The organism is Streptomyces sp. NPDC059398 (genome assembly GCF_042751845.1).
GTDB lineage: Bacteria > Actinomycetota > Actinomycetes > Streptomycetales > Streptomycetaceae > Streptomyces.
Map to the genome: position 1 here is coordinate 1 of NZ_JBHYWP010000070.1, position 40,608 is coordinate 40,608.

General features: G+C 70.5%; 23 protein-coding genes and 3 pseudogenes. 14 read left to right on the forward strand and 12 right to left on the reverse strand.

Annotated features, from left to right (window positions below):
- Nucleotides 1-362: 362 nt before the first annotated feature.
- The 3 genes and pseudogenes from ACFXBC_RS23190 to ACFXBC_RS23200 all read left to right on the forward strand — a co-directional run.
- Nucleotides 363-1,112 (forward strand): annotated as a pseudogene (locus ACFXBC_RS23190) (helix-turn-helix domain-containing protein); the annotation flags it as partial.
- Nucleotides 1,113-1,512: 400 nt separating this feature from the next.
- Complete coding sequence (locus tag ACFXBC_RS23195) at nt 1,513-2,421, forward strand: zinc-binding dehydrogenase (protein ID WP_385027548.1); 909 nt, start codon at nt 1,513-1,515, stop codon at nt 2,419-2,421.
- A 64-nt stretch (nt 2,422-2,485) separates the two neighbouring features.
- Complete coding sequence (locus ACFXBC_RS23200) at nt 2,486-3,403, forward strand: cupin domain-containing protein (protein WP_385027551.1); 918 nt, start codon at nt 2,486-2,488, stop codon at nt 3,401-3,403.
- 252 nt (nt 3,404-3,655) lie between these two features.
- Here ACFXBC_RS23200 and ACFXBC_RS23205 read toward each other — a convergent pair whose 3' ends face one another.
- Together ACFXBC_RS23205 and ACFXBC_RS23210 are read right to left on the reverse strand one after the other, a co-directional pair.
- Nucleotides 3,656-4,021, reverse strand: coding sequence for a hypothetical protein (locus ACFXBC_RS23205; protein WP_385027554.1), 366 nt, complete (start codon nt 4,019-4,021; stop codon nt 3,656-3,658).
- Nucleotides 4,022-4,774: 753 nt separating this feature from the next.
- Nucleotides 4,775-5,870 (reverse strand): annotated as a pseudogene (locus ACFXBC_RS23210) (DUF4158 domain-containing protein); the annotation flags it as partial.
- A 1,101-nt stretch (nt 5,871-6,971) separates the two neighbouring features.
- Between ACFXBC_RS23210 and ACFXBC_RS23215 the strand changes: the two are divergent.
- On the forward strand, nt 6,972-7,130 hold the full coding sequence (locus ACFXBC_RS23215) for an SH3 domain-containing protein (protein ID WP_385027557.1): 159 nt from the start codon (nt 6,972-6,974) through the stop codon (nt 7,128-7,130).
- A gap of 67 nt (nt 7,131-7,197) precedes the next feature.
- Here ACFXBC_RS23215 and ACFXBC_RS23220 read toward each other — a convergent pair whose 3' ends face one another.
- The 4 genes and pseudogenes from ACFXBC_RS23220 to ACFXBC_RS23235 all read right to left on the reverse strand — a co-directional run bounded on the left by ACFXBC_RS23220 (nt 7,198) and on the right by ACFXBC_RS23235 (nt 10,996).
- The gene (locus ACFXBC_RS23220) at nt 7,198-7,569 is read right to left on the reverse strand and encodes a hypothetical protein (protein ID WP_385027560.1); all 372 of its coding nucleotides are present in this window, start codon (nt 7,567-7,569) and stop codon (nt 7,198-7,200) included.
- Between the two features lie 284 nt (nt 7,570-7,853).
- On the reverse strand, nt 7,854-8,132 hold the full coding sequence (locus ACFXBC_RS23225) for a hypothetical protein (RefSeq protein ID WP_385027563.1): 279 nt from the start codon (nt 8,130-8,132) through the stop codon (nt 7,854-7,856).
- Between the two features lie 1,335 nt (nt 8,133-9,467).
- Nucleotides 9,468-10,225, reverse strand: a pseudogene (locus ACFXBC_RS23230) (transposase).
- 375 nt (nt 10,226-10,600) lie between these two features.
- Entirely contained in the window at nt 10,601-10,996 is a 396-nt protein-coding gene (locus ACFXBC_RS23235; RefSeq protein WP_385027566.1) for a hypothetical protein, read from the reverse strand.
- Nucleotides 10,997-11,414: 418 nt separating this feature from the next.
- On the opposite strand from ACFXBC_RS23235, the gene ACFXBC_RS23240 reads away from it, so the two are divergent.
- The 5 genes from ACFXBC_RS23240 (at nt 11,415) to ACFXBC_RS23260 (ending at nt 17,210) form a co-directional block, all read left to right on the forward strand.
- Nucleotides 11,415-14,111: a DNRLRE domain-containing protein gene (locus tag ACFXBC_RS23240; protein WP_385027569.1), complete on the forward strand. Its 2,697-nt coding sequence runs from the start codon at nt 11,415-11,417 to the stop codon at nt 14,109-14,111.
- 14 nt (nt 14,112-14,125) lie between these two features.
- Nucleotides 14,126-14,458, forward strand: coding sequence for a hypothetical protein (locus ACFXBC_RS23245; RefSeq protein ID WP_385027572.1), 333 nt, complete (start codon nt 14,126-14,128; stop codon nt 14,456-14,458).
- A 421-nt stretch (nt 14,459-14,879) separates the two neighbouring features.
- Nucleotides 14,880-15,080, forward strand: coding sequence for an SH3 domain-containing protein (locus tag ACFXBC_RS23250; protein ID WP_385027575.1), 201 nt, complete (start codon nt 14,880-14,882; stop codon nt 15,078-15,080).
- Between the two features lie 136 nt (nt 15,081-15,216).
- Entirely contained in the window at nt 15,217-16,113 is an 897-nt protein-coding gene (locus tag ACFXBC_RS23255; RefSeq protein WP_385027578.1) for an aminoglycoside phosphotransferase family protein, read from the forward strand.
- Between the two features lie 716 nt (nt 16,114-16,829).
- The gene (locus ACFXBC_RS23260; RefSeq protein WP_385027581.1) at nt 16,830-17,210 is read left to right on the forward strand and encodes a VOC family protein; all 381 of its coding nucleotides are present in this window, start codon (nt 16,830-16,832) and stop codon (nt 17,208-17,210) included.
- 311 nt (nt 17,211-17,521) lie between these two features.
- On the opposite strand, the gene ACFXBC_RS23265 is transcribed toward ACFXBC_RS23260, so the two are convergent.
- Nucleotides 17,522-18,718 carry an FAD-dependent oxidoreductase gene (locus tag ACFXBC_RS23265; RefSeq protein ID WP_385027584.1) on the reverse strand — a complete coding sequence of 399 codons (1,197 nt, stop codon included), beginning with the start codon at nt 18,716-18,718 and terminating at the stop codon, nt 17,522-17,524.
- A gap of 457 nt (nt 18,719-19,175) precedes the next feature.
- On the opposite strand from ACFXBC_RS23265, the gene ACFXBC_RS23270 reads away from it, so the two are divergent.
- Complete coding sequence (locus tag ACFXBC_RS23270; protein WP_385027587.1) at nt 19,176-19,685, forward strand: helix-turn-helix domain-containing protein; 510 nt, start codon at nt 19,176-19,178, stop codon at nt 19,683-19,685.
- Nucleotides 19,686-19,814: 129 nt separating this feature from the next.
- Here the strand turns inward: ACFXBC_RS23270 and ACFXBC_RS23275 are convergent, their stop codons facing one another.
- From ACFXBC_RS23275 to ACFXBC_RS23290, 4 genes are all read right to left on the reverse strand, one after another.
- Entirely contained in the window at nt 19,815-20,531 is a 717-nt protein-coding gene (locus tag ACFXBC_RS23275; protein ID WP_385027590.1) for a tryptophan 2,3-dioxygenase family protein, read from the reverse strand.
- Entirely contained in the window at nt 20,531-21,772 is a 1,242-nt protein-coding gene (locus ACFXBC_RS23280) for a pyridoxal phosphate-dependent aminotransferase (RefSeq protein WP_385027593.1), read from the reverse strand. Before ACFXBC_RS23280 ends, ACFXBC_RS23275 begins: the two co-directional genes overlap by 1 nt.
- A gap of 70 nt (nt 21,773-21,842) precedes the next feature.
- Complete coding sequence (locus tag ACFXBC_RS23285) at nt 21,843-22,601, reverse strand: SDR family NAD(P)-dependent oxidoreductase (RefSeq protein ID WP_385027596.1); 759 nt, start codon at nt 22,599-22,601, stop codon at nt 21,843-21,845.
- Nucleotides 22,594-23,355 carry a thioesterase II family protein gene (locus tag ACFXBC_RS23290; protein ID WP_385027599.1) on the reverse strand — a complete coding sequence of 254 codons (762 nt, stop codon included), beginning with the start codon at nt 23,353-23,355 and terminating at the stop codon, nt 22,594-22,596. The genes ACFXBC_RS23285 and ACFXBC_RS23290 overlap by 8 nt, the downstream gene beginning before the upstream one ends.
- A 204-nt stretch (nt 23,356-23,559) precedes the next feature.
- On the opposite strand from ACFXBC_RS23290, the gene ACFXBC_RS23295 reads away from it, so the two are divergent.
- Nucleotides 23,560-24,801, forward strand: a complete 1,242-nt coding sequence (locus ACFXBC_RS23295; RefSeq protein ID WP_385027602.1) for a cytochrome P450 — start codon at nt 23,560-23,562, stop codon at nt 24,799-24,801.
- 90 nt (nt 24,802-24,891) lie between these two features.
- Here ACFXBC_RS23295 and ACFXBC_RS23300 read toward each other — a convergent pair whose 3' ends face one another.
- Complete coding sequence (locus ACFXBC_RS23300) at nt 24,892-26,895, reverse strand: amino acid adenylation domain-containing protein (protein ID WP_385027605.1); 2,004 nt, start codon at nt 26,893-26,895, stop codon at nt 24,892-24,894.
- Between the two features lie 193 nt (nt 26,896-27,088).
- Here ACFXBC_RS23300 and ACFXBC_RS23305 point away from each other — a divergent pair, with 193 nt between their 5' ends.
- Genes ACFXBC_RS23305 through ACFXBC_RS23315 form a run of 3 tightly spaced genes read left to right on the forward strand, consistent with a single transcriptional unit; the run spans nt 27,089 to nt 40,498 of the window.
- On the forward strand, nt 27,089-28,393 hold the full coding sequence (locus ACFXBC_RS23305) for a condensation domain-containing protein (RefSeq protein ID WP_385027608.1): 1,305 nt from the start codon (nt 27,089-27,091) through the stop codon (nt 28,391-28,393).
- Nucleotides 28,383-35,069 carry an amino acid adenylation domain-containing protein gene (locus tag ACFXBC_RS23310; protein WP_385027611.1) on the forward strand — a complete coding sequence of 2,229 codons (6,687 nt, stop codon included), beginning with the start codon at nt 28,383-28,385 and terminating at the stop codon, nt 35,067-35,069. The genes ACFXBC_RS23305 and ACFXBC_RS23310 overlap by 11 nt, the downstream gene beginning before the upstream one ends.
- Complete coding sequence (locus ACFXBC_RS23315) at nt 35,066-40,498, forward strand: amino acid adenylation domain-containing protein (protein ID WP_385027614.1); 5,433 nt, start codon at nt 35,066-35,068, stop codon at nt 40,496-40,498. The genes ACFXBC_RS23310 and ACFXBC_RS23315 overlap by 4 nt, the downstream gene beginning before the upstream one ends.
- Nucleotides 40,499-40,608: the final 110 nt, after the last annotated feature.

A 40,608-nucleotide genomic window follows, 5' to 3' on the forward strand; every position in this document is an offset into this window, starting at 1 on the left:
AAGCGCTACCTAAAGTCCATCCCAGCATCTCTCAGTCATCTGCATCCACACAGGTCAGGCCGATGACGCAGCTTCACCATGAATGAGAACGCACAACAGCATGGCCTCACTCTATCGAAAATGGCTCTTTCGCATAGTGAATGCGATAGGACCATGTTTTCGATGTCGTCGGAGCGCGATGGGGATGACCCGCGAGTCACGAACGCCCGCCGATCCGGGAGCTGGTTGCACAGCGTCCGGCACTCTGCATCGGTCTCACTATGAGCCCGGCCGTCTGGTTGTTCTGACCGGGAAGGTTCGCCGGGGCGGTCGTCTGGGCGGTTGGATGCACGGTGACGTTCGCTTGGGCTGCTGGGGGTGTGGTGGCTGAGCTTGTCCGTGTGTGCAGGTTGACCGGCCAGGGGCGGAAGTTGCAGCAGATCGTGTGCCGGGGCAGCACCAGTTCGGTGCGCTGCTGGCGGCGATGATGCTGTTGGCCTGGGCCGGCGGGAACCGGGTGCCGGTGATCGCGAAGTTGGTGCAGGCCGGCGAGGACACCGTGTGGGGTGTGATCCACCGGTTCAATGAGATGGGCCTGGTCTGTCTGGCCCCTCGGTGGGCGGGAGGCCGTCCCCGCTTGCTCAGCCCTGATGACGAGGAATTCGTCGTGCAGACGGCTACCGCCCGCCCGGTCAAGCTCGGCCGGCCCTTCACCCGCTGGTCCGTCCTTGAACTCGCCGCTTACCTGAGGGAAGTGCACGGATGCGTCATTCGGATCGGCCGCGAGGCGTTACGGTGCCTGCTCGCCCGCCGCGGCGTCACCTTCCAGAGGACCAAGACGTGGAAGGAGTCGTCCGGCCCCGAGCGCGGCGTCGAGCTGGACCGCGTCGAGGAGATTCTGGAGCTTTTCCCGGACCGTGTATGTGCGTTGGACGAGTTCGGGCCGCTCGGCATCCGGCCCCCGCCGGGTCGTGCTGGGCCGAGCAAGCCCGGCCCGAGCGGCATCTGGCGACCTATCACCGCGCTGGCAGCGCTGAAGTCGATCCGCGCCGCCCGCTCAGAGGGTGCCCCGATCTACCATCCTGGACAGCCTGTCCGCCCACGAAGGCGCCTTCGTCCGCCGCTGGGCGAAGAACGGCCTCGGGACTGGTGGGCTCGCATCGGCTCCAGGTTCCTCCGGCTTCAGTGACCAGGCGGGTGGCTGTCTTGTCGTGGTAACCGAGTGCCTTCGCGATGACGGGGCCAGGGCCTGGAAGGACGAGTTGGCGGATCGCGCGGCTCCGCCGCCCGACGGGAGCGCTGAAGCCGGGCGTGTCTGTGCCCGTCACAGTGTCGTCCACCGGACGAGTGCAGGGCTTGACGCGCTGCGAGCCGCACTGACACAGATCGTCAACTGATTGATTCTCACGGATCTGGTCGCTGTCCTGGTCCTGCGTAGGGTTCCAAGGAGGCGGCAGTGCGGCATTTGCGCACTCGATCTGCTGCCGCGCCGAGTGTTCAGGTGCCCCCGCGAGAGAAGGAAACACACCCCTTATGCGCGCCCTTGTGGTCGATCACAGTGAGGCCGGACCCGTCCGGTTCGCCGATGTCGATGAGCCCGTACCGTCCATCGGCGAGGCGTTGGTGGAGATACGGCATATCGGTCTCAACTTCGGAGAGCTGAATTACGTGCACCAGTGGCCGGCCGGCGCTGTGCACGGTCACGACGCGGCCGGCATCGTGGTGCGCGCCGCATCCGACGGCTCGGGGCCGCCCGCAGGTACGCGCGTCGCGGTGGGAATGGCTCCCCACGCGTGGGCGGAGCGGGTGGCAGTCAGCCCCGCCTCGCTCGGCACCGTCCCCGAGGGCGTGGATCTGGCCGATGCCGCCGCGCTGGGGATCGCCGGCGTCACCCCGTTGCGGGTGCTGCGCAAGCGTTCCCTGCTGGCGCGCAACGTTCTGATCACCGGCGCCAGCGGGGGCGTGGGGCACTTCGCCGTCCAACTGGCGGCGCTTGCGGGCGCCCGGGTGACGGCACTCGTCGGTTCACCGGAGCGAGCCGCCGGACTCCGTGAACTCGGCGCCGACAAGGTCCTGACCGACCTGGCCGAGACCGGGGACCGGTTCGACTTCGTCCTGGACACGGTCGGCGGGCCGCTGGTGGCCCAGGCGTGGAGTGCCCTCGCCGAGGGCGGCACCATCCACCTGGTCGGTTACTCCTCGGGGCAGGAAACCACGTTCCCGCCAGGGGCTTTGTTCGGCTTTGGTGAGCCCCGCAGCATCGCCACCTACGGCGACATGACGCCGACCGGCGGGGAGTTGACGGACATGCTGGGCCTCATGGCCGCCGGGAAGCTCTCGGCGCCGGTCGGACTGCGGGGCGACTGGCAAGGCGTGGACGACGCCGTCCAAGCGCTGTTCGCGCGGAAGGTGCACGGAAAGGTCGTTCTTGACGTGACGTGAAGCTGTGGACCAGGACACACGCGCCGTCGGTGGGCGGTGCGCGGCGGTGGACGAGGATGGACTCATGGATGTGCTGGCGGAGGTCTTGCGTGTTTCGGGTGCGCGTAGGGCGCTCGGGGTCGTGCTGAAGGCCGGCGGAACCTGGGGCCTGTATCTGGATACCTCTCCGGGAGCGGCACTGCATGTGGTGTCCCGCGGCACCATGTGGCTCCACGTCACGGGCGAGAAACCTCTTCAGGTGCAGGCCGGAGACGCCGTCCTGGTGCCGCCGGGCACCGTACACGGGATAGCCGGCGGCGCCGGTGCGACGATGGGTCCCTGCGACCGGGAGGCGGCGGCCCGGTCTTTCGCCGATGGCCGAGCCCTGCGGCTGGGCTCGGCGCCGGTGCAGACGGAGGTGATCGTCCTGCGCTACGAGCAGGACCCGGAGGTGCGCACACCGGTGCTTACCTCCCTCGCCCGGCCGATGCACGTCACAGCCCTGGAGAACGCGCAGCTCAGAAAGGCCGTTGAACTTCTCGCTGCCGAGCTCGCACAGCCGCAGATCGGCACCACCGCCGCCGTCAACAGCATCGTCGACCTTCTGCTCGTCCAGTTCGTACGTGCCTGGCTGGCCCGCCATCCGCAGGAGCAGTCCGGCTCATGGCTGGGAGCGATGCGTGATCCGGTCGTGCGCGACGCCCTGGCGTGTGTCCACGCCCGACCGGGACACCCCTGGACCACGGAGACCCTGGCCGCCGCGACGAGCGTCTCCCGGGCGACGCTCTCCCGGCGTTTCCGGTCCGCCCTCGGACAGACGCCGGGCGCGTACCTGGCACAGTGGCGCATCGATCTGGCGTCCGTCCGGCTCCGTGATACCGATGAGCCCGTCGAATCGATCTCCGGCGCGGTCGGATACGGTTCTGCGCACGCTTTCAGCCGTGCCTTCAGACGTGCCAGAGGCACGGCCCCGGGCGAGTACCGCTCTCGACTTCGCAAGTGATCCGGCCTACTGGTGGGCTCTCGTATTCAACTGTTTCAACTGTCGCTGGTTCCCGGAGGAGCCCAGCCCGCTGGTGACCTTGTGTGATCCCCCGGGGCGTATCGGCTCCAGGTTCCGCCGGTCTTGTTGCGGAGTCGGCTGGTGGTTTTGTCGTGGTAGCCGAGAGCGTCTGCGACGGCGGGTGCGGGGGGTCGAGGAATTGCTGCCGGACAGCGGCGCCGCGTACGGGCGTGGTCGGGACTCCGGCTTTCCTCAAGAGCGCGGACAGGTGGTCGGGGCGGGCGGGCTGTCCCGACCGGCGGCCAGGGAAGAGCCGGCGGGGCGCGGGGTTGGTGGCGGTGTCATGGTGTCGCGGTTCGCGGTGTGCTCCAGCAGCAGGGCAGCGACCGGATCAGGGACGGGTGAGGCCGGTTCCCCGAGCCGTAGCAGCACGGTGTCGCCGTCCCGGATGACGTCGTCGACGCTGAGCCGGACGACGCGGCTCACGGGCTGGGCGTAGAGGAGCACGATGACTCCGGCGACGCGGAGAGGTATCGGTATCGCCGGATCGGTCAGCAGCCGGCCAAGGGCATCGAAGCGCTCGTCTTCGCTCAGTGCGGCCCGGCGGGAGATCTTCATCGTGGGGATGGAGAGAGAGCCTCGGCAGCGGCGGCTCTGCATGGCCCAGTTGAGGAAGGCTCTCCAGCAGGTGCGGGCATGTTCGGTGTTCTCGGCGAACCAGGCGTCGACGTCGGTCTGGGCGCATGACGCGAGGGTGCTGTTCCGCTCGCCGAGCCGTTGCAGGAACGCGGTCGCGTACTTGACCTGTTCGGCAGCGAACCGGCGGATGCTGGGCGTGGTGTGGCTCCTCTCGGCGCGGGTCCGCAGCCGGGGGGGCGTGCCGGGTCGCGAGGAGTCGGATCGTCTTGGCGTGCTCGGGCAGCCGTTGGTGCGGGGCGATGGTCATGATCAGCCTCCAAGTGCGGAATGCCTGACTGTGCGTCGGCGATGCCGGTCAGGTGGCCGGGAAGCCAGCGCTGGAAGGAGCAGAGGTACTTGTCGACCGCGGGCAGGGCTCCGCATGTCATCAGGAGTTCTTCCAGGTGAGCGGCGGCCCGCCAGGGCTGGAGCCCGTGGAAGGCGCCGTGGGTCAGCGGGATCTCGCCGAGGCCGGGCCGCCGCAGTAGCCGCGATGCGCTGCCCGGCTGGTCGCGGCGCATCTCCAGCCAGGCCAGGCCGCTTCTGGGCTTGTCCATCGCCACCAGTAGGTCGAACAGCGGAACTAGCGTGGGTCTGATGCGGCTGTCTCCGTCGTTCAGGAGCGCGGTGAGGCGGTCGGTGAGGGTGCAGCGTTCGCAGAGCCGTCCGCCCAGGAGCTTGCCCTCGAAGCCGCAGCGCCGCCACGTCCAGGTCCGTCTCCTGCTCCTCGACCAGCTCCAGCTCCTCGAACAGCACCTTCGCCGCCCGCGCGAGCACGCGTGACGCCTTCTCCAGCTGCGGCAGCGTCGACAGCCGCTCCTTCTCCGTCTTCCGCTGCGCGGTATTCAGCAGCCTCGTTGCCATCAGGACCTGGAACAGGTCCAGGGCTTCATCGATCGCCTTCGCCTCCAGGTGCCGTATCACCGCGGTGAGCATCGCCGTGCGCTGCGGCTCCTGAGCCCGTTCCAGCAGTGGCGCCTTCGACCCCAGCGCGTACCGGGCCAGCACCGCCATCCGGTTCGGCGGGATCTGCGACAGCCTCAACCTGCCGAGCCGGTACGCGCCGATCTCGTCCGCCCGCTCCAGCACGCGGGCGAACGCCGTCCCCCTCGTCCGCGTCGGCGGCCGGCGCAACCGCTCCAGCTCCGAGAGCCGGGAACCCTCCGGCGTCTTCAGCGTCGCCACCAGATCCCCCGGGCAGCGCCGGGTCCGCGCGGCGGGCGGCGCCCGCGACCGTGTCGTGCAGCCGCCTGTCCGCGACCTTCCGCACCTCCGACACCTGCCGGGCCAGCACGCTCACCCCGGGCAGCAGGACCCGGTTGCGGCGCAGCCAGCCCACCACGTGATCGAACAACGCCTTCGGACCCTCGGCGTGCGTCCACGCCCGCCCCTGCAGGAAGGTACGGAACCGCCTCGACCACTCCGCATCGTCGTACTCGTGGTACGCGTAGGCGTCCCTGATCTCCCACGCGTGCTCGTACGCCGTCTTCGGCCGCTCGGTGTACCGCTTCACCACCGACGGGTCCTCGACACCGAGCTGCGCGGCCAGGTACTCGACCACCGGCCACGGCGCATCCAACGGGTCGTCCGGGAGGAGGCGGCCGATGTAACGCACCGTGCACATCTGGAGTGCGAAGCCGAGCTGGTGGTGCGCGGAGCGCCGCCGGGCGATCAGATCGCGGTCGACGTCGTCCAGGAAGAAGAACCGCTCCAGCTCGGGGCGGGTCGGCTCCTCGGTAAACTTCCCGTACGCCTCGGCCTGCTCATCAGTCAGAAACCCCACCGGCACGGACGGACCGTAGCCAGCCCCGGCACCCGCCCGGCGCTCTTTCCACGAACCCCAACAGAGCCCCAGCCAGTGTGCTAACTGACCATGATCGTTCTCAGCGCCAACCGCTGTACCGATGTTCCCCGAGGCCAGCTACCAGGCCCTGCCCCGCTGGAGGGGCGAACACGAGATCACCTGCCTGGTACGCCGTCCCGTACGGCACCGAGACCGAGGTCGGCGTCGTGAAGGACTTCTCTGTGGGTGATGAGTGCACCAGCAGCGCAAGGCCCTACGAGCCGGTGAGCTGGAAGAGCGATACAAGGCGTGCTGGACGTGCCTGAGGCCGGGACTGATCTGGGAGCCGGGCGAGGAGGCATGGGAGAACAAGTCCTGCCGTCTTTCGGGTCTACCGGCAGGCCACCGGCAGGTCACCGGGCACCTCGCGCCACGGCGGGGCGCCAGGCGGGGTGAGGACGACGTGATGGTCCCGGACTGGAACTGTCCGTGGCTGCTCGACTGGCAGCGCCCCTACCGGTGCTCGCCGATCTGGTCGACGCTGACGGCGTCCTGCCATGCACCGTGCCGGGCGTGTCGTCTTCGAGGGTGACGAACCGGCACGTGGCAGTGGCGGCAGGAACCGGGCGCCTGGCGCAGCTGCTGCCCGAGCAGCGGAAGCAGCTGACCGGGCTGGGTGTGCGGGTGCCCTTCTCCTTGGCTGCCACTGGCCCCGGCGGGGCTCGCTTGCGGCGTTGACCGACGTAGTCGAGGGTCCGGGAAAGGCCGGAAGCAGGAGGACTGGCTCGGGCGGCGTTCCAGCGGGGTCTGGCCGCCCTGGCCCAGCAGGCGGAGAGGGAAGAGTGGCCTGTTCCGCGCAGCACGGTCGTGGAGATCGCGGTCGGCGGCGAGGCGGGGCGTGTGGCGGTGAAGCTGGGCGGGTGACGGTCGAACGCCAAGTTGAGGCGGGTCAAGCTCCTACGGAACAGGCCGCCCCCCACGCAGTGCTGGACATGGACGAAGCGGGCCAGGCACCGGCCGTTACGGCCATACCGGAGCCGCCGGCCGTGACCCGCACCGCCGGCGGCCGGCTCCGAAACCGTGAGCAGTGCAAGAGTGCCACGAGGAGTGTGCACGGGGCCCTCGACCGGGTGCACAGCCCTGGGGCAGATCCCCAAGGGCAAGAAGGTCTACCTCTGGGACACCCACGGCCACCACTGGCAGTACGTACGGATCGCCGACACGAACAAGCGCGGGTGGGTGGCCACGAAGTACATCGGAGCGTGACGGACACCGACCGCCGAGCGCGGTCGGTGAGTCCTGTCGCGCCCAGGATGAGCGAGCATGACCGGTATTACAGCAAGCCGTCCGCCGCCGCGGCCGCCGTGCACAACGCAGCCCACGCTCCGGCGGCCGCAGCGGCCTTGCGGCGGGCAGCGGGATCGGGAAGCTGAGTGCCGAAGAGCACCGCGTCGGAGAGGTCCGCCACCACCCGGCACACGGTCGCCGTGCGCCTCGCGGAAGTGTTCTTGGCGACCATCATGGCGGTGCCGATCGCGGCGTCCCGCGCCCCCATGGCTCGGACCAGCAACGCCGTCGGCGCCGGCACGGATCCGCCCCGCCCGGTCAGCTGACACGGCCGTGCGAGCCAGACCGGTCGCACCATGGTGCCCACACCGTAGGCGACGGTGGCCGCACCCGCCCATCGTGTCCAGCTTGCCCCCATGACCTTCCTCCTCATATCCGGGACGATGCCTTACCGGCTTCCCACCCTCCCCCGGACCACACCGCCTCGCACTTCGCCCCCGACGCACACCTGCCGGTCTCAGCCGCTCGCCTCCCGTGCCAGGTGCGGGAGAGCGGCGTGCCGAATTCCAGGGGGTGCGTGGGCGGATCCCCTGGGTGAGGATGAAGCTACGGACGGCCTGCCCGCCGGTCCCCTGCTGCGGGTGCAGGATCTCGCCGCCCATGCCATATAGAGCCTCGCTGACCATCGGGTTCATGGCTGTCTCAGGCCATGTCCACGCGCTTGTGTCTCAAATCGCGTGGCCTTTCCTCGCGAACGGCTTTGCCGGTCAGAGGGAACAGGTTGCGGGGTGCCCGTCGTCCGCTCTTCGCGTGGGCCCATTCGAGACGGGCCCCGATGGCGCCGAGGAGTTGGTCCGGGGTGCGGAGATCGCGATGTTCTTGCCGGATCTGGCTACTGGCCCAGTCACCGCACTCCAACTGAGCTTCGCCCCTGTCCCAGACGATGAGCATGGCGACATCGCCGTCGGTCTCCACCGTCATCCATGCGCTGGTCTTGGGCCGACCGTCATCAGGTGATCGTTGGATGTCACCCGTGACTCCGCGTGATCGCAGTTGCTCCTCGTTCTCAGCGAACGAGGTATGGAGCATCTTCGGCGACCTGGCCCTGGAGACATGAACTCACGGCCCCATTCCACCGACTGGCCGCACTACCCCGCCCCGCCAGCTGACCCGCCGCCGCCCACCTCGCCCCAAGGATCTCGGAGAAACCGACCCCGCGTCGGGCCCTGACCATGCTCACCACCCGACCCAGCCTCAAACAACCTCGCTCAGCCGCCCAGCAATCCAACTGAAACGGCGAGACTAGCCCGTCCCACGATCGACGTACCGGTGTAAAGCGGTGGTGAATCGCTGCATCCGTACAGCGCGCCGTTGCCGCCCTTATTTGCAGCACCATCGCGTGCCTGTGGAAGCGGTTCACCCTGACCGAGGACACGAAATCTGGCCTCAGCTGACGTAGGGCGATGGCGATTCCCAGACAATTCCTTATGCGGGGAGAACCGATGGGACGCCGCACAGCCGGGGTGCAGGGGGCGGAAGTTGCCAGGACCAGGCCCGTCTGACGCGTATCTGGGGCGTCCGAGCGGCCATAGGAATCGGTCAAAGGACAAGGCTGCGCCTTCGATACCTGCAACTTCCGGCCAGGCCGCGTAGCCCACTGGCGGTTCTCGATTGCCTCAGGACTGCCGCCGGGAGGGGATGCACTTGAATCGGGACTGGACCCGTGGTGCCCCAAATGTCCGTCGCTCTCGTGCACGGACAAATTTCACGCCACCCCAAAATCAAGGGCGCAGAACGCCGTTAGGCTGGTCTCAACGCAAAGGGAGCTCTGTCTCAACTCTGGTTCCTAGGCCAGACGAGTCGAGACGAGCCCCCTGCACGGTGCGAGTCCAAGCGAGCAGCCAGAAAGGGCACCGAATGAAGAGTAACGCGGAGGGCCGGGGCCGGCGCACCCCTGGCCGGAATCGTGGACCAGGCGCACCCGTCGTCATCTGCGCCGTTCTCTGAGTGCTAATCGGGGCCGGCCTCTCTACCTCGGATTCGAGGCCTTGCACGGCGCGGCCTACCAGGCAGGAAGCGGGCTGGTGACCGTGCTCATCCTCTGGGTCAGTGCCCGGCGCTGACCCCATCGCACTCCCGAACCAGCGGGCCCGTCACTCTCGGGGTGACGGGCCCATACCGTGCCGCAACGGGTCCGAGAGTTGACCGAAAGCAAGCCATCACCCGGCTCCAACAGACCGGCCCGGGCTAAGCGTTGTCCCGTAAGTGCTCTCTGAGCAGATTCCGGCATGGTGGGCTGCTGTGCAGCCGGGTGGTCTATCCGGCAAAGGCCAGATTGTGCAGGCGGGCGATGCCGAGCACGGCGTGGTGGACGCCGTCGCCTTTGAGGCGGCAGTCGCGGAGGACCTTCCAGGTCTTCATTCGATCGAATGCGTGTTCAACACGAGCGTGGACCTGCTTGTGGGGCTTGTTGTGGACCTGCTTCCAGTCAGGTGACTCCTCGCCCGTGCGGCGCCTATGGGATATGACGAGTCCGGTGCCCGGATATCCACCGTCGGCAATCGTCATCGTCGTGCCGACGGCAGTCTTTGCACCGGACTCCTCCCACGCCTTGCAGTCGTTTCGGTTGCCGGGCAGGGGCCGGCCAACCACCACGACAAGGCAGGTGCCGGCGTCGATGACGACCTGGTGATTGGTGGAGTACCGGTAGTTTTTCGACTGCTCGGCGACAGCGTGGTCGCGGGTGGGCACCAAGGTGCCGTCCACGACCAGGACGGTGCCCCTCGCGAACCGCTTGCGAGGCTGGAGGGCGAGCAAGAGACCGAGGTGCTCGATGATCCGGCCCGCTGCCGACTTGGACACCCAAACAGCAGGGCCAGTTGCCGCATGGTCAGGTTCGTGCGCCAGTAGACCGCGACCAGCAGAGCCCGGTCTTCCAGCGACAGACCCCGCGGCCGGCCCCGGAGGGCCGCATCCGCGCCCTCACGCCGCAAGACCGTCACCGGCTTCCCGAACTGACGCGGGCTCAGCCCGGTGAACGGGCCTATCCCAGACGACTCGACCGCCGTGATCACACCAGGTGCTGGACATCGACGAGTTGGACAATCCGGCCCGGATCCAAAGGCGGGACTGGCAGATGGCGACGGCCTGCGACGTTCCCCACCACCGTCGTCCGATCCATCTCGAATCCGGAGGTGCGGTTTGACCGGGTCCGATGCCGGGACTTTCCAACCCTCACGACATCGGTCCTGTCGGACAGTTCATTGCGCTGGCGATAGCGCTGTGATCGATCCGACCATCAGGCACCTGATCGGCGTCTGACGGAGGCTGGCCCTGCCTGGCGCAACGGCGTCGGCAGGGCCGCTCCTGTTCGTGAACTCGGCCGCCAGCACATCTCGCCGCTGGCCACAGTCGAAGGATCCGGCCAACAGAACCGTGCCTAACGTCCCTCACACAGCTACGTTGACCTGTAGCAACACCCGCGAACCCCGGATAACGATGCGGGCGGCCACGGGGCCGGTGGGCATCAGGCGACGGCCGGGCGCGGGGCGGCCCGGGGCGGTGTGCTCCTGGTCGTCGACGGGGCGGTGGCGGGCGGTCAGCGTGAGGATGTACGCGTTGCCGGTGCGGGTGAGCGCGGTGCTGGTGTCGATGTTGAGCGGCCCGAAGGAGGGCTGTTCGAGGGCGGCGCGGATGAAGTGCGGATGGTTCCCGAGTGCGGCTGTGACGGCGTCCCAGGCGTAGCCGCCCGCTCGACGTCGGGGTCCGGCGTCGCGGAACCAGACCGTCTCGTCGCCGGGCGCGGCTTCGCAGGGCGGTAAGCCGGCGTGCGATTGACCGGTCATATCTCCCCATCGACAGCTCGCCTCAAAGGGCCCCGTACGGACCGGTACCGCGCCGGAAGCCAAGCCGAGGCCCGTCCGGGTGTGATGCATAGGGCATGAAGGTCATCGAGCCACTGCGTCGGCGGGGGCGGGCGTGGCGCGGTCCGCAGGTTGCGTACCCCTCACCCATGTCGGGCAGAGACCGTGCCCGGGGCTGGGATCTAGTGGCGGAACACTGGGCCGAGATTGAACCAGCTTTCCAGAACGCGTAGTTGCAGACGTTGGGCCTCTATTAATCAATAGTCCAGAAGTGATTTTTGGGTGAAGGATTCGCCAAGATTATGTCAAGCGTGGTTATATTTCGCCGCTAACGATCAAGCGCGCTGTCGCCGGGGGGCACGTCCGAAGGCGACGTGGCGCGCTCTTGGGGAGAACCACGATGAAGAACACATTGCGTGCCAGCGGCATCGCGATGCTGACCGCCGGAGCAGTCTTGCTGGCCACGCCGAACGTCGCCGTGGCGGCGGGGCAGCCTGCGGCGGACGAGTCGGCCAGCGCGAGAGCCGAGGAAGCTCTCTCCGCTCTCGCGGAGTCAATGGAGGCACTGCAGGCCCATCCGATTTCGGAGGCGGAGAGCGTCGAAGCGGCGATGACGTCCGCGAAGGTGCAGGACCGGCAAGTAGAGGTCCTGCAGATGCGGACGGAGACCGACACCGTCTACGCCAATCCGGATGGGACCCTGACGCGTCAGACCGCTGCGGGGCCCATCCGGATGATCCGGGACGGTCGCTGGGTGGACGTGGATGTCGACCTGCGGCGGGAGTCCGATGGCGATGTGGTCGCCAAGGCACACCCGGAAGGTCTCAGGCTCGCGGGCAAGGGGGGTTCCCTGTCGCGCTCGCTGAAGGCCGCGGCGGCGACCCCGCAGGATTCGGCACGGGATTTGGTCTCGTTGGGCAGTGGCGCATCGCGTATCGCGGTGCAGTGGAAGGGCGGGCTGCCCGCTCCCGAGCTGTCGGGAAACACCGCGACCTATGCGAACGTCATTCCCGGCGGTGACCTGATCGTCGAAGCGACCCGCACCGGCTTCGAGCAGTACCTGAAACTGCGCCAGGCGCCGCGGGACGGCGCCCCCCTCTCGCTTCCGATCGTTCTGCCCGACGGCATGAATGCGATAGCCAACGCCGGCGGCGGCATCGACTTCGTGGGCGATTCAGGGCAGACCATTGCCGTCATGCCTGCCCCGACCATGTGGGACGCGCAGGTCGATCACCGCTCCGGTGAACACACCAACCGGCGCAAGGTAGCCATGGAGGTCACCCAGTCCGGGAACGTCGCACAGCTCACGCTGCGACCCGACACGCAGTGGCTGACCGACACGGCAACCCAGTACCCCGTCACCATCGATCCCGCGACGGACGCACTCGATGTCCTCTTCGACACGTTCGTGCAGGGTGGTGACACAACGGACCAGTCCGCGAACACCGATCTGAAGGTCGGCTGGCCAGGTGACTACGACGGCAGCACGAAGCGCGTCGCCCGGTCGTTCCTCACCTTCCGCACGGAAAACTTCTCCGATGCCCTGGTCTCCAAGGCGTCCCTGAAGCTGTGGAACTACCACTCCTGGTCGTGCGAGAAGCGCGGCTGGGAAGTGTGGGCCTCCGGAGCAGCGGACAAGAACACTCGCTGGACCAAGCAGCCGCAGCTCCTGGAAAGGATCGCCACCTCCACGGACACCAAGTCAGCAACCTGCAACAACGCCGGATGGGCCACCGCCGACATCACCAGGCTGGCTCAGACGTGGGCCTCGGCCAAAGCCGAGACCGGTTCCGTCGCGCTCAAGGCCGCTGATGAGTCCGACACGTACGCCTGGAAGCGGTTCTACTCGGCCAACGCCACCAACCAGGACCAGATCCCGACGCTGGAGGTGACATACAACTACCGTCCCCTCAACGGCGCCAACCTGCAGGCGGGTGCCCCGTTCATCTCCAGCGGCGGCATCTTCAAGGTGAACACCACCACGCCGGTCCTTCGATACTCGACCGTCGACCCCAACGGCGAGGACGAGGTCACCGGCACCTACGAGATCACGGACACGGCCACGGGCAAGGTCGTGGTGATGTTCAACGCCGCTCCTGCTCCCGCCAACAGCACCTCGCAGGTGACAGTCCCCGCCGGCAAGCTGACCACGGGCAAGACCTACAGCTTCCGCACCACCAGCTACGACGGCACCCACTACGCCAACGGATGGTCGGACCCGGTGCGCTTCACCGTGGACACTTCGTGGAAGCCGACGGCCGCCGAGAACACGCTGGGGCTTGCGAACACCTATTCCGACGCCGCCGACATCACCGCGGCAACGTCCTCGGACTCCACCTACGCCTCCATCGCGGTGACCGAGGAGAACGTGGTCTCCGTTCCCTGGGACGGCCAGAACAACGCCATCAACGTCCAGAACGAACTGATGCCCAACAAGCTGACCATCCCCGCGGCCAGCACCAAGGGCACCCAGGTCGGCGGAAACGTCGTCTACACCTCTTCCGGCCCCGTGGACACCGTGGTCCAGCCCACCGCCGACGGCGCCTCCCGCACCCTGAACATCCTCAAGAACAGCAGCGCCCCACACGACTACGAAACCGGCTTCACCATCCCCTCCGGGATGTCCGCCGTCACCCACGACGACGGATCCGTCTCGCTCTACGCCCCGGGCGACCAGGACGCCGAGAAGGCTCCCACCACGGACGCCGCCGGGTTCTTCGACGCCCCCTGGGCCAAGGACGCCAAGGGCAACGACATCCCCACCAGCTACAAGGTTGTCGGCAACAAGCTGGTGCAGCACGTCGAGTTCGACGCCAAGAGCGCCTTCCCCCTCGTGATCGACCCCTCGTGGTGGTCGACAACCAAGAAGATCATCAAGTGCTCCGCGGCTGTTGCCGGGTTCATCTTCACCTTCACGCCGGCCGGAAGCTCCAAGCGCGTCATCACAGCCGTCAAGCTGATCAAGAAGATCGGTGTCAAGAAGGCCGCAAAGCTCATCCAGACCTACGCCAAGCGACGCAAGCTGACCTCCGCCCACCGCAAGGCAGTGGCCGCCCTGCTCGGAATCCCCGCCGTCAAAAAGGCCTGCAAGTTCTGATTGGTAGAACACCAGTGATCGCCATAGCAACCGCCGTCGCGCAGATCATCGTGATCCTGCTGCACCGCAAGCGGACCTACGCAACAGCCAGAACCACCACGACACCCTGGGCCTACATGGCCGCATGCATGATCGCCTGCGCGGCAGGATGGCTCATCATCGGGCGACCCGCCATCGGGTGGGGAGACCTCTTCCTCACCCTCATGTTCGGGGTACTGCTCGGCTCGGAGACCGCAAAGGCGCTCGAGGAACTCTCCACCCGCCGCTGGGCAGCCTGGACAGCGGCTTGCATCTCCGGCATCGGCTCGGCCACCTGGCTCTCCCAAAGCCCCTGGCCCTTCACCTGACCCAGAGAACAACTTCCGCTACCACTTCCGCTCATCTCACCCCCAGGTGAAATGAGCATGTGTCACGCACGACGGCCACCGACGACGGCCTCGTGAACGAGGGCCCCGGACCATCAAGGCCCCGGGCCCTCACGCACGACCAGCCTGCGCACGGCTGTGCGCCTGTGGCTGCGCCACTTCTACCCCTGTACGGGGCAGGGTTTCTCTGTGCTTGGAGGCCTACAAACCCGTGGGAGAGGGTCCTGTGGCCAGGTGTGGAGCGGGGCCACCCGTACCGGACGAGGTCAGGTATCGACGACACTACGAGTTACCTGGTGAGGAGGGGCTGCTGGTCATGTGGTGCCGTCAACACGACACGACGGCTCCGCCTGGCGGCCGACCCTCTCGGCACGGGCCCGGCGCAGCTAGGAAGATGCATGCCATGGACATCGTGGGAGCGACGATCCACAGCGGTCCGGGGGCCGGTTACTCGGCGAAGGGCACTCTCCAGCGCAGCCAGACCTTCGACATGACCTGCAGCACCAAGAACTCCGCCGGCCACCGCTGGTACTACGGCCAGGTCGACGATGTGGTGAACGGCAAGGGCATGACCGGATGGATCTATTCCGCGGGCCTCTCCTAGAAGCTGCCTCACCGAGCGGTCCGGCCTGTCAGCTCACCGATCTCCGGAACCGAATCAGTGACGCCAGAGGAATCACAGCGAGATGTTCCGGAGAGCCAGAGCCCGCTCGCCTGCCGCCTCAGTACTGTGGCTTCGTATGACCGACACCGAGATCGAGATCACCGCAGACCTGGTCCGCGACCTGCTGCAGGAGCAGCATCCAGATCTTGCAGGGCTGGCCATCCGTGAGGTAGCGGGCGGCTGGGGCAACCAGATGTGGCGCCTCGGGGACGAGTTGGCTGTGCGCATGCAGCGCATGGACCCCACCCCGCAGCTCCAGTTCAAGGAACGGCGGTGGCTACCGGTACTGGCCCCGCGTCTGCCGCTCCCGGTACCGACCCCGGTGCGGTCCGGCGAACCGTCCAAGCGCTTTCCCAAGCACTGGACCGTGATGACATGGGTTCCCGGCGAGCCGCTGGACCACAGCTCCATCAGCCGCGGCACCCACGCGGCCGACACGCTGGCGGGCTTCCTGCGGGCACTCCATGTTCAGGCGCCCGCCGAGGCGCCGGCCGCTACGGACCGCGGTACCCATCCCAGGAACTGCACGGACGGCTTCGAAAGCTTCTTCCAGGCCGCTGTCCCCGGCGACATCGCTGCCGATGTCCGCGCCGTCTGGGACGACGCCGTTACGGCCGATGCGTGGGAGGGCCCGCCCGTGTGGGTGCACGGCGATCTCCATCCCGCGAACGTCGTCGTCTCGCACGGAACGCTCTCGGGCATCGTCGACTTCGGTGACCTGTCCGCCGGCGATCCGGCGTGGGACCTCGCCGCCGCGTGGGTACTGCTGCCCGCAGGCACCGCCTCACGGTTCTTCGACACGTACGCGCACGCGGACCAGGCAGCGATCCGGCGTGCACGCGGACTGGCCGCTATGAAAAGCCTCTTCCTGATACTCATGGGCCACAACGGAGACCGGGGCCTTCCCGGCGGCAAACCCCACTGGGGCCCCGCGGGCCGGGCAGCACTTGACCGTGTTCTGGAAGGCATTTGACACACACCTCTGAAAACCGGTTCTCGCTCTTGACTGAAGCCCGTGCGACAGCCCGCCCTCGTGGGTTCATCGATCACCGACGTGTGGTGGGGATGCCACGGCCGTAGGGTGCCTGTGGCCCCGGCCGGGCCACCACCCCGACATCTGCCGCACGTACGACACCCTCAAGCCCAAGGAACCCGCTTCAACCGCCCTGCTGCTCCGCTGCGCCCAGCAGCCCGCTACGCTCTCCCCGCTCACCGCCAGCCACACATCACCCACTCGACCTCGGCATCCTCCTCCAGACACCACAGGTCCGCGGCGGCAGAGCACAGGGGGGCGAGGGCCGAGCACAAGGCCACCACACACAGAGGGGCCAAACGCGACACACCCGGCCTCGCAAACCCCACCCCGGCCGAGACCCGCCGCCTGCCGGCAACTACCCACCGGCGGGGCGGGCCAAGCCGAACGGACACCACAGCAGGGCGGGCCGGCAACAGCGCCCGGCGACAGCCGACCCGAAGGCCGGCATATCGAGCAGCGGGCGCAGCCGCAGCGTCGTGGTGGAGCAACCGCAGCGTCGCGACGTCGTGGTGGAGCAGCCATTCACCGCCTTCGAAAGGAGTGTGCAAGACCATGCCCCGCCTGAAGACTCGGCAGAGAGGGCGCCGCGGCACATGGCTCGAACTGGTCGAATCACCCCTGCGGGCCGCCGCGAGAAGGAATAGAGTCAACTCATGAGTCTGACGCCACGATTGATCGTCCCGGACCCCGACACCGCCGCGACCTACTACCAGAAGGCCATGGGTGCGGAGGAGGTCTTCCGCGCCCAGGACGACGGGGGCCGCGTTATGGTCGTCGTCCTGCAGGTCGGCGGTTCCCCGCTCTCCCTGTCCCCGGCGGTGCCTGAGTGGGGCTGGCTCTCGCCCGACGACGTCGGCGGCTCCCCGGTCCTGCTGGAGGCGGAGTTCACCGACCAGGACGCCGTCGCCGAGCGGATGGCCGCCGGAGGCGGCACCGTGGTCGTACCGGTGGAGAACCGCCCGTACGGCAAACGGGAGGGACGCATCCGCGACCCGTTCGGTCACCTGTGGATCGTCACCGGCGAGTTGCGCTGATACACCGGTCGGGTGGGCGGCGACCGCCGGCGGCTCCTCGGGGCCTCCCGCACCGTCCGTCGAGGTCGCCCATCACCTTCCGAGCGGAGCCCGAAGTCGGCTCGTGGCCTCCGGGGCCGGTATGACTCCTTGCCCCGTCGTTGATGATCCGGGGGTGCTGTCATCGGTCCGGGCGGCACCGGATGGTCGCTGATCGACGTGTTCTGCGCCATGGAAGCGTGTCCGCCGACTGGCAGGGCTGCGTGATGTGGCTGCCGATCCCCGAGGCGGTAGCAGGAGGGCCCTGAGGTCTTGTTGTGCCCGCGTGCGTCTCAGTCGGCCCGCACGGGCCACGGCGAAGGCCGGTAGGAATAAGCCTCGGTGCCCTTGCGCACCCCCTGCTTGATGGCCATCGGCAGCATCAGGTCACGTATCACCCGGGTGATCCACCGGTCGGGGGTCATCACCGCACCCGTCTGCCGGGCCTGCTTCGCCAGCGCGGCGACCCGGTCCCGCCGGGACTGCTCAAACGCGGTGAACGCCTGGGGCGCGGTGGGGTGTTCGTGCAGTGCCAGGGCGAGTTCGTAGGCGTCCTCCATACCGAGCGCAGCGCCCGCCCCCAGGTGCGGGGCCACCGCGTGCGCGGCGTCCCCCAGCACCGCGGCGCTCCCCCGGTGCCAGGTCTCCAGGGGCGGCACCTCGTAGACCGGCCACCGGCCGACCGGTCCGGCGGAGGCGGTCAGGATGCGTCGGATCACCGCAGGGTCGGGGCGGTGCCGTTCGGCCAGCAGAGCCACCCACTGCGCATTGTCGACCTCGGCCAGCTCGGCGAAGCTGCGTTCGCGGGTCTCCTGGTGGTTCTCGAACCACCACACGACACCGGGCGACATCACCTGGTAGCCGAAAAAGCCACGCAGGCCGAAGACCATGTGGAAGCGCCCGTCCACGGGGAGCTCCTCGGCGCCGATCTCCGATCTGCCCCCGGAGCCGACCACCTCGGTGTAGGCGGGCCCCGGCGCATCGGGGAGCAGCAGCCGGCGCGTGGCGGAGTGCACGCCGTCGCAGCCGAGCACGATGTCGGCATCGGTCTGCGTGCCGTCCTCGAATCCGATCCGCCAGCGGCCGTCGTCGGTCGCGTCCAGTGCGACGAGGCGCTTGGCGGTGTGCAGTTTCACCCCGGCGTCGCTCGCCGCCTCGCGCACGGCGCCGCTGAGCTCGCCGCGCATGATGTTGGTGGTGCGCTCCGGGTTCTGCACGAGTTCCCGGCCCTTGTGATTGGCGAAGCTGATGGAGCCCGCAACAGTGCCCTGTCCGAGGATCCGGTCGGCCAGGCCCAGGCGCTCCAGCACCGCGCGCCCGTTCGGGGCGAGGTTGAGGAACGAGCCGATGTCCTGAGTACGGCGCACATAGGCCTCGTACAGGTCCACCTCGAATCCCAGCCTCGCCAGGCACAGGGACAGCAGAGGTCCGGTGATGCCGGCGCCGACGACGGCGGCCCGTCGGCGTGGTGTGCTGTTCTCGTTCTTCATCGCGTGCTCCTGATCATGACCTTGGTCAGAGATTCCGGATGGCCGACCCCGTATGCCGACCCCCGTATGAGGTCTCTTGCCGATCACCGGGCGGTCGCACGCGACCATGTCGTGCTTCTTTCGGCGCCCTCGCGGACCGGCGCCCTGCCGCGGACCGACGCGCGGCACAGGCCGGAGCTGTCGGCACAAGCCGGAATCGAGCCCCCGTCGTAGCGGAACCCACCCGGAACCGACCTGGAATCGGGACCCGGCAGGATCGGAATCACGGGGGCGGTGACACGTGGGAACTGTCATCGAAGCCAGGCAGCAGCAGAACGTCCCGTTCGCGTCCCGGACCAGCTCCGGCAGCTCCGTCGGCTGACCCCCGGCGGCGGCCGGACGGGCGCGCGCAGGCCCGACGATGCCACCGGCCCCCGAACACCAGCTTCCACTTGTCACGGGAAACGGGGGCACGACTATGGCCACGTTCGTCCACAAGCAAGAAGTCACATTTCTCCGCTGGCCGGTACAGAGCCACGAGCGGGACCAGCTGCGCGAGGCGGGGCTGCCGTGTCTGCTGGTCCTGGAGGGCCGGACGCCGCCGCCGGACGACATCTCACCCACCGAGGACTGGGTGCGTCCGCCGGTGGCCCGTCTCGACCTGGCGGCTCGCGTCCACACCCTGCAGCTGCGCACCGGAACCGACTTCATGCCCGCGCTGGATCCGACCGGGGTGCTCTACTACGGCGGGCAGTCCGTGCCGATGTCCGAGGCGCAGAGCGAGATGATGCGATGTTTCCTGGCCGACTTCGGCCATCTCGTCCGCCGGGACACGCTGAAGGAGGCCCTGAGCCACATCACCAACGAGGCGGTCACCAGCAACGCTGTGGACCTGCACATCATGCGGCTGCGCCAGCGGCTGGACGGCGTCCGCCTGAGCCTGCGCACCGTGTGGGGCCGGGGCTACATGCTGGAGGCCGCCGCCTGAAACAGCCGGCCCCGGAACGCGAAGTGTCCGGCCCGTGCGAAAAGGGGCCGGGCACTTCGCGTGCGCGTCGCGGGCGGACTGTTCCGCGTGCGCGGGCCGTGCGCGGGCCGGACTCCGCTCCCGCGGCGGTCAGCCTGCCTGCCGGCTCCGGCGCTCGTGCACCTTGCCGCGCAGTTCGTGAAGTTCGGTGAACGGCATCGTGGCGCGGTCCATGAGATGTGCCGTCCCCGAGGTGCCGGCGGTGCCCCTCTGCTCCCCGAGCATCTTCATCACCAGGGCCACGTGCCCGATCTTCCACTGGAAGTAGCCGTTGCCGACCCTGAGCATCGCCTCGACGACCCGGTGGAACGAGCCCGCCTCGACGCCCGCTCCGACGATCTCCTCAAGGTCGGCTCCGATGCGCTCCAGCCCGGCGCGGAAGGCCAGGAACAGAGATCCCGAGCGGCGGCCGCTGCCCAGCACCCGCTCCAGTTCGTGGGACTGGCTGGACTGGGCGCCGCTGGCCGTGCCGAGATACCGCCGGAACTGGGCGAAGTCCTCCAGCGGTAGCCGTTCGAGCGCCATGAGCTGCTCGTGCAGCAGGCGCAGCAGCTCGCCGGCCCGGTAGAGGAGGTCGACCGACCGCTCCATGTCCGCGGTGGTCATCGTCAGGAAGTTGCCTTCCACGGCGGCGAGGTCGCCGAGGATCTGCTTCAGCCACAGTTCGCAGGTCTGGTGGCTGACGATGAAGAACTGTTCGGAGAGCACCGTGGTGAGGTCCGCGTCGTCCTCGGGTGTGCGCGGTTCCTGGAGTTTGAGCAGGTCGTCAAGTTTCAGGTAGGCGGCATAGGTCACGTCTGTCGGCATCACTGTCCCCTCTTCTCCCGGACCAGGCCGACCAGGCGTTCCACCCCGGTGGTGAGTTGCTCGCGGTCGACGCAGTACGCGATCCGGACCAGGCCGGACGCGACGCCGCCGGGCTTCAGCGGCCGCATCGAGCCGTCCGGGGCGAACTCGGGCCGCGCGGAGAACCCGCTGCCGGGAACGACCACGACGTCGTGGTGGAGCATCAGTTCGGCGCTGAACTCCTCGCCGGTCAGGCCGGTGGAGGAGATGTCGGCCATGGCGTACCAGCCGCCACCGGGCAGTGCGGGCAGCAGCCCTTCGTCGACCAGCAAGGACAGCGCGGCGTCCCGGTTTCCCCGTACGAAGTCGTGGTTGCCGGCGAGCGCTCCCGAGGCGTCCAGGGCGGCCAGCCCGGCGTACTGGACGGGCGCGGAGGGCGCGATGATGCAGGACTCCTGCACCGTTCGCATGGCGGCTGCGGTCCCGGGCCGCGAGACCGCGACGTAGCCGAGCCGGTAGCCGGTCATCGCCGGTCCCTTGGAGAAGGTGAAGACGCTGTTGACGAGGCGCTCGGGTGCGGGGCGGTCGCGCTCCAGGGCGGCGATCGACAGGTGGGGTCCGGAGAAGGCGAAGTCCTCGTACGCCTCGTCGCTGATGATCTGCCAGCCGTGCTCGTCGGCGATCTCGTAGAGGGCCTGCTGCAGCGGGAGGCCGGCGACCGCGCCGGTGGGGTTCGACGGGGTGTTGAGCAGGAGCACCCGCGTCGCGGGGGTGGCCAGCTGCCGGATCGACCCGGGGTCGGGCGCGAAGTGTTCGTCGAGCTTGTAGAACACCGGGCGGAAGCCGGCGAGCAGGGCCTGTTGCAGGTGCACGGGCCAGTGGATCTCCGGCATCAGGATCTCCGCCCCCGAGTCGGCGAGGCAGCGCATCAGTGCGCTCAGCCCCTGGCACGAGCCGGGGCTGACGAAGAGCCGGGAGGGCTCGGTGTCGATGTGGTTCACGGTGTCGAGCTTGTCCACGAGACGCTCACGGAGTTCCATGAGCCCCTGCACGTCGATATAACGGGCCCGGCCGTCCGTGGCAGCGGCGGCGAATTCCTTGGCGACGGAATCCGGCGGGGCGAAGGCGGGCTCACCCACGTGCAGCTTGATCAGGCCGGGGTGCTCCCGCTCGCGCTCGTTGGCGATCCGGAAGGACTCGTACAGCCAGGACGAGGGGATCGCCGAGGCCCGGGCGAACCACGGTGGAGCTGTCTGCGTCATCTGATTCATGCCTTTCCGCTGGTGGCAGGAGCGGCCGGGTCGGGCCGGCCAGGGGCTCCTGGGGTGTGGCTCACGCTGCTCGTCCGCCGTCCACGGACACCAGGGATCCGGTGACCCAGGACGAGTTCTCGGGGTCCACGAGGTGGCACACCCAGGCCGCCACCTCCGAGGCCAGTCCGAACCGGCCCAGGGGGGTGCCGGCCACGATTCCTTCGCGGAGGGCGTCGGCGCCCCCGCCGGCCGCCAGGTCCCACAGGCCCGTGTCGACGGGGCCGGGCAGTACCGCATTCACCCGGACCTCGGGCGCCAGTTCCACCGCCAGTGACCTGGTCAGGGAGTTCAGTGCGGCCTTGCTGGCCCCGTAGAAGGACCGGGACGGCATCGCCAGGACGCCGCCGACGGAGGAGACGTTGACCACGCTGCCCCGGCTGCTGCGCAGCAGGGGCAGCAGCGCCCGGATCAGCAGGGCGGGAGCCACCAGGTTGGTGTCGACCATCCTCCGCAGGTCCGCCTCGGCGGCGTCCTCCAGGCGGTCGAAGACCGCGTGCCCCGCGTTGTTGACCAGCGCGTCGACGCCGCCGAGGACTTCCCCGGCACGCTCCGCGATCCGCACGGCGGCGTCGGGGGCCGTGACGTCCACGGCGTACGGTACGGCGGTGCCGGCTCCGTCGGCCCGCGCCTTCGCCGTCACCTCCGCCAGCCGGTCGGCCCGTCTGCCGACCGCGAGGACGTCGGCGCCCAGCCCGGCCGCGCGGGCGACCACGGCGGCCCCGATGCCCGAGCCGCCGCCGGTGACGACCAGTCGCAGGCCTGCCCAAGAACTACTCATGCGCGGTACGACCTCCCTTCGCGTAGGCCGGAACCCTCCGCGCCAGGTCCGCGAGCAGGAGCGCGGGGTCGTCGAAGACGTGGAAGTGGGCTCCGGGTCTGATGTCGATGCTCGCGTTCCCCGTGGTGAGCCGGCTCCAGTAGTGGCCGGCCGGGGCCGGTACGAGGCGGTCCCCCCGGGCCATGCAGGCGTGCACGTCGCAGCTGAGTGAAACCGGGTCAGGACAGCCGAGGTAGCGCTCGTGCGCGCCGATGTCCGCGCGCATCGCGGGGAGCAGCAGATCGCGTATCTCGGTCTCCGACGCGATGCCGGGGTCGATGCCCCCCAGGGCGACCAGCCGCTCCCAGAGCTCCTCGTCGGGCAGCAGGTGGTCGTCGCGAGGGGGCCGGGCCGGGTCTCCGGGAGCCCAGGCGGAGGAGGCGACGAGCAGGAGGACGTCGATGCCGGCCCCGGGGCAGCGGCGGGCCACCTCGCAGGCGACGGCCGAGCCGAAGCTGTGGCCGAAGAGCAGCAAGTCCGCCGGCGGCAGCCGGGTCAGGTCGGCGACGATCTCCTCGGCGATCGCGCCGACCTCCTCCATCGGCGGCTCCGACAGCCGGTCGCCGTGCCCGGGGTACTGCGCGGCGCACAGCTCCACCGCGGCTTCGGGGAATGCGGCGGGGAACGAGGCCCGCCAGCCCGCGAAGCTCTCCGCGCGGCCGCCGGAGTGCGGCAGCGCGAGAAGCCTGAGCCCGGGACGCGGGGCGCTCCTCACCGTGCGCACAGATCCACGGCGCAAGCCCATGGCCGACCTCCCCTTCGCCGCCTCGGACTTGAGAATTGCACGCACGCCAGGAGCCGCCGCCGAATCCTTCATCATTCATTCAGCGCCGCCTCGGGCGCGGGCGCGAGAGGTGAGGATCAAGGCGACAGTTCGCCCTCGCGCGGGCCCGGCGCCCGGACCGAAAGGAGTCTCCCGGTGGTCTCCTCCGGCAACGCCGCCGTCTTCGACGGCCCGTACGACGGCACCTCCGCTGCGGCTCTCGACCTCACCGACCCGGCCGCTTTCGTCGAGCACGACCCGCACACGTACTGGGACCGGATGCGCCGCAGCGAACCGGTGCGCTGGCATCCCCCGGTGGGCGGCCGCCCCGGGTTCTGGGCGGTGGCCCGGCACCAGGACGTCCAGGACTGCTACAAGGACGCGGCCCGGCTGAGCTCGGCCCGGGGCACGGTGCTGGACGTCCTGCTGCGTGGCGGCGACTCGGCCGGCGGCCGGATGCTGGCGGTGATGGACCGTCCCCGCCACCGCGAGCTGCGCCAGGTGATGCTGCGTGCCTTCTCGCCACGGGTCCTCAGGGACGTGGCGGACGCCGTGCGGCAGCGGGCCGACGCCCTGGTGACCGCCGTGGTCGGTGCGGGCGAGGCCGATGCCGCGCGCGACATCGCGGAGCACCTGCCCCTCAACACCGTGTGCGACCTGCTGGAACTGCCCGCCTCCGACCGGCCCCTGCTGCTCGACTGGAACAAGCGCGCGCTGTCGTCCGACAGTGCCGAGGACGACCCTTTCGCCGCGCTGGAGGCCCGCAACGAGATCCTGTCCTACTTCGTGGACGTGGTCCGCGAGCGCCGCCGTCGGCCCGGCGAGGACGTGATCAGCATGATCGCCGCCGCCCGTGTCGAGGGCGAGCCGATGACGGAGGACGATCTCGCCCTCAACTGCTACAGCCTGATTCTGGGGGGCGACGAGTCCACCCGGGTGACCACGATCGGCGCACTGCACGCGCTGGGCACCCACGAAGAGCAGTGGCGTCGGCTGCACACCGGCGAGGCGGCGGTGAAGACGGCGGTGGAGGAGGTGCTCCGCTGGGTGACCCCGGCCATGCACTTCGCCCGCACGGCCACCGCCGACCTGCGGATCGGCCCTGCCGAGGTGTCGGCGGGCGACATCGTCACCCTGTGGAACATCTCGGCCAACAACGACCCGGCCGTCTTCGCGCAGCCCCGCCGCTTCGACGTCGGCAGGGAGCACAACCCGCACCTCGCACTCGGGTACGGTCCCCACTTCTGTCTGGGGGCCTTTCTCGGCCGGCTGGAGCTCTCCGCCGTTCTGGACTCGCTGATCCGCCGGGTGCGCCGGATCGAGATCCTGCAGGAACCTCCGCGCGTCTACTCCAACTTCCTGTTCGGGCACAGCGCCCTGCGCCTGCGGCTCGACTGAGCCGGGGCCGGGCCCCTTCCGGTACCGCTCGCCGGGAAGGGGCCGCCGGACCGGCGCGGACGGGCGCGGACGGGCGCGGACCGTGCCGGTTCAGTCCGTGGTCAGCAGGCCGCCCAGCTCCGCCATGGTGGGCCGTTCGAAGATGGCCCGTACCGGCAGGTTCATCCCCCAGTCGTCCCGTACGGCCTTGGCAAGCCGCACCGCCAGCACCGAGTGACCGCCGCGGTCGAAGAAGTTGTCACCCGGCGCGATGGCGGGCACCTCCAGCACCCTGGCGGCCAGTGCGCACAGCGCGGCCACCGGGTCGGACCTGTCGAAGGCACGGGCGGGCCCGTCGGGCGCCGTCGCGCCGCTCACACGGCCGGATCCGGCAGCGGCGGGCGACGACGAAGCCGCGGCGAAGGCGGCGGCCCGGTGCTCCAGGACACGCCGGTCGATCTTGCCGTTGCTGGTCATCGGCAGGGACGCCACCACCTCGACGCGGGCGGGCACCATGTGCCCCGGCAACCGCTCGGAGAGCCGTCGGCGCAGTTCCTCCGCGAGGTCGTCGGCCGGGTCCGCGCCGGGCACCACGAAGGCGGCCAGGCGCGCCGAGTCCACCTCACCGGTGACTACCACCGCCCCGAGCCTGACCCCGTCGCAGGACTCCAACGCCTGCTCCACCTCGCCCAGTTCGACCCGGAAGCCCCGCAGCTTGACCTGGCGGTCGGCCCGGCCGGTGAAGTAGAGCGGGCCGTCCTTGTCCAGGTACCCGAGGTCGCCGGACCGGTACATCCGGCTTCCGGGCACGCCGTACGGGTCCGCGACGAAGCGCTCCGCCGTCAGAGCGGGCCGGTTGAGGTATCCGAGGGCCTCGCCCTCACCCACCAGATAGAGCTCGCCCTCCTCGCCCGGCCGGCAGGGCTGGAGGTCTGCGCCGAGCACCCGGACCTCGTTGCCCGGCCACGGCTCCCCGATGCTGACCGGCTCGCCCGGCCGTACAGGACCCGCCATGGTCACCCCGACAGTCATCTCGGTGGGCCCGTATCCGTTGAACATGCGCCGGCCGGGCGCCCACCGTGCCACCAGCGCCTGTGTGCAGGAGTCCCCGGTGGAGAGCACCACCCCGCCGGGCAGGACGCCGTCCGGGTCGGTGGCGGTGAGCGCGACCGGAGGCAGCACCGCATGGCTGATCCGCCGGTCGATCAGCGTGCGGCGCAGTTCCTCGCCCGGCAGCACCGCGCGGTCGTCGGTGAGCACCAGGGTGGCTCCCGACAGCAGGGCCAGCGTCAGGTCCCAGAAGCCGGCGTCGAAGCTGAACGAGGCCCACTGGAGCACCCGGTCGCCGGGCCCGGGGCCGATCCAGTGCCGCTGCGCCGCGGCCAGCGCCGCCATGCCGGCGTGCGGGATCACCACGCCCTTGGGCGTCCCGGTGGAGCCCGATGTGTAGATGACGTAGGCGGTGTCATCGGCGTGCAGCGGCCGCCTTCGTTCCTCGTCCGTGACTGGCTCGCCCGGGCGGGGACCGGGGCCCGGGGAGGCGAGGTCGAGCGTTTCCAGACCGGTGACGTCCACCGGCGGCAGACCGGTGTGCAGCAGGGTCCGCAGCCCCGAGTCGGCCACCATGTGGCGCAGCAGCGCCGCCGGATAGCCCGGATCCAGGGGTACGTAGCCCGCTCCGGCGGTCGTCACGGCGAGTGCCGCCACCACCTGGTCGGTCCCGCGCGGTATCGATATCCCGACGAGGTCGCCGGGGCCGAGCCCGGCCGCGAGCAGTCGCCGCGCCAGCCGGTTCACACGGTCCGCCAGCTCTCCGTATGCCAGAGCGGTGCTCTCGCTCTCGACCGCCGGCAGCTCCCGGTGCTCCGCCACCACGCGCTCGAAGAGAACGGGAAGGGTCTCGGCCGGGGACACGGCCGCCGAGGGGGCCTCCGGGCGCACGTCCGGCCAGACGCGTTCGACGTGCGCGCAGGCGCGGGCGCGGGAGGCTGCGGGCATCTCCACCAGCCATCCGGCGGGGGACGGCAGCCGGGCCGGCCACAGCGACCGCTGGCCGCGCGGATTGCACAGGACCAGGTAGCTCTCATCCGGGTCTTCGAAGGGGTTGGCTGGCATCGAGCGACCTCCCGTGTGACGGTGCCGCCGGACGGGGTCCGGCGCCCCGCTGGGGCGCCGCGCGCGACACAGGTGCCCTCACCCTGACCCGGGCGAGGGGCGGGCCCGAGTGGCGAGAAAGGAACGTGAAGGTCCTCTCAGCTTTCTTTCAGCGGCGGCTGCGCGGGCGGCTACCGTCGTTACGTTGCCGGACGTGACAGTCACCGAGATCCGTCCGTCCGTGGGCCAGACGCTGCTGTGGTTCCTCGACCGCTACCGGGGCGAGGAGGGCGCGCTCAACTGCCCGGTGCTGTGCAGGCTGCGCGGCTCGCTCGACCGCGGCAGGCTCCGGGAGGCGGTCGGCCATGTGACGTCTCGGCACGAGGCGCTGCGCACCACGTTCACCGGCGGCGGCCGCCGGCTCAAGGCGCTGGTGCACCCGGCCGCGTCACCGGAGATCCGCGAGGTGGACCTCTCCGGCGAGCCGGATCCCGGGGCGTCCGCAGACCGGGAGATCGCCAGGGAGCTGGGCACCCGGATCGACGCCACCGTCAGCGCGGTGCGCATCACCCTGTGGCGGCTCGCCGAAGACCATCACGTGCTCTGCTTCAACATGCACCACATGGTGACCGACTCGTGGTCCTGCAACGTGATCTTCGAGGACCTGTGTGCCGCGCTGGAGGGGAAGGCTGCCGGCAACTCTTCTGCGTACTCCCGGTTCACCGAGGAGCAGCGCGAGACCCTGGCCGGGCCTTCCGGGAAGCGGCTGAGCGCTTTCTGGGGCGAGCGCCTGAAGGACGTGACGCTGCCCCCGCTGCCGATCCGGCAGGCCACCGCGGGCGCGCCGCGCGACACCAGGCTCGTACAGCACGTCCTCGACGCGCCGACCGTGGCCGCGCTGGACACCCTGGCCAAGCGGGAGCGGTCGACGATGTTCGTGGCCCTGCTCACCGCCTACTACCGTGCCCTGCAGTCGGTCAGCGGCGCGGAGGACCTGGCCGTGGCGACCCTGTTCGCCAATCGCAGCGCCGAACACCGCCGCACCGTGGGGTTCCTGGCCAACATGGTGCTGCTGAGGACCCGGCTCACCGGCACCGACTTCGCCGCGCACCTGCGGGCGACGCACGGCACGGTGATGGAGGCCTTCGTCCATCAGGCTCTGCCGTTCCAGATGCTGCCGATCAGCCTCGGGGGCACCGACCGGCGGCTCGACGACGTGGTCTTCCAGATGATGGCGGACCCGGTGTACTCGACCCGGGCCGGCGGGCTGGACATCGAGGTCCTGGTTCCCGACGACGTCGCCACCCGCTTCGAGCTGGAGCTGGTCACCGTGCCCGACCGGGGCACGGTGCGGGTGCTGCTGTTCTACAACCCCGACCGTTTCGATTCGGAGTTCGTCGAGTCGCTGCTCGCCGTGTACGTCGACATCTGCACCACCGCCGCCCGCAGCGCGGCGCCCCACACCGACCAGGCCGGGGCCCGTCCCCGGCAGCGCATGGGAGGCCACGATGACCAGTGAGGTGACGGCGGGACGCGCACTGTCCGCGGAGGAGATCCGCGACACCGTCGCCGAGCGGCTGGAACTTCCCGCCGCGGAGATCGGTTTCGAGGAGGACCTCGTCACCCTCGGCCTGGACTCCCTCGGCATGATGAACCTGGCGGCTTCCTGGCAGGAGGCCGGCGTGGAGGTGACGTTCGGCGACCTGGTGGAGGAGCCCACCGTGCGCGCCTGGTCCGTGCTGCTGTCCGGAACCGAGGACGAGGCGGGGCCGCGCGCGGAAGCCGAGGGGGACCCTGCCGCGGAGGCGGGCGAGTTCCCGCTGGCCCCGATGCAACATGCCTACTGGTCGGGCCGGCAGCCGGGCATGCCGTTGGGGACCGGGTCGCACTTCTACTTCGAGTTCGACGTCACCGCCGACGTCGCGCGCTGGAACGCCGCGGTGACCGCGCTGCGCCGCAGGCACCCCATGCTGCGTGCGGCCGTCGGCGCCGGGGGCGGCCAGCGGATCCTTCCGGAGTGCCGGGGGCTGGACGAGGTCGTCGACCTGCGTGGTCTGGAGAACCCGGAGCGCGAACAGCGGCTGTCGGCGCTGCGCGAGAGCATCTCCCACCAGACGCTGCCGGTCGGCGAGGGGGGCGGGCTCGACGTGCGGCTGGCGCTGCTGCCTGCCGGAAGGGGCAGGCTGTTCCTCGACATCGACATGATCATCTGCGACGCGTCGAGCTTCCGGATCGTCATGGGCGACCTGGCCCGCCTGTACGAGGACCCGGACGCCGCCCCTGCGCAGCCCGCCCTGACCTTCCCCGAATACCGCCGCCTGGTCGCCGAGACCGGCCGGGAGCCCCGCCCGGCCGACGTCTCCTACTGGCGTGACCGCGCCGAGGACCTGCCGGACGCACCGCGGCTGCCGCTGGCCGCGCCGCCGGAGCGGATCGAGGGGGTGCACACGGTCCGGCGGCACGCCTGGCTGGCGCCGGAGACGTACGAGCGGTTCGCCCAGCACGCGCGCAGCAACGGCCTGACGGTGTCGATGGCCGTCGCCGCCGCCTACGCGGACGTGCTCGCGGCCTGGAGCGAGGACGCGGAGTTCCTGCTCAACCTGCCGGTGCTGAACCGGATCCCGGTGCACCCCGAAGTCGGCCGGGTCGTCGGGGACTTCACCGACCTGCTGCTGCTCCAGGTGGCGCCCGATGCGCGCCGCACCTTCGCCGAGCGCGCCCGCGCGGTGCAGGAGCAGTACCGGCGCGACGCCACGCACACGGCGTACGGCGGCACTTCGGTCCTGCGCGACCTGGCCAGGACCGCCGCCGGGGCGAACCGGCGGGCCGGCGTCGTGTTCACCAGCGCGCTCAGCCTCGGTGAGCTCTTCGACGGGGCGACCCGTGCCGTGCTCGGCACCCCGGTGTGGATGAGTTCGCAGACCTCGGGCGTGTGGATCGACCTCCAGCTGATCGAGCACGAGAGCGGCATGCTGATCAACTGGGAGACCACCGAGAACCTCTTCGAGGCCGGGGTCCCCGAGGCGATGTTCGAGACCTTCGTCAACCGCGTGCGGCTGCTCGCCTCCCAGCCGAGCGCCTGGTGGGAGAGTCTGCCGGTGCGCCCGCCCGCGCCACAGCTCCAGGCGCGTCGCAGCGCCAACGACACCCGCGCCGAACTGCCCCGCCGGGCGCTGCACCAGGAGTTCTTCCGGCAGGCGGCCGAGCGCGGCGGGGCGCCGGCGGCGCTCTGGGGCGAGGGCCGGGTACTCACGTACGGCGAGCTCTCCCAGCGGGCCCTGCGGCTGGCCCACGTCCTGCGCACGGCCGGGGTCACCGCGGGCGACCGGGTGGTGCTCACCCTGCCCAGGGGCGTCGAGCAGGTGGTCGCGGTGCTGGCGGTGCACGCGCTGGGCGCGGCCTACGTGCCGGTGGGCACGGAGCAGCCGGAGGCGCGGCGGCGCACCGTGGAGGCGCTGGCACAGGCCCGGTGCACGGTGACCCGCGGCCCGGACCCTGAGGCCGCCGACGGCGGGATCCCCAACGTCGACGTGCGGTGCGGCACCGATCCCGTGGTGCCGCTGCTGGAGCGTGCGGTGGACGTGTCGCCGGACGATCCGGCCTACGTGATCTTCACTTCCGGGTCGACCGGGGAGCCCAAGGGCGTGGAGCTGACGCACGCGGCGGCCCACAACACGGTGGCCGCGCTGAACGAGCGCTACCGCGTGGGTCCCGGTGACCGGACCCTGTGCCTGTCGGCGCTCGACTTCGACCTCTCCGTGTACGACATCTTCGGCCCGCTCATCTGCGGCGGCGCGCTGGTCCTGGTCGACGACGAGGAACGGCGCTCCCCCGATGTGTGGCTGTGCAGGGCGGCCGAGCACCGGGCCACCGTGCTCAACTGTGTGCCCGCGCTGCTCGACATGGCGCTCACCACCGCTTCGTCGCGGCCGGAGCCGGGTGCCTGGCCGTTCCGGCTGCAGCTCATCGGCGGCGACTGGGCCGGGCTCGACCTGCCCGGCCGGGTGCACGCGCTGCGCCGGGACAGCGTGTTCGCGGTCCTGGGCGGAACCACGGAGACCGCGATCCACTCGACCGTCCAGGAGGTCACGGAGGTGGATCCCTCCTGGGCGTCGATCCCGTACAACGTGCCGTTGCCCAACCAGTTCTGCCGGATCGTCGATGAGCAGGGTGGCGACCGCCCCGACTGGGTGGCCGGAGAGCTGTGGATCGGCGGGGCCGGGGTGGCCCGGGGGTATGTGGGCGCGCCGGAGTTGACCGCCGCGAAGTTCGTGGAGGCTGACGGGGTGCGCTGGTACCGCACGGGCGACCGGGCCCGCTACCGGCCCGGGGCCGTGATCGAGTTCCTCGGCCGCGCGGACCTCCAGGTCAAGGTGAACGGCTACCGGATCGAACTGGGCGAGGTGGAGCGCGCGTTGGGCCTGCATCCCGGGGTGCGCGAGGCCGTGGTGACGCCGGTGGCCGGGCACGGCGGCGCGCTGTACGCCCTGGTCACTCCGGGCTCGGTGGACACCGGAGAGGTGCTGGCGACCGCCGCCCGGGAGGTGCCCGCGTACATGGTGCCGGCCCGCGCGGTGGCCGTCGACGAGCTGCCGCTGAGCCGCAACGGCAAGGTGGACCGCGCCGAGGCGGCGCGGCTGCTGGCCGAAGCGCTGAGTGCGCGGAGGTCCGGCGGTGCGTCGGACGCCCCGCGCGGTGCGGCGGAGGAGACGGTCGCCGCGTTGTGGGCGGAGCTGCTCGGCGGTGGGCGCGCCGGCGGCGACACCGGCTCCTCGCACCCCGGAAGGGACAGGGACGCCGACGTGCCCCGCATCGGCCGGGACACCAACTTCTTCCACATCGGCGGCGACAGCCTGCAGGCCGCCCGTCTGCTCGCCGCGCTGCGCCGGGAGGGTTACGGGGCCAGGCTCGGCGACCTGTTCACCCGTCCTACGGTGAGTGGTTTCGCCCGGACGCTGACGCGCGCCGAGGCGCAGGCCCCCGGAACGGTCCCGGCCGACCCCGGGCACCGCCACGAGCCCTTCCCGCTCACCGATGTGCAGCGCGCCTACTGGCTCGGCCGCGACCCGGACTTCGCCCTCGGCGGCGTCGCCTCCTACTGGTACTGGGAGTTCGAGAGCGACCGGGTCGACCTGGACCGGCTGGAGGCCGCCTGGAACCGGCTGGTGCGGCGGCACGAGATGATGCGCGCCGTGCTGGACGGCGAGGGGGGCCAGCGCATCCTGCCCGAGGTACCGCACTACCGTTTCCCGGTCACCCGCACCACCGCGGCCGACCACGAGAAGGCGGTCGCCGCGCTGGGGGACATGGCGCAGCAGGTCCTGGACGTGACCTCCTGGCCGCTGTTCGACGTGCGCGCCGTGCAGAGGGATGACGGCCGCACGGTGTTCGGAGTGGGCTTCGACTACGTGGTGCTCGACGCGCTGTCGATCATGACCATCTTCACCGAGCTCAACGCGCTGTACGCCGATCCCCGCCTCGAACTCCCGGCGCTGGAGCTGTCATTCCGTGACTACCTGCTGGCCCAGCAGACCGATCCGGTGGCACGGGCCCGGGACGAGGAGTACTGGCTGAAGGTGATCGAGGAGCTGCCCGCGGCTCCGGCACTGCCCATGGCACTCGACCCGGAGCACATCGGACTGCCGCGCTTCGTGCGGGACGAGTTCCGCATCGACGCGCCGACCTGGGCTAAGCTCCGCCGCCGCACGGCCGACGAGGGGCTGACCGCGTCGACGGTCGTGGCGGCTGCCTTCGCCGAGGTACTGGCGGCGTGGAGCGCCGAAACCTCGCTGACGCTCAACCTGACGGTCTTCGACCGGCAGGACGTCCATCCCCAGGTGAACCAGGTGGTCGGCGACTTCACCTCGCTGCTGCTGCTCGGCCACCACAGCCGCCCCGACGGCTCCTGGGCCGACACCGTGCGCCGGTTGCAGGGGCAGGTCTGGGAGGGCATCGAGCACCGCCACGTCTCCACCACCTGGGTGTTGCAGCAGCTGGCCCGGCGCACCGGGGGCGGCCAGATGCTGATGCCGGTGGTGTTCACCTCGACGCTCGGGGTGAGTGCGGACTTCAAGGACCTCGCTTTCGGTTTCGGCGTGCTGCGCCGCGGGCTCTCGCAGAGCCCGCAGGTCGCCCTGGACTGCCAGGTGGTGGAGCGCGACGGCGGACTCGCCGTCAACTGGGACCACGTCGAGGGCCTCTACAGTCCCGGGGTCGTCGCGTCGGCCCTGGAGGCGATGCGCCGCCTGCTGGTCGCGCTCGCCGACAGCGACTGGTCGCGCCCGGCCCCGCCGGTCGCCCTTCCGGAGGCGCAGGCGAAGGTCCGTACCGAGGCGAACGCCACCGCGGTGGCCCGCCCCGCCCGTACGCTGCACCAGCCGGTCCTCGACGTCGCCCGCCGCACCCCGGACGCCGTAGCGGTCCGCACGGCGTCCGGCGAGGCCCTGACCTACGCCGAGCTGGCCGGGCGTGCGCTCCGTGTGGCCGGGCACCTGGTGTCGCTCGGGGCGCGGCCGGGCGAGACCGTGGTCGTCTCGCTGCCGAAGGGGCCCGACCAGGCGGTCGCGGTGCTCGGCGTCCTGGCCGCGGGCTGCGCGTACGTACCGGTGGGGGCCGGCCAGCCTGCGGCGCGCCGCAACCGGATCGTGCGGTCCGCCGGGGCGCGCCTGGCCCTGGTCGCCGACGGGCCCGAATCCGGCGGGGACTGGGACGAGGCGGTGCGGACGGTGACGGTGGCCGAGGCCTCGGCGGCCGTACCGCTCGCAGAGTCCGTGCCGGTCGGCCCCTCACAGCTCGCGTACGTCATCTACACCTCGGGGTCCACCGGCGAGCCCAAGGGGGTGGAGATCACCCACGCCGCCGCCGCCAACACCATCGACGACGTCAACGCCCGCTACGGCGTGGGGCCCGGCGACGTGGCCCTGCAGACCTCGGCACTCGACTTCGACCTGTCGGTCTACGACCTGTTCGGGCTGCTCGCGGTGGGCGGCACCGTGGTGACCCTCACCGAGGGTGTCCGGCGGGAGGCGGCCGTCTGGGCCCGTCTGGCCGCCGAGCACGGGGTGACGGTCTGGAACACGGTACCCACCCTGCTCGACATGCTGCTGGTGGCCTGCGAGTCGGGCACGAGCCTGCCGTCGCTGCGGGTGGCGATCGTCTCGGGCGACTGGGTCGGGCTTGATCTGTACGACCGGCTGCGGGCGAGCGCGCCGGATGCCCTGCTCGTCGCCATGGGAGGCGCCACCGAGGCATCGATCTGGTCGAACGCCCACGAGGTCACGGCCGTCGACCCCGCGTGGGTGTCCATCCCGTACGGGCGTCCGCTGGCCAACCAGCGCTTCCGCGTGGTCGACGCGCACGGACGGGACCGGCCCGACTTCGTGCCCGGCGAACTGTGGATCGGGGGCGCCGGTGTGGCACTCGGCTACCGCGGGGATCCCGACCGCACGGCGGCCTCTTTCGTGGTGGCCGGGGGCGAGAGGTGGTACCGCACCGGCGACCTGGGCCGCTACCACCCCTCGGGGGTCCTGGAGTTCCTGGGGCGGCGCGACCACCAGGTGAAGGTACGCGGGCACCGGATCGAACTCGGCGAGATCGAGACCAGGCTGCGTGAACTGCCCGGTGTCGTACACGCGGTGGCGTGGGTCGACAGCAGTGCCGGGGTGCGCCGCCTCGCCGCGGTCGTCACCCTGGAGCCGGCTGCGGTCGTCACGCCGGAGCAGCGCACAGACCCCGTACCGGCCGCGCCGGACCTGCTGGCCGCACTGGCCGGACACCTGCCCGCCCACATGGTTCCCGAGCACCTCACCGTCGTCGACAGGCTGCCGCTGAACGCGAACGCCAAGGTGGACCGCGCCGCCGTCGCGCAGCTGTACGGGCTGCGCCATCCGGCACAGGAGCCGCCGTCGGACGACCATCCGCAGGGGGAGACCGAACGCGCGGTGGCGAAGGAGTGGGCCGACCTGCTGGAGGCCCCCGGAGTGGGCCGCAGCGCCAACTTCTTCGGCCTCGGCGGCGACAGCCTCACCGCCACCCGGGTCATCCAGCGGTTCGCCAGGCGCTTCGGCGTGGAGCTCTCACTGCGCCAGCTCTTCAACCACCCGACCATCGCGCAGATAGCCGCCGTCATCGATGCCGAGATCTCCGGCAGCCACCAGCACCACACGTCCGCCCGACTGGAAGAAGGTGTCCTGTGACCCCCGCCGACATCATCAGCGAACTCGAACAGGCCGGACTCCACCTGTGGGAGGACGAGGGGCGTCTTCGCTTCCGGGGCCCGGAAGGGGCGATGACCCCCGAGCGGCGCGCCCTGCTCTCCGGCAGCCGCGACGACGTACTGCGGACGCTGCGCGAGCGCGCCCCGGAGCAGGTGCGGCCCGATCCCGACGCGGCCCACGAGCCGTTCCCGCTCACCGAGGTCCAGTCCGCCTACCTGCTGGGCCGCCGGGGCGCCTTCGAGTACGGCTCGGTGCCCTGTCATGCGTACGGCGAGCTGGAGTTCCCGGCGCTCGACCGCGACCGGCTGCTGCGGGCCTGGCAGCGGGTGGTGGACCGGCACGAGATGCTGCGGGTGGTCATCGACTACGACGGCTACCAGAGGGTGCTGAAGGACCCGCCCGCCCCGGTCATCGGCTGGCACGACGCGACCGCGCTGCCGCAGGCGGCGGCCGAGGAGGTGCTGCGGGGGGTCCGCGGCCGGCTCGCCGCCGAGTCCAAGGACGTCACCGCCTGCCCGCTGTACTCACTGGAGGTCACCGAGTGCGCCGACCGGGCCGTCCTGCACTTCTCCATCGACTTCCTGATCGCCGACTACGTGAGCATCTACCGGCTGCTGGACGAGTTCGGCACGTTCTACGAGGACCCCGGCGCCGCTCTCAAGGCTCCCGCGATCTCCTTCCGCGACTATCTGCGGGCGGAGCGGGCGGTGCGCCAGGGCCCCGCCTACGAGCGCGACCGCGACTTCTGGACGGCGCGCCTGGACAGCCTGCCACCTGCCCCCGAACTGCCCCTGGTCGACCGGCCCAGCAGGCAGGGCGCGGCCGGCTTCACCCGGCGCGAGCTGCGTCTTGAGCCCGTGCTGTGGTCGGCGCTCAAGGCCCGTGCCGGGGAGCAGCTGGTCTCCGCGTCGACGGCCGTGATGGCCGCGTACGCCGAGGTGATCGGCCGCTGGAGCCGCAGTCCCCGCTTCACCCTCGACGTGACGGTGCTCAGCAGGCTGCCGCTCCACCCGGACGTGGGCGACATAGTGGGTGACTTCACCTCCGTGGAGCTGCTGGCCGTGGACGGCGGCTGCGCCGGCACCTTCGCCGGGCGGGCCCGCAGGGCGGGCGAGCAGCTCTTCGAGGACCTCGACCACCGGCTGTTCTCCGGCGTGGAGGTGCTGCGCGAGCTGACCCGCCGCAGGGGCCAGCAGGGTTCGATGATGCCGGTGGTGTTCACCAGCGCCATCGGGCTCTCCGACGGTCTCGCCCCGCAGGGCATGATGCGCACGCAGATCAGCAACGGCATCAGCCAGACGCCGCAGGTCTGGCTGGACTGCCAGGCGATGGAGTCGGGAGGGGCGCTGCTGGTCAACTGGGACGTACGGGACGACACCGTGCCCCAGCCGGTCGTCGACGACATGTTCGCCGCGTTCCGTGATCTGCTGCGGCGGCTCGCCGACGGGGACGAGGCGTGGGAGGGCGACCCGCTCGCGCTCCCCGCGCACCAGGCCGAGCGGCGCGCGGTGGCCAACGACACGGCACGGCCGGTCAGCGACGCGCTGCTGCACCGGGCTCTGTTCGACCAGGCACGTCGGCGTCCGGACGCGACGGCGGTGACCGGCCACGGCGGGAGCGTCGACTACGCGACGCTGACCGGGCGGGCCGCGGCCGTCGCCGCCGCGCTCGCCGCGCAGGGCCACCAGCCGCACCAGCGCGTCGCGGTGCTGCTGGAGAAGGGCTGGGAGCAGATCGCCGGCGCGCTCGGGGTGCTGCTGGCCGGGGGCACGTACGTCCCCGTGGAGGCGAGCCAGCCCGAGGCGAGGCGCGACACGATCATCGAGTCCGCCGGGATCGGCCTGGTGCTCACGCACAGCACGGGCGGCGGCGGGCTCCCCGCGGGGGTCGGCCGTATCGATGTGGACCGACTACCCGCTGTTGCGGGCACGTTCGAGGAACCACCGGTCGCCCCGGGCGACTCGGCGTACGTCATCTTCACCTCGGGCTCGACCGGGCTCCCCAAGGGCGTGGAGATCAGTCACCGTGCGGCGGTGAACACCCTGGACGATGTCTGCCGGAGGTTCGGGATCGGCGAGGACGACGTCGCGCTGGGACTGTCGGGCCTGGGCTTCGACCTGTCGGTCTTCGACGTCTTCGGCGTCCTGGGACGCGGCGGCACTCTGGTGCTTCCCGACCCGGAGCGGCGCAGCGACCCCTCGCACTGGGCCGACCTGATCGCCGAACACGGCGTGACCGTACTCAACACCGTGCCCGCCCAGATGATGCTCCTTGAGGAGTACCTGCGCGGCGACGGCCGCGACTGCGGAAGCGTGCGGCTCGGCATGATGTCGGGCGACTGGATACCCGTGACGCTCCCCGACGCCGTCCGCGCGCGGTTGCCCCGGGTGGAGCTGTTCAGCCTCGGCGGCGCGACCGAGGCGGCGATCTGGTCGATCTTCCACCCGATCGGCGAGGTCGACACCGCGGCGCCGAGCATCCCGTACGGGACTCCGCTGGAGAACCAGCGTTTCCACGTCCTCGACGCGTTCCTGCGGCCCAGCCCCGACCTCGTCGTAGGCGACCTGTACATCGGCGGCACGGGTCTCGCCGAGGGCTATCTCGGCGACCCGGTGAAGACCGCGGCGAGCTTCTTCGAGCTGCCGGACGGCGAGAGGGTCTACCGCACCGGCGACCTCGCCCGTTATCTGCCAGGCGGCACCCTGGAGTTCATCGGCCGCGACGACCGGCAGGTCAAGATCCGTGGGCACCGCATCGAACTCGCCGAGGTGGAGTCGGCCCTGGCCACCGACCCGCAGGTCGACGCGGTGGCGGTGACCACGCAGGGCGAGCGCAACGACCGCAGGCTGGTCGCGTTCGTCTCGCCTTCGCCCGCCGACCCGGCCGCCCACCCCGTGGACCCGTCCCTCGCGCCCGAGGTGCTCGCGGCGGCCGACGAGATCCGTGGCGGGGTGGACGTCGCGAAGGTGGTGGAGTTCGCGGCGGTGCTCGACGACGCGGCGCTGCGCCGCATGGTGGACGTCCTGCGTCAGGAGGGTGTGTGGCCGGATGCCGCGACCCGGCACAGCACCTCCGACATCATGCGGCTGGCCAGGGTGGCGTCCAAGCACGAACGGCTGGTGCGTCGCTGGCTGGCCGCCTGTGCGGAGAACGGCTATCTGGACCGGGCCGATGACGGCACCTTCGGCTGTCTGCGCCTGGTCGGTCCCGAGGACGTCGCGCAGGCATGGGCCGAGGTCGACCGGCTGCTTCCGGAGGCCAACGACCGCCCCGAGCTGGTGGACTACTTCAAGCTCGCCGCCGACCACCTCCCGGAGCTGATGCGCGACGAGCGCGACCCGCTGCGGATGCTGTTCCCCGAGGGGGACCTGAGCATCCACGAGGCCGCCTACATGGAGGGCTTCCTCTCCCGCTACCTCAACCGGCTGGCCACCTCCACCGTGCTGGGCGTGGCCCGGCGCAACGCCTCCGGCCGTCCGCTGCGGGTGCTGGAGGTCGGGGCGGGGGTCGGCGGCACCAGCGTCGACACCATCCCGGCGCTGGACGGCGCGAACGTCCGCTACACCTTCAGCGACGTGTCGCAGTTCTTCCTCAACAAGGCCGGCGAGCGGTTCGCGGAGCACCCCTGGGTCGACTACGCGCTGTTCGACTTCAACGAGCCGTACCGCGAGCAGGGTGTCAGGCCGAACTCGGTGGACGTGATCCTGTGCGGCAACGTCATGCACTACGCGAAGGACGCCCGCGCGGTCCTGCGCCGGATGCGCGAGGCGCTGGTGCCCGGCGGGTGGCTGGTCTTCATCGAGACGACCCGGGACAACTACCAGATCCTCACCTCGATGGAGTTCCTCTTCGACGCCACCGCCGGGGACTTCCAGGACGTGCGCCACGGCAAGGACCAGACCTTCATCGGCCGCCACCAGTGGTACGACCTGCTGGCCGAGGCCGGGGCCGGTCTGGAGTGGTGCGTCCCGGCGCCGGATGACGAGCTGGCCCGCATCGGCATGCACGTCTTCGCGGCCCGCTTCAAGACCGACCGCGAGCCCCTCGACACCGAGGAACTGGCCCGGCGGCTCGCCGGGCGGCTCCCGGCGGAGATGATCCCGTCGCGCTTCGAGGTGCTGGACGCGCTGCCGCTGACCGGCAACGGCAAGATCGACCGGGCCGCCCTGGCCGGGTGGGCGCAGGACCACCGTGCGGCGGGCGCGGCGGCAGCCGGCGAGGGCTCGCGCGAGGCCGGTGAGCTGGAGTCGGCGGTCGCTGCGGTGTACGCGGAGGTGCTGCGCGAGTCCGAGGTCCCGCTCGACATCAACTTCTATGCCCTGGGCGGGGATTCGCTGCTCGCGGCCCAGCTCGTCACGGCGCTGCGCGAGCAGGTGCCGGCCGCCGCCGAGATCTTCTTCGACGAACTGCTGCGGGAGCTGCTGGGCGGCGCTTCGGTGTACGAGCTGTCCGCCTTCCTCCAGCAGGGGCAGGACCTGTCCGAGGAGAGCGGGGCCGGTGACGAACTGGCGCTGACCGGGGCGGCGGACGCCCTCGGCAACCCGGTGCACGTCCTGGTCGGCGACGGTCTGGGCGGCCACGCGGAGCGGCTCGCCGAGGGCCTGGGGACGCGCGACCCGGTGGCGGTGGTGCCGCCGGTGCGGGTGGCCGAGGGGCAGACCCTGGACGACGTGGCGCAGGAGATCGTGGCGAAGGTGCGGGCCCTGAGCCCGGGACCGTTCCACCTGGTCGGCGCGCACAGTGGGGGCGTGCTGGCGCTCGCCGTCGCCCAGCAACTGGCCGAACTGGGGGCGCCGGTCTGCGGGCTGACCGTCCTGAGCAGCTATCCGCTGCCCGCCACGGTCCGCGACGACGTCCTCGAAGAGGCGCTGCTCTGTCTGGACCGGGGGCAGGATCCGGCCGCCCTGGGCTACCCGGGCGTCTCCGGCCTCGGGTCGGCACTCGCCGCGCTCGCCCCCGCCGGGGACATACCGCCCGGCGCACTGGCCGCGCTGGCGGACCGGAGCGAGCCGGAGCTGCGGGCGGCGGCCGCAGCGGCTGCCGCACTCGGCGTACTCCCCCGCGGGGAGCGGCTCGCCAAGCTGGCCGGGGTCCTGGGCCTCGGCGCGGACGTGCTGACCGAACAGCTCGTACGGGGAAGGGCTCTCGCCGCGTGCGTGGCCGCCCACGACCCCGGTGTGTACACCGGAGAGGCCCGGCTGCTGGTGCATGCCGATGAGTCCCCGGTCTGGCCCGCCATGGCGGGCGACATGACCGCGCTGTGGGAGTCCGTCTGCGTGGGCGGGCTGCTGCGGCAGACCGTGCCGGGCGACCACTTCGCCTGCCGTGGGCTGGTCACATCCGACGTGATCGACCTGCCCGATGAGGAATCCGATGTGACCGGTCGGCCCGATGAGGAGAACGCGTGAGCGAGTACAGCACTCCGTCCGTCGCGGTCGTGGGGGCGGCCACCCGACGCCGCACCGCCCGCGCCACAGCCGCCGGAAGACCTATGCAGAGTAAAAAAAAAAAAACAACC

Coding starts and splice junctions, on each gene's coding strand:
- ACFXBC_RS23195 (WP_385027548.1), top strand. CDS start 1,513: ATGCGCGCCCTTGTGGTCGATCACAGTGAGGCCGGACCCGTCCGGTTC.
- ACFXBC_RS23200 (WP_385027551.1), top strand. CDS start 2,486: ATGGATGTGCTGGCGGAGGTCTTGCGTGTTTCGGGTGCGCGTAGGGCG.
- ACFXBC_RS23205 (WP_385027554.1), bottom strand. CDS start 4,021: ATGAAGATCTCCCGCCGGGCCGCACTGAGCGAAGACGAGCGCTTCGAT.
- ACFXBC_RS23220 (WP_385027560.1), bottom strand. CDS start 7,569: ATGGGGGCAAGCTGGACACGATGGGCGGGTGCGGCCACCGTCGCCTAC.
- ACFXBC_RS23225 (WP_385027563.1), bottom strand. CDS start 8,132: ATGACGGTGGAGACCGACGGCGATGTCGCCATGCTCATCGTCTGGGAC.
- ACFXBC_RS23235 (WP_385027566.1), bottom strand. CDS start 10,996: ATGACCGGTCAATCGCACGCCGGCTTACCGCCCTGCGAAGCCGCGCCC.
- ACFXBC_RS23240 (WP_385027569.1), top strand. CDS start 11,415: ATGAAGAACACATTGCGTGCCAGCGGCATCGCGATGCTGACCGCCGGA.
- ACFXBC_RS23250 (WP_385027575.1), top strand. CDS start 14,880: ATGGACATCGTGGGAGCGACGATCCACAGCGGTCCGGGGGCCGGTTAC.
- ACFXBC_RS23255 (WP_385027578.1), top strand. CDS start 15,217: ATGACCGACACCGAGATCGAGATCACCGCAGACCTGGTCCGCGACCTG.
- ACFXBC_RS23260 (WP_385027581.1), top strand. CDS start 16,830: ATGAGTCTGACGCCACGATTGATCGTCCCGGACCCCGACACCGCCGCG.
- ACFXBC_RS23265 (WP_385027584.1), bottom strand. CDS start 18,718: ATGAAGAACGAGAACAGCACACCACGCCGACGGGCCGCCGTCGTCGGC.
- ACFXBC_RS23270 (WP_385027587.1), top strand. CDS start 19,176: ATGGCCACGTTCGTCCACAAGCAAGAAGTCACATTTCTCCGCTGGCCG.
- ACFXBC_RS23275 (WP_385027590.1), bottom strand. CDS start 20,531: ATGCCGACAGACGTGACCTATGCCGCCTACCTGAAACTTGACGACCTG.
- ACFXBC_RS23280 (WP_385027593.1), bottom strand. CDS start 21,772: ATGACGCAGACAGCTCCACCGTGGTTCGCCCGGGCCTCGGCGATCCCC.
- ACFXBC_RS23285 (WP_385027596.1), bottom strand. CDS start 22,601: ATGAGTAGTTCTTGGGCAGGCCTGCGACTGGTCGTCACCGGCGGCGGC.
- ACFXBC_RS23300 (WP_385027605.1), bottom strand. CDS start 26,895: ATGCCAGCCAACCCCTTCGAAGACCCGGATGAGAGCTACCTGGTCCTG.
- ACFXBC_RS23310 (WP_385027611.1), top strand. CDS start 28,383: ATGACCAGTGAGGTGACGGCGGGACGCGCACTGTCCGCGGAGGAGATC.